Source organism: Acetobacterium wieringae (assembly GCF_001766835.1).
GTDB lineage: Bacteria > Bacillota > Clostridia > Eubacteriales > Eubacteriaceae > Acetobacterium > Acetobacterium wieringae.
In genome coordinates, this window is record NZ_LKEU01000040.1 from 1 (window position 1) to 57,671 (window position 57,671).

Here is a 57,671-nt window from a genome sequence, read left to right on the forward strand (position 1 = left end):
GATTTGCGTGCTTATCCGGTTTGCTTTTTGATCGCAGAAATTTATAGTAACCCGATTCGCTGACACCAAGCGTACGACAGAGCAGGGCAACCGGCCAACGGTCCCGGCGGTCGGTAATATATGACATCCGCTGCTGTTTCGCTATTTCTTTCGGCGCTTGACAAAAAAACCAAGCGCATCCTGAAGAATCTCAATCTCTTCTTTTGCTTCCCGTAGCTCTTTTTCGAGCTGCTTTAAACGATTGGGATCTGCTAGTGGGATATTCCCTGGATCATCACAAAAACCAACCTTTCCACTTTTAGCTTTGCTGATCCATGTGTATAATGTATCGATTTTTATACCTAATCGCTCTGCTGCCGCTTTGTTGCCAATCTCATTTGCCAGTTTCAACGCTTCATAGCGTTCTTCAGCACTATATATTTTTTTCATTATTAGTCAGTCCTTTTTATTTCTATTTTACCTCATTTCCTTGCAATTTGGGACTGCACTTTTATGATAACACTCCAAAGCGAAACGTTAGTCAATGCCTTTTAACCTCTAATTATGAATTAATTTTTAAATCAACTTTCCTTCTTCAAAGCAGAAATATACCAGAGGCTTCTGGAAACACAACCCTTACTGAAGCTTTTTGATTACTACAATCTGGACATAAAAAAAGGCTCTCGATGTTTTTCATCAAGAACCAATGATCAAAAATTATTATTTTTACGGATACACCTCAATCAGCACATCCATAATGCCACCGCAGGCCATCCCCTCGTCTTCAGCCACTTCCCCGGTCATATCAACATGCATGGTCAGAAAGCCGGCCTCTTCACGCAGAAGATCCCGGGCGGTGACGATCACTTCGCCTTCGCTGCAGCCGCCGCCAATGCTGCCAAGACTACGGCCATCGGGCCAGATAATCATTTTAGCTCCAGCCCCCCGGGGAACGGAACCTTTTTTTGAAATGACCGTCACAATCGCCCGTTTGTCAGAGTCATTTTCTGCTAGATTCTTAACCACTTCAAAATCAAAATCGGAATGATTGGTCTGATTGTTCCGATCCGCTTTTTCCGGTTGATGAGCCATTCGCTTCACCTGAATGATCTCAGCAATAATCGAAATGGCAATTTCTTCCGGGGTTACCGCCCCAATTCGTAGCCCGATCGGTGAATAAACCCGGGCGAGTTGTTCCTCCGTAAAACCGTCTTCCCGAAACTGAGCCATCAAGCCCTTAACCCGGCGTTTGGACCCGATCATCCCCAGATACTCGGGATTTTTGGCAATCGCCTGGCGTAGGCACACTGCATCATGGCGATGGCCGCGGGTGACCACAACGACGTAGTCGGTGTTTTTGACCTGCAGGCGGTCAAAACAGCTGTCAAAGCTTTCACACATTACCCGACTGGCTTCGGGAAAGCGTTGCGCATTGGCAAAAGACGGTCGATCATCGATAACGGTGACCTTAAAGCCGATATCCGCCCCATAACGGGCCAGCGGCTTGGCAATATGACCGCCTCCCAAAATAATCAGCCGCCCTTCCGAGTAAAAGGGTTCATATAAGACGAAAGCCCCCTCTTCGGTGGTATTAAATTTCGGCAGTCCCTGATCAATAACGGCTGTGATCGTTTTTCTGGTTTTTTCATCAAATTGTTCCGTTTGTAAATCGCCATTTCGCAAAACTGATTTTGTGATCGTTCGTTTCGTTGTTTCCGGATTTGTTACTCCCCGGGTGCACATAATCACCTGTTTTTCATTTTCCAATTCATTAAGTAGTTTTTGATACGGATTAACCACGTTCTTGTCCCTTTCTGAAACGATCGTCTACCCAGATCTCCCGGGGTCGATGACCGATTTCAAGTTGAATTTCATATTTGCTGATTTTGCTGTAAAGAGTATTTCTTTGGATGCCCAGGGCGGCAGCCGTCTGGCTGATATTGCCCTTATAAAGTTTTAAGACCCGTTTAATATGCTCTTTTTCCATATAGGATAAGTCGAGCTGTGCCGGATCAAGATCTTCGAGTCGCTCTTCCCGCAATTCAATTGGCAGATTTCCAGCAATTGCCGCAAATTGGGCCATCGGGCTGGGTTGCTCACTATTTTCCGAAAAATACTTATAGGGAAATGCTTCGGTGTTAATAATCAGTTCCACCACATTTTCCAGTTCCCGCACATTCCCCGGCCAACTGTAACTTTCCAGTAATCGCATGTTGTCCTCAGTAATTTCAAATTCCTGCTTTTCATATTTCGCTGACAGATTTTTCATGAAATATTGAAATAAAATGGCAATATCGTGGGTGCGCTCGCGCAGTGGTGGCAGATACAGGGGTAGGACATTGAGACGGTAAAACAGATCCTTCCGGAAACGACCCAGCTCAACTTCTTTTTTGAGATCCTTATTGGTTGCCGCGATAATCCGCACGTCAATGGGAATCGAGCGCTGGCTGCCAATCCGGGTAATGACGTTTTCCTGTAATACCCGCAACAATCGGGTCTGCATATCAAGCGGCATCTCGCCGATTTCGTCAAGCATGATCGTACCATTATTGGCCTGTTCAAACTTACCAATGTTGCCGCCTTTCTTGGCCCCGGTATAGGCGCCTTCCTCATAACCAAACAACTCCGATTCAATCAATTGATTGGGAATTGCCCCACAATTTATGGCCACAAAGGGCTCATCAACCCGTTTGCTGAAATTATGAATGGCCTGGGCAAAGACTTCTTTTCCACAGCCGCTCTCCCCCAAAATCAGAATGGTCGAACGATTGTTGGCGATTTTTTTTGCATACTCAATGGTGCTGACAAAATGGCTGTCAGCACCCATAATTTTGTCAAAAGTGTAATAGGGCTGTTCGGATTTGACGATTTTTTTCGTTTGATCTTCTTTTAAAACAAAGACAATCTCAATACTGTCATCCTGAGGGTTATAAATCGGGCTGGCTGTCATCTGGCAATGAAAATGATTCCGCAGGGCTTTGATATTGATAATCCGGTTGACGTGTTTTTCCAGATGAATCGCTTCCTTGATGTTCTCCCACTCTTCAATGATTTCTGCAACATTGGTCGCCGATAATTGTTTATATTTATTGCCGAATAAATCCATCGCCCGCTGATTATATATTTTAATTCGACCATTCAGATCGGAGGTCAGGATCGCTACCGGCATCGAATTGAAAATCGTTTTGATATGCTTATTGGTCATATTCTGGAGGCGGTTATATTCTTTGACCCGGAGCATTTCTTCGATGGCGTTAGATGCAGCAATGACCATTCCCAGGGTATGGGGGTGAACCGAATCGGAGTAACCGGTCAGATCGAGGGCACCAATCAGATTGCCGTTGGGATCACGAATCGGAGCGCCTGAACAGGTCCAGCGGTGATAGGCCTTGATAAAATGGTCTTTGCCGGACAATTGCACCGGTTCACCCGATTTTATCACCAGCGACATGGCGTTGGTGCCAATACACTCCTCATTCATATAGGCACCGGCAACCATTTTCAGTTCAAAAGCTTCGGTCAGAATTTTTTCATCACCGATGGCATTCAAAATACAACCTTCTTTATCAGTCAGCAAGACAAAAAAATTATTTCCCCGGACAATACTCATCAGATGCTCCATGTAGGGTGAAGCAGTCAGAATCAAATCTCTGTTTTCTGAAAATTTTGTTTGTAGCTCCGAATGATCAATCATTTTTTTACTGAAAACCTGATCTTCGGTGATTCCATAATCAGCACAGCGTTCCTTCGATTGCTTGATAAGGTTTTGATAAATATTCTTATTCATGGTTAATTGTCTCTTTTCATTGATTTTGGCAAATCCATTTTCCATTTTTCTGATTATAACATAGTTTTAAGCTACCAGCGTAGGGGATCTTCCATTTAAATACTTCTTTAATTGTTAATCCGAACAGGTTAGCCAGAATAACCCGGATAACTCCGGCGTGGGTGAGGATCACGATCGACTTCGCATCATTTTCTTTTACCATTTCAGCAAACACCGGTAGCACCCGTTGCTGTAAGGATACAAAACTTTCGCCAGCTGGCGGTGCAAAAACATCCAGCTCCCGACCCCTCTGTTCAAAGCGCTCCGGGTAAAGCTCTTTAATCTCTGCGAAGGACTTTCCGTCCCAATCGCCCATATTGATCTCTTGTAACGCATCGATTGTAAACCGGGGGATCGAGCGTCCGCCCAAGAGAATGTCCAAGGTTTCGACACAGCGGCAAAGCGGGCTGCTATAGGCGCAATCCAGGGGAATTGGCTTAAACTCTTCCTGAAGTGTTTGCGCCTGCTTTATACCTTCTGGCGATAGTGGCAGATCCAATTGGCCGATATAGGTTTTTTCATTTTTTAGTTCAATCTGACCATGCCGAACTAAATATATCCGGGTTTCCATTTATCAACCCTTTCTGAATGTCTTCATCTGATTTACGAGTTACTACGGTTAATTTTTTTCAGTAGTTTATTTTATCCGATCATCCTTTGTATTTTCTGCAAAATAATCTCGGCATTGCGATAGCGTCGGGATATTTTTTTAAGCGCCTGCGGATTATCGTGATAAGCTTGAAAGACCATTTCTTTTCGTGTCGCTAGATCGATTAGCCGATCATTTTTAACCAGTTTATCAGCCAGATAAAGGATTTCGCTTTCCGTAACGGCGGTGTCCGGATCGACTAAAATATCCATATGAACAGCAATGATTGCCCCCACTTTTGGATAACCCAAATCTCTTAAGATCTCGCCGCCTTTTACCGCGTGGTTTTTTTCGCTTTTGGCAAGATCATGAAGCAGGGCGGCAGCCTGAAGTACCGGTCGATTAAGGGTTTCCCCTTTATCAATTAATTGATCCACCAAATCAGTGGCTGTCTGTTTGACTTTTTGACAATGCCGACGAATATTCTCAGGCAATTGATACTTCTCCCACATGGCATAGCATTCGCATAAATTAGGGGCTTTCAGGGTGTCGTAGGTTAATAATGCCTCGTAATCCGCCCGGGTATCCATATCCATTAAAATCGCTTCATCGATCAGAGGGAGTTCCGCTGCATCGGCTTCATATAAGGCCAGCAGCCTTTTAAGCCCACCGCCTTGTTTATTATCCAGAATCGCTCTTTGGTACTTTTTATCAATCAGCGGCGGATGTCCCCGTTTGCCTAAAAAACTGGGATAGATAATACCTTTGCCAAGTTGCGCTGGTGCTGCCATCAGTTCTTTTACGGTTTCTCGCTTGACCAGCGGGATGTCTACTGGATGAATAAAAAAGGCCTCAATTTCGTCATTCAGTTGAGTAACGCCAGTAACAATGGAGGTATACATCCCCTCGGCAAAGTTCTCATTGACCACGACATCCAGTGGCTGATTGTTAAAATAGGGGCGGATTTGATCTGCCCGGTGGCCAAGAACCAGAATGATCTGATCAACACCGGCTTGCTGATAAAGGTCCACCACCCGTTCCACTGCCGTTTGCTGGCCGAATTTTAGCAGCGGCTTGAATCCGTCCATCCGTGAAGAATAGCCGGCCGCAATAATAATAACGCTAAACTTTTTCAATTTGGGTACCGCCTGACTTGAATCATTTCCGCCACTATACTAACGGCGATCTCCTCCGGGGTATCGGCATAAATGTTCAAACCAATGGGATTGTGCACCCGTTCCAGATCGCTGTATGAAAAGCCCATCTCCAGCAGCCCCTGATAGATATGATTGCGTTTGTTTTTGCTGCCGAGCATCCCGATGTATTTAGCCTCGGTTTGCAACATCTGGGCTAACACATCTTTGTCATCCGAATGGCCTCTGGTTACAATTACCACATAGGAATATTGGTTGATGCTGATCTGGTTTTCGATATTTTCAAAACCCGGGATCACCAGTACCTCATCAACCGTGTTAAATCGCTGGCGATTGGCAAACTCTTCCCGGTCATCAAGCACCGTGACATAAAAACCAACAACTTTACTTAATTCAGCCAGAACCTTACCAATGTGACCACCGCCGATAATGCAGACATTCTCATGGTTAAAATAAGGTTCGACATAAAAACCTGCGGCTTGTAAAAAAGCCTGCTGATATTTCAATTGATAAAAATTCAGGCGGATCTCTTTAACCAGGTTGTGGACTTCGTCACTTTCCGATCCCCAAAAACCAGTTTCAGTGCAGACCCATTTTTCCAGTCGTCCATTTTCATGGCTCATCTGCGGTATCTTGATAATTGTCACAAAGTCTGTCTTGGTATCAATCAATTTGATCAGTTCATCATAAAATACCTGCGTTTGCGCATCCCACCAATCAATGTACTCCAGGAGGATTTTTAAATCACCACCGCAAACCAGTCCCGGTGAAGCTTTATCCTTACTGTTAAGCCGAAACGTTTCAATCTGATAATAGTTATCCTTGAGAACCCTGGCGGCGGTGCGAATCACCATTGCTTCCACCAGACCACCGCCGATTGAGCCTTCGGTTGACAGATCCTCTCTGATCATCATTTTTGCACCTTCATTACGGGGAGCTGATCCCGATTTTTCGAGAATGGTCGCCAGCACAAAATTCTCTTTCTGGTCTTTTGCTTCTTTTATTTGCCTGATCAGATTATTCACTGCTGCTCTCCTTTCGCCAGTCCCTGATTTTTCGCTTGACCATGCTGTTCACCAGTTGATCCGGTTTCTGCAGCGGACTTCTTTTGACTTCAATTTGCATCACTTCACCATGGTTTTTTAAAAAATGCGTTTCAATGCACCTTTGCAGTTGCGCTTCTTTAGCTTTGGAGGTTTCGTATTGATAAAGCGAAACCTCAATCAGAAGGGTTTGATCGTCTTTAATGGTGACCTGATAATCAATCAGGTCTTCATCGGCCAAGAGTATTTCCTCCAGCTCTTTGAGATCAAAAGTGACATCGCCAGCCAATTGGATCCGATTCTTCAGCCGTCCGCTAACTTTTTTCATGGTTCTTAAAAAGCTGCCGCATTGACAGGCGTCGACTGAAAACGCCCCAATATCGCCAGTGCGATAGCGAATCAAGGGCATTGCTTGACGATTAAAGGTCGTAAAAACAATCTCCCCTGTAACACCGTCAGCCACCGCTTTTCCGGAAAGCGGATCGACAATTTCAAAATATAAATCGCCCTCCCGGAGATGATAGCCATTTAGCGCCTGACACTCGACCCCACCGCCGTAACCCATTTCAGTCATCCCATAATGGTTAAAAACATGGCAGCCAAACTTCCGGTTAAGCTCAATAACCAGCGCCTGCGGGACGTAGTCAGTACTGAGCAGAACTTTTTCGATGTGCTTAAAGCTCGCCGCTTTGCTGCGACTGAGATATAAAACCTGAATCGGAATACCGACGATGCAATTAATCTCATTTTCGATCATCGTCTTTTCGACCGCCTCCAGATCGTTGAGTAGTCCATAAACAACACAGACTGTCCCGGTGCGATCAAGGGCTTTTTTTAACAAATCACCAATGGTCCCGTAGGCTTGTCCCGGCAGTAAAACCATTACCCGATCGGTGTTGTCTATTAACGAACGCATCCCGTAATCGAAAAAATCCACCGTTTTTTGGAGATCGGCCTCTGTAAAAAAAATCCGCTTCTTCGGGCCACTGGTTCCCGAGGTATTTAAAGTAACTATCCGGGCAATTTGCGATTGGGGCACACATAAAAAATCAAAGGGATTATTTTTGATATCCTCGGCTCTTGTTAACGGAAGTTGCTCAAACTGCTCCCATGATTTGATTTGCCGGGGATCGATGCTTTCCAGCTGCTTTTGATAAAAACGGCTGTTATCCTTGGCATAGCAAAGCGCTTCAAGCACTTTTTCCAGCTGATAGCTCTTGAGCGCATCGGGATTTTCCGGGGTGATGCCGGTTCGTTTAATAATCCAGTTTTCCAATGGTGTCTTTTTCATAAAATCCTCACTGTTGGCGATAGATGGCATGCCCGTTTCTATCGGTCAGGTTATACATGCAAAAAGGGATCAGCTGGCCCCGCGGGTTAACAACATGAATGCAGCAGTCCTTAACCCGATTAAGATCGAGATTCCAGACATCCTGAAAAGCCATCGCTGACAGGCTGAACGAATGGCGGTTAATCTGCTCAAGGATCTCATCCCATCCATCTTTTGCTGGTACTGCGGTGCTTTTAATGCCATCGTCCTGTGGTTCTGGCCCGGCGCCAGACCACTTTCTGAGCACATGGGCTTTTGCCTTCCGGGCACCTTCTTCGGCTGTTTCTACTCCACAGCATTTTGCGCCACTGCCCTGGGCGATCAGCTCCCCGTTTTCCGAAACCGTATAATTTCCATGAAACGAACACCGGGCATTTTCACAACCGGGCGGACTGAAACTGTCTTTGCGGATGCGCATTTTCGTTTGGTCTTCAATTTTATCCATCAGGTCACCCAGTGTCAATCTTTTCTGTTCATCCGGCAGGTTTGGAATCCGACCAAAATAGCTGGCGGGCTGCATATGCACGCCTTTAACCGTTGGTGCCCATTCCAATCCAAAATTGATAATGTTCCCGAGATCGGAATCGTTGACTTCCCTAACCAGGGTCGGCACCAACACGACTCCAATATTATATCGCTGACAATTCTTTATTGCCTTGATCTTGGTTGCCAATAATGGCTTGCCTCTGAGTTTCTTATAAATCTCATCATTGGTGCCATCAAATTGCAGAAACACCGAGTTGAGTCCGGCATTTTTTAAGGCGCTGACATACGCTTCATCCTCGCCCATGCGGATGCCATTGGTATTGATTTGAATAAAGGAAAAGCCGATCTCATGCCCAATTCTGATAATTTCTGGTAGATCATCCCTTAAAGTGGGCTCGCCGCCGGAGAGCTGGATATTGCAATTGCCCGAGGTGTCCATCGCACTCTGATACATCCGTCTGATCGTTTCAAGATCAAGATCCACCTCGGTATTGCCATTGGCGTTGGCAAAACAAAAGGAACAATTGAGATTACAGCGCTGGGTGACCTCAATCAGTGCCGTGCAGGTATGCTGGCGATGGTCGGCACAAAGGCCGCAATCGAAGGGACAGCCTTTTTCGACCACTGTATTCGGTTTTTTGATGGTGGCCGGGATTTTATTGCGCACCCACTTTTCAATCGGAATACTGCCCCGCCACAGCAGCGCTTTGAAGCGACCATGTTCCGGACAGGATTTCTCCATCCAGGTTTCATTATTTTCAGACCAGATGAGCGCATTTATTTTCTTAAGGCAAACCGGGCAAAGGCTTTCAGTCATCGAAATGATTCGCTTCATTTTTTCTACATCTCTCGATTCCCAAATGTATAGCCATTCTCCTGAAGGATCTCGACCACCTTTTCAAAGCTTTCCAGCAGCGTATCGCCACATTTCACCGGATAAGCCTGGTTGTTTTCATCGGTAAAGCGATAAACACCGATCAGATCGAGACATTCGGTGCTTTCAAAGCGCTCTTCAAACCAGTCCATGTAGGCTTTAACCATTGTGCCAAAATTATCCTGGGTATATTCCCTGGCTTTGCCCTTACCGGCATACAAGCCAATCACACCAATGCCACCGGTTAAAACGCCACAGGTTTTCTGATTGCCGCCAATACCATTACACAAACCATTCATCACCCGGATCAGGTCGTCATTTTCGATCTCTTCCATATCCAGTGCCAGCTTCATCATAATCTGACTGCAACAATAACCTTCCGTCCCCAGTCGATACAGTTCAAATTTCAGTTCATCCATTTTTACTCCACCTTTCTTGCGATCATCATAAAGTAACCCGGTTTGCACATTTTTAGGGCGTCCTGGAAGCCAGCCGCACAGGCCCCTCCGGTTTTTAACCAGAATGCCTGCATCGAACCGAATTCAAAGATCGTTTTGACCAGCAACTGCCTGAGCAATTCACTGTGATCTTCCAGCAAGACAGTCTCAAAACCGGCGTCAGTGAGATCCATCTGCAATTGTTTTAAATCGTATAATCCCCGCATGCAGCTCGTAAACTGATGGGTCTTGATCCCTTCAAGCGCTTCCGGATTTCTGGCATAAACATCGGTAATAAAAAACATTCCTTGGGGTTTCATCACCCGATAGACCTCCTCCAGTGCTGCCGGAAGATCCGTCATCAACGACAATGTACACTCAGATAACACCCCCTGGAAGCTCTCGTCCGGGCAGGGAATCGCTTCCCCGCTGCCGAGGAGAAATTCTTTATCCGGATTATTTTTCCGGGCTGTTGCCAGCAGTTTTTGGGAGGGATCAAGCCCCACCACTGTCAGCCCATATTTCTGTTCCAGATAACTGACGGTCGCACCCGTTCCACAGCCGAGATCCAGCAATAAATCAGCGGCACTCCAGCGACAACCGGCCACGCCCCTGTCGGTTAAAGCAAAGCCCCCCGGCCGCAGCGTTCCACCCAAAAGTTCCGACATTTCCGGACTTTCATAGGCACAGTTCCCTGACACCTATTTATCCTCCAGTCCTTCTTCGACTTCCTTCATTTTGCCCAGCGCCAGCGCTTCATCAATGAATACCTGGTGACAGCTGGGACATTTGGGCAGATCCACTTCAAAGTTTCCTTCCATATACTTTACCTTGACCTTGGTTAATTCCAGTTCCTGCTGGCATTTATCACAACGCCATGCTGTTTGGTCGGTACTCTCATGTTTCATCTTATTCCTCCACTATTTCCATGCGATGACTGTAGACGCTTTTTAAGATATAGTCATTTTCTTCTTTTTCGTATTTCACCCAAAAGGTAACGTTGTCACGTCGCAGCCTGGCCAGATATTCTCCGGTTTCGGGATTGCAGAAACGTTCGTTATTTTCTTCGGCATTTTTAAGCACCGCCTGGATATCTTCTGATAAGATATAACGGTCTTCGATCTTCTGTTTAACATCATCGGGGATAATCAGTTTAAATTGGTCTTCCATCATGGTTTCCTCAGGTTCCTCTCGCCAGATTTCTTTTAATAAGATTTGCTTAACCCGACTGCGGTTGTCATGGCGTTCTGACAGGGTTGGCATCTTGCGGGTAGCCGCTTCGCCATCAGCTTTGGGATAGATCAGATCCAGCAAATGGTAGGTGCGTTTGCCGCCGGATACAAACAGATCCTTGCACATGGCACAGTAAACCAGCAGATCATTCTCGCTTTCGCCGATGCGTTCAGAAACAAAGGCGTTGGATTGTTCACGGTTGGCGTAATAAACCAGTCCGCCGTAGCCGCAGCATTTTGTTTTTTCTTTGGTGTATTCCAATTCCTCAATGCCATAACCGAGTTTGGCAACAATTTTTCGGACACTCTCATGGAGGTCACTGTTTTCCCGGGTTCCACAGGCATCATGAATACTGAGTGTCTGGGGTGTTTTTATGTGATCTTTATTGGGCAAACCTTCTCTGACATAAATATCCCAGAGTGATTCCAACTTAATTTCCGGCAAATATTTTTCAAAAATCCGCATACAGCTGGAACAGGCCAGAATAAAGGTGGGGCGTTCCATTTCTTCCCATACTCTTTTGATGGCTTCAATATTTTCCTGCATTAAGGCCTGTTGTCCGCCCCAATCAGCCGGTGCCCCGCAACAGCCCAGATAAATACCGACATCGCCCTGCACATGGCCGACCAGATACTCATAAATGCTTTTGATATCATCGGGATAGGATGCTGGCAACTGACAGCCGGGATAGAAGAGATATGCGGTTTTTCCGGTTCCCTTGTATAAGCCTTTGACATAATCTGAAAAAGAAATCAGCGGATAATAAAACAGATCTTTGGATTCCTCTTTGCTGGGTTGTTTGCGCACCAGCGAAAACCGGGAACTGTTGGAAAAAGCCATATCTTTTAAGGCAAAGTCGTGGGCCGAGGCTGGCATTTTACCACGTTCCACCATACTTTCACGGGTTTCATGGATAACATCACTCATGCTGATATTGAGAAAACATTCTTCCTTACAGAGGCCGCATTCAGCGCAGGAATTAATCATCTTATTGGCATAGTGCGTGCCTAAAATAATCCGTTCGCTGTGATTGATCTGACGGATATAGGCATCCGGGGACATTTCGAATTTCCGCAGGTGGACACAGCCCTCAATGCATTTGCGACACTGACATTTGACGCAGCGTTTGGCCTCGGCCATGGCTTCATCCTGGCTATAAATGGCGGCTGATTTTAAAATCGGAGCTAACGGTTCTTTGCCGCTGATATCAAAGTGCAACGGTGTTTCAAAAGCCCCTTCTCGTTCCCGGGAATCCGTCAGCGATACCTTTGACAAAAAGCGTTCGATGGAAATAGCCGCCCGCCGTCCGGAGCTGGCTGAAAAAATCACCGAATCGCTTTGATTAACGAGACTCCCGCCGACAAACAGAGCCGACTCATTCGCCTGGAAGGTGAGCGGATTCCATTTAATTTCTTCTTCCCAGGCCGCGGTTCCCAGATAAACCGCATCATAGGTAGCCAGCAATTCACTTAATTTATTTTTATCGACGGTTGTTTCAAAGTGAATGGGCATTTTTTTATCGGCAACAGCCTTTAATTCCTGCAGCAGTACTTCTTCGGTCAGGGAGTCGCCCACAAAATCCCACAGCCGTCCCCCTAATCGATTGGTTTTTTCATAGATTGTTACGACACAACCCTTTTTGTCCAGATCCACAGCGGCGGTTAAACCACTTAATCCCCCACCAATGACGGCCACCGTGCCTTTATTTTTTGGCAGCGGCCAAACTTTTTTTGGTTTATAAGCACCATACTCCAGTACCGCTTTTTCAAGATCAGAGATCCGGATCGAACCGCCAGCTTTACTCCGTTCACAGGGCGCTTCACAGGGATGATCGCAGATTCGCCCAAGAATTTTGTGAAAGGGCATTTTCTTTTCCATCAGTTTATAGGCATTCTGGAAATTTCCTTGTTCTATTTCTGCTAAAAAATCAATAATTTCCAGATGAACCGGACAATTTGCCGTACAGGTTGGGGGTTCCTTGTGAATACACCGATCTCCGGTTGCTAATAATTTATCCAAATTCATCGTTACTCTCCTAACTCTCATCGATAATACAAACCATAACCTAACAACTACACCACAACCAATATTTGTTCTGATGTTTGTTTCTATAAAATAGTTACTCTCTTTTTTTCGATCATTTGAAATATGACCCAAAACATCCTGTCCATTCGTTATTGCTCTGCCAATAGTCTTTTACAATTATATCATAGAAACAAACACCAGAGTTTGTTACCCCTTATTACTACCTGTCAATTTAAAATAGGAATTGAAAGCTTAGAAGCTTTCAATTCCTTGGGTAATCAGACTTACTTTACTTATTTTAAGGCTTCTAAACCTTCAAGTACTTTTTCTGGATAAGCTGGTAAATGTTTGATACGAACGCCACAGGCATTGAAAATCGCATTAGCGATGGAAGCATGTGGTGCTGACAATGGCATTTCACCAGAACCTGCAGCGCCATATGGTCCTAATGGTCGTGGTGTTTCCTGATGAATCAGAACGATTTCGTCGGGAACATCCTTGACTTGCGGAATACCACAACCGGTTAAGGTTGTGTGTTTTTTCAGATCTTCAAAGTCTTCGCTTAAAGCTAAACCGATCCCCTGGGTTAAACCGCCCCATAACTGTCCTTCAAGAACTGTTTTATTAGTAATGGTTCCACAGTCAGATACCAGCGTTAATTTATCCACATGGGTTTTACCGGTGGTGGTATCAACCGATACTTCTGACAATAATACCCCATACATATAAACTGGGAATGGATTTCCCTGGCTGGTTTCAACTGATGGTGCTGTACATGGTGCGGTCCAAACGCCTTCATAACGTAATGGCAAGCCTTCGGCGACCATTTCATCATAGGTTCTATAAGTACCATCGGCCTTTTTCATAGCGGCCAGTAAGTTTTCACAACCGACTTTGATGGCATTACCAGTCATAACATTGGAACGACTTCCGCCAGCTGGTCCACTGTTTGGTGTCAGCTTCATGTTATTCATAACCAGTTTGATTTGTTCTGGTTTGATTCCTAACGGTCTTAATGTTTCGTGAGCAAAGGTCAATGTACCCATATCAGCACCCTGGCCATGGTCTTCCCATGAATCGCCGACAATAACACCGTCTTTGGTTAATTCAATCCACATTTCTGAGGAGTCTGGGCCGTCAAGACCACAACCGTAAATATTTAATGAGATCCCAACACCATGTTTAATGTCTCCGCCTTCAGCATTTAATGCTTCTGCTTTGGCTTTGGCTGCCTGATAAATTGGTCGAATGGTGTCAATTGCCTGTGGTAAAGCAATAACATCTGGCTCACAACCATTTGGTGTTGTGTCGCCTTCTCGGTAGACATTCTTATAACGGAGTTCCAGTGGATCTTCGCCCATTTGATATGCCAGCATATCAATCAGAGTTTCAGAAGCAAATAAACTCTGTGGTGAGCCGTAGCCTCTAAAAGCGGAACCCCAGGCATGGTTGGTGGCAACAGTTCGGCCTTCACCACGGATATTAGGAATATTGTAACCAGCACCAATAAACTGCGAACCACGGGTGGTTACCAGATCGCCAAATTCACAGTAGGGACCATGATCAACTGACCAATCAGTTTCCATTGCTTTTAAGATACCATTTTCATCAGCTCCCATTTTTACATTCATAAAGAATGGTGAACGTTTTCCGGTGTAGGTGATTTGTTGGTACATATTAAATTCCAGGTATACCGGTCGTTTGGTAACCAGAGCGGCTACACCCAATAAACCTTCGATGGTGGGGCTGAATTTATAACCAAATGTTCCCCCTGTCGGGTTCTGAACGATGAAGTATTTAGTCGGATCAACGCCAATGGCTTCAGCAGTCATTAACTGGTGAAAGTGGAGAGCGATACTCTTAGAATGAACCATCAGGTTATCTTCTTCATCAAAGTAGGCAAATCCGACGTCTGGCTCGAGTGGTAAATGGGGTTGACGGCCAATATAGAAGTCATCTTCAATAACATTTGGTAGTTTTTCCATTAATGGAGCTGTTTCATCACCCTTGACAACATTAGTTGTAAAATAAATGTTTGGTGTACCCGGATGAATTTCAATGGCATCTTCAGCCATAGCAGCTGGTGCACTCATGTAAGGTAGCAATTCTTCAATTTCGACCACTACTTTGGCGGCTGCTGCTTCAGCCTGTTCGGGTGTATCGGCCAATACCATTGCAATGGCATCGCCAAACTGGAAGATTTTCTTGTCATTTAAGATTGGTCGTTCCAGCCCATCGCCTAAGTTCTGTGGGAAGGCCAAACCGTTAATGCGGTTGGTTCCGGGCACATCTTTAGCGGTGATAACTTTGAAGACACCTTCCATTTTTTCTGCTTCTGAGGTATCAACAGAAATAATGTTAGCATGGGAAACCTGAGCCTGAACCAATTTGATGTGTAAGGTGTTTTCAGGCAGTTTTAAGCCTAAATCGGCACCAAAGTCCCAGGTACCGGTAACTTTTGCCAGTGCTGAAGGACGAGCCATGGTTGAACCCATGATGGAAGCACCTTCTTTTAACTGGAACCACAGATCTTCTTTGGTGATTTCACCACGCATCAATTTAGCAGCATCCATAACCGCATCAACGATGGGGATATAGCCGGTACAACGACAAACATTTCGATGTTTCTGGAACCACGCTCTGACTTCTTCTCGGGTTGGGCTGGCGTTTTCTTCTAATAACGCTTTAGCTGACACGATAAAGCCAGGTGTACAGAAACCACACTGAGCCGCGCCATTAACCATCCATGCCAACTGCAATGGATGCAGGTTATCGTGGGCTCCAACGCCTTCGATGGTGATGATTTCAGACTCATCGTCAACTTTTTTCATCTTGGTTACGCAAGACCTTACCACCTTGCCATTTAAAATAACTGAACAGGCACCGCATTCCGCTTTGCCGCAGCCAACCTTTGTTCCGGTTAAGCCCTGTTGTTTTCTGATTAAATTTGCCAGGGTTGTTTCCGGATCAACAATGACCGTCCTTTGAATCCCGTTAATGAACAATGTCTTTTTTTCCACGTGAAATCCTCCTTAAATTATAAAAACTAAACCTATATATGGATGCTAAAATCAGCCCTTACCAAATCCACAATTGGGATAATGACAGTCCGGACAAGTGGAACATAATCCGCCGTGTCCCAATTTTGATATGTCTTTGGGAGTTAATTTTTCGCCGACCATCAACTTTGGTACCACCAAATCAAAAACCGTACGGTGGCTGTACATAATGCAACCGGGTAAACCTAAAACCGGAATCTCTCCCAGATATGAAAGTAAGAACATCGCACCCGGTAAGGTCGGGGCCCCATAGGAGACAAATTCGGCTCCGGTTTTTCTAATTCCATCCGGGGTGACGTCATCCGGGTCCACCGACATACCGCCCGTTACGGTAACAATATCAGCTCCTTCTTCGATTAATCCCAGAATACACTGGGCAATCATGTCCGAATCGTCCCTAGAAAAAACCTGTTTAAAAACTTCCGAATCAAGTTCTGCAAATTTTTCTCTGATCACATCACCAAACTTGTCTTCAATCCGGCCATAAAAAATCTCATTGCCGGTGGTAACCACCCCGACCTTGAATTTTTTTAGTGGCAGCACTTCGACAATCGGTTTACTTTTTGCACACAATTCTTCCATTTTGATCAATTTTTCATTTTCAATCGATAGCGGGATGATCCGGGTCGATCCGACCAGCGTCCCTTTGGTTACCATGGTATCGGTATGCAGGGTGGCCATCATCATTTCACCCAATTCGTTGATTTCCTGAAGAACAGGTACATTAATTTTAAGCAAACCGGATTGCGTCGCCGTCATTGTTACTTTTCCTTCAGAAGTCCCGACATATTCAACGCCGATTCCTGCTGCCGCTTTCCCAAGTCGCAATGCCGCATCATCTTCGTGGATGGTTCCATCATTGAATTCAATAATGGCAATGTGTTCTTTTCCCATGTTCAACAATCGGGGAATGTCTTCTTCCTGCACAATATGCCCCTTCTTGAATGCTGCTCCTTTAAACTCCCCAGGGATGATCTGGGTCATATCATGTGCCAGGAACATACCCACTGATTCACGAACAGGTACTACCTTCATATTGTTTCCTCCATTAGCTTGGTCTGTATCATTTTCACTGAGTTACTTATGATGGTTGTAATATATAGCAATAAACGTGCCAAAATAAAAAAAGCCTGTTTTAAGGGCTTTTTAGAATACGATCTCGATGAATAGTATTTTTTTTGAGCATTAATCATTTTATTAACGTTCATTTTTTATACGCATGTTCGCATTTTAATCATTTTATATCAATTTTTCATCGTTTTACCTAACACAGTCAGGCAATTCTCATTTATAAGTGTTCAATTTTCAACGAATGCTTACTCCTGCCAATCAGATTTTAACTTATTTCATCCATTTCTCACGGTATGTTCACTTAAAAAACACCTAAGGCAATTATCCTTAATGAAATAAGTATGATTTGGCAGGGTCTATCCGATTCTAGCTATTGATAATGGAGGAATATTATGAAAAATACAACAATCAGGGTACTATCGGCACTCACCGTGATGTCAATGGCCTTTTCAGGTAGCGTTTTTGCGGCATCCGACCAAACAACTGATACCAATACCTCAACGCTGACTACGGTCGCTTCAAATATGGGCGTGGCCTATCGTGGCCATATTCAAAATACCGGTGACTACCCCCTGGACAACGCCTGGATTCAGGGCCCTACCGAATTGGGAACCGAAGGTCAAGGGCTGCGTCTGGAGGGTTTCTGGATTGAATTAACCGGAACCATACCAGAAAATGCCCACATTCAGTATCAGGTTCATGTTCAAAATGAAGGCTGGATGGACTGGGTTTCTGACGGTGCGTTTGCCGGAACTAGAGATAAGAGCCAACGCATCGAAGCGATCCGAATTCGCCTGGTGGATGATGACGGCAATGCCTTATCCGGTTATTCGGTTCAGTATCGCGGTCATATCCAGGATCAGGGCGACACCGAATGGGTTGCTGACGGTGCCGAATTGGGAACGACCGGTTTGAGTCGACGGCTGGAAGCCCTGGAAGTACAGATTATCCAAACTAATGCAGACAACAGTGATTCGAACAACGCTGATTCTGATGACGAAAGCAGCAATGACAATGCGACTGTCGAACCGACCAGCCCCGGATCGGCCATTGTCTCCCCAACTTCAACCATTGTCATCGATAAAGAATTCTCAAATCGTGAGCAAAACGCCAGTTATGACGAAAGTTTGGCTACCCACGCAGTTTTTAACGGCACTGAGATCGAGCTAACTGGTGCCGGTGCCATGGCTGAAAATGGGATTCTCACAATCACCGCCGAAGGCACCTATGTCGTGAGCGGAAATCTTACCGAAGGCCAGATTCGGGTCGAAACGACCGATACCGAAAAGGTTCAACTGGTCTTAAACGGCGTCACCATCCACAACAGCAACAGTGCCCCGATTTATTTAAAGAGTGCCGACAAGGTCTTTATCACCCTGGCTGAGGGTACCACCAATACCCTGACAGATGGCAGCGACTATATCCAGACCGATGACAACACCGTTGATGCGGTTATATTCAGCAAAGCCGATTTAGCAATTAATGGAACCGGTACCTTGAACATTACTGCCAATTATAAACATGGGATTGTCTCCAAGGATGATCTGATCATAACCGGCGGTACCTTTAATATTTCCTCGGTAAAAGCTGCATTAAACGGTAAGGATGCCTTAAAAATAAAAGATGGCGTCTTTAACATCTCATCCTCAGATGGCAAAGGCCTCACCTCAAAACACGACAGTGACACCACCAAAGGTTATGTCTATATTGCCGGTGGTACCTTTAAGATCAGCAACTGCACCGAAGGGATCGAAGGCACTGCCATTGTCATTGAGGGCGGCGACATCGACGTTACCGCCACTGACGACGGTTTAAACGCTGCTAGCGAAACAACCACCGATAATGCAACGACCGAAACAACCGAAACCGCACAGATACCCGGTGGTGGTCAAACACCTGGCGGCGGTGGAATGATGGCCGCAGATACCAATGCCTATATCGCCATTGCTGGCGGCACCATCAAACTCAATACGACGGGTGATGGCATTGACTCCAACGGAAACCTTTACGTGTCCGGCGGCACCATCTTTGTCAGCGGCCCCACCAGCGACGGTGAAGGCGCTTTGGATTACGACGGCACAGCTGATGTCAGCGGCGGCACCATCGTGATTGCCGGTAGCTCAGGGATGGCCCAGAGCTTTTCGAACACCTCTACCCAAGCGTCAATTCTTTATAATCTCACCGCAAAAGCCGCAGCCGGTACAGAGGTCAGTTTAAAAGATTCCAGTGGCAAGGTGCTGGTTTCTTACACTCCCGAAAAAGCCTATCAGTCGGCAGTGATCAGCACCCCTGAGATGAGTGTCGGATCAACCTACACCTTGACTGCCGGAGGCCAAACCGTTTCGATCGAGCAAACCGCCATGGTTACCAGTAACGGCAATACCCAAGGTGGCCCCGGCGGTACACGACCAGACGGCGGAAACAGACCCGATCCGGGAACCACACCGATGACACCGCCAACAGAGACAGCCGTTTAAACTTTCTGCTTAATTTATCCCTAAAAAGATGCCAGTTTCCTGGTATCTTTTTTTATTCTAATCTAATAATAATACATGGTACTCACAACAAACGCCATAATCGCTCCCATTACAATGCTGATAAGAATTGCTGCACCAACTGCAATGGCCATCATCACCAGATACGCCCGGGCAAAATTCTTTTTGTTGGGGCCCGTTTCACTGCCAAACCCCCAAATAAAAAGCATCACAATCCCGGCAATGGGAATCGCCGTAATCAAAAACATGATTAAATACTGCCCCATTGTAATCAGATCTGTTGCCTCATTTTTCTGTACTGATGGTGTCGGTGCACTGGCTCTGGTCGGTTGCGGCGATTGCGTACTACTGACACTTTGGGATGAAGCCGATTTTCCTAACTGCTTTGCCCCGCAATGGGTACAAAACGCCGCATCATCAGGAATTTGTTTGCCACAGTTTTCGCAAAACATTGTCATACCTCCTTAGTTTTTGGTTTCCGTTTTATCGTCTTCAGCTTTAGCCTGAGCTGGCTGTGAAGCTTTTTTACCTTTAATTTTCTTTCTGATTCTCCAGAATATAAAGAACCCTAATCCGGCAATGGCAGCAAATGGTATCAGTCTAAATATTAATACGATTAGAAACGCCACAATGTAGAGAATCAAATTGATTGACGTCACAAACCCTTCGCCAATTTTTGTAAATATTTCTGAAAATGGCGAATTAACCGAAGTAGCGGACAACCTTTTTTCATACAACGAAATATATATCGTGGAATAGGCCATTTCGGTATCCCAGTTTTTAATGGTCGTCGTCAGACTGTCAATTTCTGTTCGAACCCGGTTTAATTCACTTTCGATAGCCAGCATATCAGTGACATTTGTTGCCTGTTTTAAATATTCCAACAACCGGCCCTCTTCAATTTTCAGGTTGTTCAGCTGCGCCTGGACATCTGCATACTGCTGCGAGATATTGGTGCTGCTGACATTGGCACTGATGGGACTGCCCCAGGTCTGGATCTGAGTCATGGCTTCGGAAAATTTCGACGATGGTACCCGGATGGTCAAAAAGCCTGAGTTATTCTGGACACCAGCCTGTTCTGAAGCGTAATTTGATCCGGAATCCTGGACGAATCCGCCAAGTTCCACAGCATAACTGCTGATTTTTTCAAAGGTATCTTGATAATTATCCGTATTCAGACTGATGTTTCCGGAATAAATAATTTTGGATGTATCAAAAGGGGTACTGGCATTAGCGGTTGCCTCCGGAAGTGGCACCGCATCAGCTGTTTCACCAGTCACCTGATCCGAAACCATGGATTCATCAGACCCGGCTTTACTATTGTCCTGATTTGCTCCACTAAAACATCCCCCGGCGACAACCATTACCAGACAGGATAAAATAACAACCATACCCCAAAACCAGTTTTTCTTTGCTTTTAATAACCTGGGGATTACTCCCCTAAAATCAGCTGATGATTCTTTTTTAGCCGCCAGCCGTTGAGTCGTTTTTTTCTGATCCATGAACCCACCTCCTAAATATTTTTAGACCAATATCCTTATTTTGTTTTTACCCTTGTTTTTATTAAAAATGCACCATAATAATTTTTTATCTTTTACAGTCAATTGTCCGATCTTTTCCGTTATGCCGCAAATCGAGTCCAGGATTTTCATAAGGACTTTTTTTCTGATCACCCTGCTTTTCCCTTCGCTCTTTTTCAATTTTGCGATTCATGATTTTTGCCATTATACAGTAAACCAATCCCGGCATTTTTAACTGGGCTTCGTGATAGAGTACCGCTGGCGAATTCTCCTGCTTTGCCACATTTTCCAGAAAGTGGCCAAACATTTTTTCAGCTTTTTTTCCATTCAAGAGTTTGCTTAAAGGCTGGCCATTAAGCATCGCCCCCATCCCAATTACAAATCCACCCTTATAACGGAGACCATTCTCCCCGGCAAACAGTTCCAGCATTTTAAGCCCCGATTCATGCGTATGAACATAAGGCATCCCACCCTGAATAACTGCATAGAGACATTGTCCATGAAGGTTATTCTGGTTTTTTTCAAGTTCTTCCAATAAGTACACCGTATCGGCTGGATAAGTATTGATGTAGCAGGGGCCGATCATAATGATTGACTCGGCCTCATTAATGGCCGCTAGTAACGGACTAAGATCCTTTAAGTTGGGATATAAATGAGTGATTTTAACCAGATAATCCCGGGATAACAAGAATTCCCTGCAATGATTGGCCAGCATCATGCTAGTCCCAACTTTTCGGGGGCTTAAATTTATTATTACTGCTTTTTTCATTTGCTTAAACCCTCCGCAACCGTTTCAAGGCAATCACTGAGATTACTGTCATCCGCCAAATACGCTCTGCCCCGGATATTCATAATCTTGATATTTTCCTCAACCAGATTTTTAAAGGCTCTTTTTTCCTCGTCGTCCCATTGCGCCTTCACACCAATGGCGACAAAGGTATGAACCCGCCCTATTTTTCCTTTGACCAGTTCGCCGTTTTTACAGTAGTAGTGACGATCACCAATGACAGCACATTTATCAAAAATTCGTTTCATTTTAAATGAATAGCTCCCCCATTTAACCGGAGTGACCATTACAAGCACATCAGTTCTCATCAATTTGGGTAAAATAATGTCGACATCATCCCGATGGATGCACTGCCCATAGGTTTTGTTGGTACAGCCACCACAACTATAACACGGATCAACGTATAAATCCGCTATGGCAATCAATTCCGTTTCAATTTTTCGCTCCCGCAACTTTTGCTCAAGCCTTTCCCCAGCTTCCTGTCTGGTGTAGTCTGATAGTATGGTAATCATATTTTCCTCTCTTCTCATTAATATCTAGCCTCTCTCTAGCTCGCTTAACATAAATAAAGCCTCTTATAAAAGGTAATATATTACATATTATTCATCTTGTCAACAGGTCCAATTGAAACCTCGCAACAAACATCAACTATTTCGACATCTTTTTCAAAAGAAAAAATCATAAAATTAATATCCATTATAATTTTTATGATTTAAATCTTAGTTGAAATATGATAGGATAGGAATAGTATCAATTATAAAAGTCAAGGAGTAAATAATGTACGAAAAAGGCATCCAGACAAGAAACCATCTTTATGAAATTTCAAAAAAATGCTTTTATGAATATGGTTATGAAAACACCAAAATTAAAGACATCGTAACGGCAGCTGATACGCCCATTGGTCTTTTTACTTATTACTTTAAAACAAAAGATAATATTGTTCACGAAATATATTCGGATTTTTATCAGCAAATTGATCAGTGTCTGGGTGCACTGTCCATTGATGGGCTGGAAAATTCAATTCTTCATCACGCTACATTGAGTTATATCTATTTTGATCTGATCCTCAACAATGAAAATAATCGTCGTTTTTACTTTGAAATTCTGAAAAAAGCATCCAACTATCGAATTGCCGGAGATTTTATCCGCAATACTTATCGCGGCTATATCCAGGAATACAATTTGGTCGTCAGCGAACGCGAATTTGATAACTTCCTATTCATCGATTTTGGCGGACGCCGGGAGTATTTTCTGAATTATTTTCAAAAACCACTTAATGATTCCATCGATGAGCTGGTCTTTTTACTAAATGGCATCCTTCCCCGATTACTGGGCATTGATCAACATGCTGTTACCACCCTTCTTTATAAAGGAATTCATATTGCCAAAACCATTGATTGCCGCCAAATTCAGTTTCTTTCCAAATAAATCGTTAGTATTTAAAAGAATGTCTCACTATCCTTAAAATCAGGGTGAAACATTCTTTTTTATTCGTTCTAAGCCGTATCTCGCAGAGGGTGAGAGCCTTTTGATGGCCGTGGCATTTGCTTGTTTTGATCCTGAAACTGCGGGTATAATAGCATCATAAGTACATCGGCCAATCGCCATGCGAGTCTCTTTTAATAACTATTATTGATTGCGTTGTTAAAAATTTAAAAAAGAACAGGAGATTAAAATGATGAATGAAAAACTGTGTCAAAGCTGCGGAAAGCCCATGGGCCAAACGAATGAACTCTATGGAACTGAAAAAAACGGCACTAAAAGCTGTGACTATTGCGATGATTGTTATAAAAACGGCGAATTTACAACGAATATTTCCAAGGAACGCATGATCGAAGTGAGTATACCCTATCTTCTCAAAGAAAAGCCCGGAATTGATGAGGCTCAGGCCCGAAAAGAAATGGAAGACTTTTTCCCGACCTTAAAAAGATGGAAGACTCACTAAGTCATTTTAAACAATTTGCCAAAGGATATGATTGAATTAATTTTTTGTTGGCAATTGCGCTTGTTTTATTAATAAATTATTGTATTCTCTATTAAAATTATGCATAATAGTGATATCAATCCGTTTTTATTTTTTGACTCGGACATCGTCTCAAATCGTCAAATTTCAAAATTCATATTTTTAAAAGGAGGTCAGGGATTATGACAAATGATTTTTATCATGGAATTATCAAAAATCTGCATGTTGGTTATGCATATCATCGAATTATTTGTGATACCCAAGGAACTCCTGTGGATTACGAGTTTATCGAAGTCAATCGAGCCTTTGAAGCAGCAACCGGACTGATCGGTGCAGAAATTATCGGCAAAACCGTGACTGCTGTTATCCCTGAAATCAGGGATTCCGGGTTTGACTGGATTCGTTTTTATGGTGAGATTGCACTTAATCATACAACGGCCGAAATCGAGCAATACTCTTCGCCACTTAACCGCTGGTACCGGGTGCAAGTCTATTCTCCCGAAACGAATTACTTTATAACGTTGTTTAATGACATCACCCGAGAAAAACGGGATTTAGCTGAACGAAACCTGCTACTGACGACGCTTCATGATATTGTTTTTGAAATCAGCACGGACTACCATTTTACCAATGTGATCGTACAAGATGAAACAACCCTTTTTGTTCCCAAAAAAAATATCATCGGTAGCCATATTACCAGCATTTTTTCCAAAGATTTAAGCGAAGAGATAATTGTGGTTTTTAAAGCCGCCCACGATACTGGCCAAAAACAGGAATTTGAATATAAATCTCCGGTACCTACTGATAAACGGTGGTTTTTAGCCGAAATTTTTTATATCAACGATAACGAGTCCCCCCGATTTGTGGTCAGCATTCATGATATCAGCCGACGCAAGCGAATGGAAAAATCGCTGTTTATCGAAAAAGAGCGTTTACAAACCACCCTGTTATCCATCGGTGATGGTGTTATTTCAACCGATTCCCGGGGCTGTGTCACGCTCCTCAATAAGGTCGCCGAAAATCTGACCGGATGGAATCAACAGGAGGCCTATGGCCTCCCTTTAGACCAAGTCCTCAAGCTGGTCAACGAATATACCCGGGAAAGCTGCGAAAATCCGGCCCGTAGAGTGCTGGAAGAAGGGCTAATCATCGAACTGAACAATCACACCTTATTGCTTTCAAAGGATGGCCGGGAAATCCCCATTGAAGACAGTGCTGCGCCAATTAAAGATCAGGACGGACAAATTACTGGTGTTGTCATTGTTTTTCGAGATTTTACCGACAAAAAAGAAAAACAGGAAAAAATTGAATACCTGAGTTTTCACGACCACCTCACTGGCTTATACAATCGTCGTTATTTTGATGAAGAACTGAAACGATTAAACACCCCCAGAAACCTGCCTTTATCCCTGCTTATTTTTGACGTTAATGGGTTAAAGCTCACAAATGATGCCTTCGGACACATGGCCGGTGACCGGTTATTAAAAAAGGTTGCTCAGACCATGCAGACAATCAGCCGAAGCGATGATATCATCGCCCGGATCGGCGGCGATGAGTTTGTAATCCTGCTCCCCCAGACCGAAATCCAGGAAGCCAAGGAGCTGGCCAAGCGGATCAATACCGCACTCAGCCATGAACACCTGGAAGCAGGACAGATCTCAATTTCCAGCGGCTGGGCTGTAAAAACCACGGCAGACGAAGAAATCACCGAAGTTTTTAAGGCGGCCGAAAATAAAATGTATCAGTACAAAATTTCCGAACGCAACAGCACTCGAAACGAAGCCATTCAGTTTATCATGAAAACCCTTTATGAAAAACTGCCCCGTGAACAGCAACACTCCGAACGCGTCAGTAATATCAGTGGTCTCATCGGCGCAGCCATGGGCATGAACAAAGAAGAAATCAATGAATTAAAAACCGCCGGAGCCTTGCACGATATCGGAAAAATTGCCATTGGCAATGAAATTCTCGATAAAACAGGTGAGCTCAGTGATTTTGAGTGGCTGGAAATCCGCCGCCACCCGGAAATCAGTTTCAGTATTTTAAGCTCTCTCAACGACTATGCTCCATTAGCTAATATCATTCTTGTTCACCACGAACGGTATGATGGTACCGGCTATCCCAAAGGCTTAAGCGCAGAACAGATACCTTTGCCAGCACGTATTATTGCCATTGCTGACGCCTTTGACGCCATGACCTATGGCCGACCTTACAAGGAACCCCTAACGACGGAAGCTGCAATTCGCGAAATAGTTGCCGGTAAATCCACCCAGTTCGATCCCGCGATAGCCGATATTTTTTTAAGCGTCTTGGCTGAAAATAATTATTGCCTATAAAAAACCGGCCATCCATAAAAGATGCCCGGTTTTTTTACTTATTCCAGTGCCGTAAATTTCAAATCATCAATGAGTTTTTCATGCCAGTTTAAAACCATCTCATAATAGCTTCGACCAAACTGAAGACTGGCATATTCAAAAGGATCCATCCCATCACTGATCGTCCGTTCAATTTCTGACAACTTTTCGATAGCATCCTGTACCGTCCCTCTAAAAAGTTCGATATTGAGGATTGCATCATTTTTTTTCAAATGCTTATAAAAAAATAATTTTGCCAGAAACTCAAGGTTAAAGGGAGAAAACGTACATGGGGTTTGCAACCATTCCAAAAACCGTTTCTGACCTCCTGGTGTAATCCGATATAATTTTTTAAACCGGTTACCTTCAACAATTTCAGTAAACGTAATCAATCCCAGCTTTTCCAGCCTTTTTAACATTGGATAGATACTGCCAAAACTGGCATCGATAAAATTTGAGGTACGTAGTACCATCATTTGTTTAATATCATACCCGGTCATATCCCGATCCAATAAAAACCCCAGAATTGCAAATTCTAACATGACGACCTTCTTTCAGCACTGTTTTTCTTTTCCAACTTTATTCACCCAATCATGATCCCGATTCAAACAACAATTTACAATTTGTTATGTCATTTGTTTCCATCATAAACTATCGCAATTAGCCTGTCAAGTTTAGGTTCTTATTGCTGATTAAGGTTATTATTCCTTATTGTGACATTTTGAAGTCGTAAACGGGGATATTGTTGAGGAAATAATACAATACCTGATTATCAAGTTGACTTCGCCCCAGATGACTGAGATAATCAATGGCTTCCCGGGCGCTTTTCGCTTTTTTATAAATCCGATTCGTAGTCATCGCATCATAAACATCAGCTACAGCAACTATTTTGGGCAATAGACCCACGTAATCATCCGTTGCACAAAGCGGATAACCTTTCGCATCAATCCGTTCATGATGAAAAAGAACTGCCCGTTTAACCTCGAGATTAAACGCACTAAACTCATTGAGAAGTGAATATCCGTAAAGGGGGTGAAGCTGAATAATTTCATATTCCTCTCGGGTTAAAACTCCAGATTTATTTAAAATTTCCTCCGGAATATAGATCTTCCCAATATCGTGTAGGAAACCCGCCTGGGTTGCATTGATGATATCCTGCTCATCCAGATCCATCCACATGGCGATAAACATGGAGTAAAAAGCTGTATTAACACTATGGGTAAAGGTATATTCATCCATTTTTTTGATCTGATCCAGGGCTTTCAGAATAATCGGGTTACCTTCGATACTTTCGTACATATGCGCCAGAAATTGAGTGACGTGAGTGTAGGTGTATTCTTCTTGAAACAAGACATTACTCAGGTTATTTTTTAATTCCACCAGCATATCCCGGTTGAGTTGCTCCGTCATGTTTTCGTCAAGATCACACAGATAATGAGACAATGAATTACCAATTTTTTCCCGCTTATGATTGCGATGTGTGCTTTGAACAGCGGGCTGTTCAAACCGTGTATAATTATTAATGTGATCTTCTAAAATTCCCATTTTTCACCCCATCTTGGCTTATTGATCGACTTTGATCACACCCAGCTTATTCATCACTTCAACCAACTTATCCGTATCAACCGGTTTAGCTGCATATGCTTCACAGCCCAGATCAAAGGCGGTGTTGACAAACTCCGTATCAGCCAGAGCCGTAATAATAATGATCTTCACCCTGTTTTCTGCCGGGATTCCCCGCTGCACCTCAAAATCCCGAATGGCTTTTAGCACTTTCACCCCGTCGACCTTCGGCATCATTATATCCAGACAAATCAGATCATAAGGATCTTCTTCTTTTATGGCAATGAGGTAGGCATCAAGGGCTTCCATTCCATCCACCACAATATCACATTCTCCATATTGGGCTAAAAATTTACCTAAAAAGCGTCGGCTTACCATGTCATCTTCCACAATTAATATCTTCATCTTCATTCCTACCTTTCACTTGCTGTGCTTTTTTTCTGGCCAATATCGTTTTAATAATTATACTGTTTTTTTATATACTGAGTAAATATGATTAATCTGATTAACCCGTTTAGCGGCAGCTTCAAAATTTCCCCGCCGGATATCCAATTCAATTTTAAAAGCAACCACTTTTAAATCTTCAATATCCAAAGAAATTGAAAGTTTCTTGATCTGGTTTGCCAATTTTTCTAAATCTTCCAGTTTTCCAGCTGCCACCAGATTGTTTATTTCGCTGATTAATTCAGTCAACCGCCCTTCTTTTTCCGCATCATGCACCCTTTCATTTGCACCATCCGTTGGATTTTTTTCCTCGATAATAATTTCCCCGTTCGCATCGATATGCATTTTAAAATCTCCAGAATGGCGAATGACCTCTTTGCGATTGATACAGGTCTCTATCTCTTCGATCAGTTTTTCCACTTTTATCGGTTTAGAAATATAACCATCCATCCCCTGAGACAAGAATTTTTCCCGATCACCATGGAGTGCATAGGCTGTAATTGCCAAAACCGGTATCTCCTGATTGAATTCCCGAATCCTTCTGGTCGCTTCGATCCCATCCATTTCCGGCATTTGAATATCCATCAAAATAATATCGTAACTATTTTTATGAACCATTTCTACCGCTTCATAGCCATTTTCTGCAACATCCACCCCATAACCACACTCATTGAGCATTCGGGAAATAACCAGTTGATTGACCTTGTCATCTTCAGTTAAGAGAATTTTATATTGCTCACTGATTTTAAAATAATCCGGTTGTTTCTCCTGCATACTATTTTCTGCCAAACCCGGTTCAAAATTGAGTTGAAAATAGAAACGGCTACCCTGGCCCTCGGTACTTTCCACCCATATTTTTCCGCCCATCAATTCCACTAATTGTCTGGTAATGGCAAGACCTAACCCGGTGCCGCCAAAGCGGCGAGTGAATGAGCCGTCCACCTGACTAAAGCTTTCAAAAATTTGCTGCCGATTTTCTTCAGCAATCCCGATGCCCGTATCTTCGACCACAAAAAGCAGTTGAATTGGCTGTTTCCCGACCGACAGGTTTTTTACCTTAACCCACACCTCACCGATATCGGTAAATTTGATGGCGTTACTGATCAGGTTGTTAAGAACCTGCTGAATCCGATGGAAATCCGCCATAACATACTGGGGCACAACAGCAGAAAAAGCGTAGTTCAGCTCAAGTCCCTTGGCTGCTGCTACCGGAGCCTGGGCTTTAATGGTATGTTCCACCAGCGCTTTGATATCACAATTTTGCTTCTTGATTTCCAGTTTTCCCGCTTCCATTTTTGAAAAATCGAGAATATCATTAATTACATTAAGCAGGGCGTTGACACAGGTTTTGATAATTTTGATGTTTTCCTGCTGTTCCTGATTGAGGTTTGACAAACGCATCAGATTAACCATGCCGACAATCCCGTTTAGCGGAGTTCTGATTTCATGACTCATATTAGCCAAGAATTCACTTTTGGCCTGATTCGCTGTTTCTGCTTCTTCTTTGGCCAATTTTAAGGCTTCCTCCACCGCTAATCGTTCGGTAATATCCCGGACAATATTAATTGCCATTTTTTTTTCATTTAAATAACAGTGACTGCAGATCACCTCAACCGGCAGGATCGACCCATCTTTGCGTCTGGCCTTTGTCTGCAGGGTAATATAATCTTTTTCATTCAACTCATTCAAGTTCCGCTCAGTATCACCTGGTGCTTGAATGATTTTGAAAATCGGATCATCCAACTCGAAAAATTCCTCATATGTGTACTGAAACATATCACCAGCAGTCTGGTTAACCTCTATCAACCGACCGTTAGCACCATCCTCGTTTATTTCCTGAACAAAGATAGCATCTGAGGAATTGTGAAAAACCTGACGGAACTTTTCTTCGCTATCAATCAGGGCATTTTCTGAATTTTTTCGCTCCGAAATATCCCGGATAATGCAAATAATCACCCGTTTTTCATTAATTTTGGTGGTTTTAGCGCTGACCTCCACCGGAAAATGCCTACCGTCCTGACGCTTATGGATGGTTTCGAAGAAAACGCCGTCTTTTTCGCCATTTTTCATCTCTTCAATGGCTACCGACCGACCCCCTTCAATTAAATCAAAAACCGAAAGTTCAAGCAATTCCCGCCGTTTATATCCGTAAAGCTCCACTGCTGCGTTATTGGCATCAATTATTTTACCGTTGGTTTCCACAAAAAGAATAGTGTCCCGAACCTTTTCCGCCAGCATTTTATAGCGGATCAGTCCTTCCTCCAGGTTTTTACGATCGGTAATATCAATACCAATGCCGATATAGCCGCCATAGCTGCCATCGACCTCAAAGGAGGGGCTATAAATCCCTTCAATCCAGCGGTAATTGCCCGTAGCATGACGAATCCGATACTGAATGCTAAAGGATTTTTGGCTACGAAAGGCTTTCTTTTTCAATTCCATATAGAATTTACGATCCTCGGGATGAATCAGATCCAACCACTTGATTCCCAAGTAGGCTTCATTGTCCTTACCAGTAAACAATGACCAACTGCGGTTAAAGTAAACTACATTGCCCTCCAGATCAGTCTTCCAGATTAGCGTCGGGAAGTTTTCAAACATCCGGTAATAATAATCCCGGGACTGTTCCAGGAACAGCTCCCGATTTTTACGCTCGGTAATATCGACAAAAGTTACCACTGCATGTCGCTTTTGACCACGGATCAGCGGAGCGATACTGACCCGAAACCAATAATCATTTTCTTCGTCATCCACAAAAATGCTTTTTTTAAATTCTATTTTAATTGGAATATCTTCAGATTCCAGCACCTTTGAAAAAGCATTTCTCAATTCGCAGAACTCACAGGACGGATCAAAACTACAGCCCAGTTTATTTAAACGACTGCTCCGGCATTGAACTGCATCACCAAACTGTTTGCCAATAAAATCTTCGCTGTTCCGATTGAAGTAGTTTAGCAATGGCTCATTGACTCGACTGACCCGACCATTTTCATCGATGACCACCACCCCCACCGATATGGCATTAAACTCCTGAATAAAATCACTTTCAGTATTTAAGCGCTTCTCCTTTGACATGTAGCTCTCCCTTTGTATGTATTCCGTTCATGGTCACCACCGTATCGATCTGATTCTTAAATAATCATATTCTGGTGCCAGATATTGATGTCGCCGCTGGCCACCTCCAGCTCGATGGTACGGCTGACCCGAGCTCCGGTTTCAGCATATTGAATCCCCAGATTCATTTCTTTTAGAATCGCTTTGGTTATTTCCAGATTATGCTGCCCCACGTTGAAGGTATCATTCTGGCGCAGGGATTCTGCTCCACCAAAAATGCGGATCACCAATTCTTTTTTCAGACACCCATATTGACTGGAAAACTGCGAAATAAAATATGGCAATCCGGTGCTGGCATAATAACAATGGCGTTCAATAGCATCCTCCATCCGGGCTGGTTGGGGCAGCGCAATGTGGATAATTCCCCCGACTTTGCGAATCGGTGAATACGCAGTAATCCCCAGACATGAACCCAAAGCAAAGGTTTTAATTGTGTCACTACAGTTATTTGAAATGGCCATTTCGCCGATTCCGATTATTTTTGTCATCACTTCACCTTATTCCTTTAACGCTGTGAGAATGCAGTGGTGGATATTTTCCAGGGCTGACTGAACCGCTACAGCACCGATATTATAGGCTACCTTATTCATCCCATAAACCACCGAAGATGCTTCATCCTGACCGATGGTGAAGCCACCACGGCAGCGGATATCCAGCAATCCCTTTGCCCCGTCATTCCCCATTCCAGTCAACAGCACCCCAATTGCCCGATTGCCTGCTTCCTGCGCCACTGAATCAAAAAGCACATCCACCGAGGGACAATGTCCATTGACTTTCTCCCCGACAAAAACTTCAACCCGGTATTTTTTACCAATCCGTTTAATCCGCATGTGCTGATCACCGGGGGCAACATAGACCCTTCCGGGCTGCAGATAATCGCCGGTTTGGGCTTCTTTGCAACACAGTGGCGTCTGACTATCCAGTCGTTCGGCAAACATTTTTGAAAACACCGGAGGAATGTGCTGAACAATCAAAATTCCCGGGCAATCCGCCGGTAACTTTTTAAGAATTTCAAAAATCGCTTCAGTACCACCGGTAGACGCACCAATAGCAATGAGCCGCTCATATGACTGGCTCTGGTCTAATGCTGCCAGAGTCTCAGTGGTCAGATCAGAGACAGAATTTCTTTTCGAATCAATGTTTCTGGTTCCAGCAGCCAACCGGATCTTTAAAATCAGTTCGATTATAAAGTTCTCAACAGTTTTCATTGATCTGGGAGTGGGTTTTTCCACACAATCCCAGGCACCGACTTTTCTGGCTTCAATACCAACCTGAACATCGCTGATCATCACTACCGGCAAGGGATATTGGGGCAATAGGCGCTTAATAAATTCAATGCCACTCATTCTTGGCATTTCCACATCACAAACCAAAACGTCCAGATCATATTTAAGAATTTTATCCCGAGCCTCAAAGGCATCACCAGCAGTGGCAATGACTTGAATCTGAGGATCAGCAGACAGATTTCTGACCACCATTTCCCGGAAGGACTTGCTGTCATCAACGACGAGAACTCTGATCTTTTTTTTCTGCTGCATTATTCTCATCCTTTCTGTTTCGTGAAATAAAAGACACACCCACCAACATTCTCGCTGATGGGCACACATTTCTCGTCAAATTGATCATTTTTATTTGGGGACTATCCTTTAAAGACAACTCACCCGAAGATATTGTTTATGTATACCCATTTTCAGGCTGTTAATTTAATACTTGCCAAATTCATTATCTGATAAGGCGATCCGGGTCGGTTTTGACACCGGGTTATTGACCGTTTTTCTGCGGGTACTGTGATTTTCTGACAGTGATTCCTCAGCACCCCGGTAATCAAAACGACGGGATTTTTTTAAAGTAAACCGGGCGGCCTGTTCTCTTAGCAGTTCGGCCTGGCTGGATAATTCTTCGCTGGCCGCTGCACTTTCTTCAGAGGTGGCCGAATTCATTTGAACGACTTCCGATACCTGCATAATACCCTGATTGATTTGCGAAATACCGATGGCCTGTTCGTTGGAGGCTACGGCAATGTTCTCGACAATTCCGGAAACTTTGGCCACATCATCAACAATCTGATTCAGAGCAGCAGCAGTGGTTGTCGCAATTTTAGTACCATCGTCCACTTTTTTTATCGAGCCTTCAATCATTCGCGTCGTTTCTTTGGCTGCATCAGCTGATCGGGCCGCCAGATTTCTGACTTCTTCGGCAACTACTGCAAAACCTTTACCATGCTGGCGAGCCCGGGCAGCTTCCACCGCAGCGTTTAGGGCCAGAATATTTGTCTGAAAGGCAATCTCATCAATAACCTTAATAATTTTAGAAATATTGGTTGAGGATTCATTAATTTCTTCCATGGATTTAAGCATCCGTTTCATTTCATTATTACCCTCCACCGCATTGGTTCGCGTCAATTCCGCCAGTGCATTGGCTTCGCCAGCACTGTCAGCATTTAGCCGGGTCTGCGCTGAGATTTCTTCAATAGAGGCGGTGAGCTCTTCGATGGAGCTGGCCTGTTCGGTGGCTCCCTGGGACAGACCCATGCTGGAATCGGCAATCTGTTTGGAGCCAGCTGCTACCTGTTCGGCAGCAGAATCAATATTCGTCATGATTTCATTAATGTGATCGGTCATTTTCACAAAGGCCAATCCTAACTCTCCAACCTCATCCCGGCTATCGATTTTAACATCCACATCCAAATTGCCGTTTGCTATTTCTTCAGCAGCATCAACCATTCGGCGTAAGGGGGTGCTGATCATATTGGCCACCAGCAACCCGAGTCCCACCGCCAAGCCAATACCAACGACGATAAAAATGATCATCATTATACTTTGGGTTCTGAATTGGGCGGTGTTCTGGGCCAGCACTGCTTCAGCCTGGGTGGTATTATAATTAATCAGGGCTTCCAGATCCTCGTCCACCGTTTGTCTGGCCTTGCTGACTGCATCAAGGCCAGACAGCGCTTCATCATATTTCTGCGCTTTGACCAGCTCCAGATTGGCATTGCGCAATTCCCGATAGTCGGCCAGGCTATTCGTCAGGGTCGTGAAGAGGGATCTGTTTTCTTCATCCGAAATAGTGGCTTCATACTCTTTCAGTAACGCATTATCGCTTTCCACCGCTGCGTCAATGGTATCCAAGCGAGTCTGAAGAGTGGCTGGATTACGTTCATATACTGCCAGCAGCTGATTGGCCCGGATATCTTCCATGGCCGCATGAATGCTGGCCAGCTTCTGGGATGGCACCAGGTTATTATAATACATGTTTTCGGACTGAGCATTAATTTTGTTCATGGTATAGATGCCAAATACGCCGACAATCCCAGTAACTGCTGCCAACAGGTTAAACAGGTAACCAGCTTTTGTTTTATTTTCAAATTTCTAAATAATTCCATTACGTATATCCTCCATCAACGTTTTTTTGTATTCATTTAAATTAATATCCGATTTCCCGATCGGGGTTTTCCCCTTCATCATCAGTCAGCAGTTTGTGGCAGTCAAGAATCAGCTTAACTGAGGTTCCTACCTTACCAATCCCTTTTACAAATTGGCGGCTGTCGCTTTCATCCAGATCGGGATGGGGAACAATTTCCTCGGCTGGAATCGCCACCACTTCAGTCACTCCATCGACAATCAATCCGACCGTAATATCTGCAATCTCAACCACAATCACGCAGGTACGCTCATCGTAGCTACGAGCCGGTTTGCCAAACCGGAGTCGGACATCCACTACCGGAATGATCTGCCCCCGGAGACTCATAATTCCTTTTACGTATTCAGGCAGTTCCGGCACCTCGGTTATTTTTTGAATTCCGATTATTTCTGTAACATAAGTAATTTCAAGTCCATAGGCCTCAGTATCCAAGTTAAAGGTTAAATACTTCCCTTCTTCGGTTTCATCATCCTCTGCCATTTCAAGATCATCAAATTCATCATACACTTCCGCCATCGTTTCGCCTCCTTTGTGCTGCAGCTGTTAATTGTTAAGCCGTTTTTGATCGACCAGGCCATTGACATCCAAAATCAGACTGATGTTGCCGTCCCCCAGTAGCGTGCAACCGGCCAGCCCCTCAATTTTTTTCATCCGCTGAATATACTTTGGCAGCGTTTTTACTACCACTTGTTGCTCACCCAATAATTCATCCGCAAAAAGACAGGTGGTCTTGTTTTCCCCCTCTAACATGATTAAAATGCCCTCATCAATTTGAGTTGCCCCTTTTTTTACCTTATAACGGTCTTTGAGCCGTAAAATCGGATAACACTGACCCCGGATCATAATCATCTCATTATCATCGGTATCCCGAAAAACCGCCTGGGCCTTGGGGATAAAGGATTCTTTTATCGCCATAATCGGCAACGTGTAACAGGTTTCCCCCACCCGGATATTCATTCCTTCAATGATAGCCAGGGTCAGCGGAATTTTTAACGTGATGGTGGTTCCCCGACCTTCCACACTTTCCACCAGAATAGTGCCACCAACTGATTCAATGTTTTTAGCCACCACATCCATACCGACTCCCCGACCGGAAAACTCGGTTACCGCTTCTTTGGTGGAAAATCCCGGCAAAAAAATCAGGTTGAAAACTTCGGTGTCAGTCATCGTAGCAGCTTCCTCGCCAACTAAACCATTTTCAAACGCTTTTTTAAGAATCCCTTCCCGACTTAAGCCCTTCCCGTCATCCCGGATAATGATCAGCACCTCACCGCCAGCGTTTTTTGCTTCCAAAGTGATGGTGCCAGCCCGGGGTTTACCCTGGCTGATGCGGGTCTCTGCCACTTCAATCCCATGATCGGCAGAATTTCTAACTATGTGCATCAGCGGATCGCCGATCTGTTCAATGATATTCTTATCCACCTCGGTTTCTTCACCCATAATATTTAGAGTAATATCTTTGCCCAGCTTTTTGCTGATATCCCGAACAATCCGATTCATCTTAAAAAAAGTGGGTCCCAGTGGTACCATTCGGATGGACATAACCATATCCTGGAGTTCGTTCGTGATCTTCCTTAACTGTCGGGCGGATTTATTAAAATTGTCGAGAACCAATCCCTTGAGATCCGGATTTTGGGTGACCATGGCTTCAGAAATAACCATCTCACCCACCAGATTCATCAGTTTATCCAGTTTTTCCACACTTACCGAAATCATACTTTGACCATAGCCACCATTGGAAATTGGGGTTTCTTTAGTCGGGGGCTGTTCCGCCGCCATTTTTTTTAGCTGGGGAACGATAATTGCTTCATCCGAGACCAGATTACTTATCTCTTCCCGGATTTCCTGAAATTCATTGAGTTCGGTGATCTCAATTTCCTCAATGAAGGCCATGGTATGAAAAAAAGCCTCCAGTTTATCTCGGGATTCCGGAGTTTTAATCTCCAAGACAAAACCATCCCGCTTAATGATCTCGACACAATCCGGATCATTGATGACGTCCTCCGGGATGCACTTAAAGTTTTCTGTGATTTCTTTTAAATTATGAACCACTGTGAAAGCCCTGATATTTTCCATCCCACAATTTTCGACAAACCGAAGCATCACCTGATAGGTTTTCGGGACACTGATTTTTGCCGTTTTATTGGAGCTGATATAATATTTTTCCTTCACCGGTTCGTTATTGACGACTTTAGAATCCGTCAGGTTGTTATTTTCTTTAAGCAAGACCAGATGTGCTTTAATCTTCTCTATCAAAATTTCCGGATTTCCATCAGCTTCAGCCCCATTTTTTATTTTTTCCAACTCCTGTTTCATAAAGTCAATACCTTCAAAGACCAAGTCTGACAGGGTTGAAACATCGATATACTGAGGCTTTTCTTCCCGAATAAAGTAAAACATATCTTCGGTGGTATGCGCCAGCACAGACATATTGTTAATCAGCATCATCGCCGCCGAGCTTTTTATCGTATGCATAATCCGGAATATTTCATTAATGGTATCACTGGGGTACCTGCCCAGGGCCTCGGTTTTTATCACCGACTGTTCCATTTGTTCCAATTGCTGGGAGGTTTCAAAAATAAAAACTTCCTGCATTGGGTCATTGATATATTGCTCTGCCAATCGGTTCCCTCCTTAGATTTTGTTTTCGATAAAGCCGCTTATAATTGTGTCGACCATTTCGGCAGTTTTTTCTTTAATTGAAAAACAATACCTTTCCATTCGCCATTTCAGACAAATTTCCTTGCTGCCGCCGGTGAGAATATTTTCCAGTAGAACTGGATCCATATGTGCGCCAATGAGATTCTGATCTTTGGCCGCTTGAATTGTTTTGATGATAAAATCTGCCCGTTTATAAATGATTGCACTAACCTTTTCCGCCAACTCCTCATCGCACATCAGGCTATCATAAGCTTGAATCACCACCGTAATTTCCGGATAGTTCTGATAATATTCGGCATAGGCATTATAGAAATAGCGAATCGCTTCCAGTGGTGAGAAGTTTTTTTTAACACAGGTTTCAATGATGGCATCATCATACTGAGAAAAATGATCCACTACCGCCAGCATAATATCGGTTTTGGTCTTAAAATGCCGAAACAGCGTTCCTTCCGAGACACCTTCCTGATTAGCTATCATTTTTGTCGACAAATTCTGAAGCCCCACCTCATTTAGCGTTTGAATCGTTGAAACGATAATACTTTCACGCCTTTTAATCAGTGATTTTTGCATGGCGTTCCTCCTAACGGAGTGATTACTTACTCCTATTTGAATTATACCCTTTTCCTCTTAATTGTCAACTTCTTCTGTGAAGTTCTTAGGGTTCTTTTGTGAATTTTAATCGAATTCTTTCACCCATCCCTATCTCCCTTCACCGTTGACAATCTCGTTTTCGATTGATCACCACTTAGCCACTTTTTATGTTTTTGACTTTGACAAAAGCCATGTTATAATATTTTTTATCTATTACACAACAGGAGGATCGGATGATTCGAATTCCCAATCTCAAACTCGAGATTCAGCAAGCTAAAAACAATGGGGCCGAAAAAGAGGCCTTAAGAGGCGCTATTCTGTCTAAACTAAAAATTAATCCCAAAGATTTAATCACTTTTAAAATATTTAAAAAATCCATTGATGCCCGCAAGAAAAGTGCTATCGTGTATATCTATACAGTTGATGCCCGCCTAAAAAATGAGGTGGCTGTTCTAAAAAAGGGTAGTAAATCCGGTATTATTCCCAGTCCCGATTTATCCTATCAACCAGTCTCACCGGGAAATATTTTACTAAACCACCGACCGGTCATTATCGGCATGGGTCCTGCCGGTCTTTTTGCCGGTCTGATTCTGTCCCGCTCCGGTTACGCCCCCATTATTCTTGAACGGGGTGACGATGTCGATCACCGAAGCATCAAAATTGACACCTTCTGGCAAACAGGTGCGCTTGATCCAGAGAGTAATGTTCAGTTCGGTGAAGGCGGGGCCGGAACCTTTTCTGATGGCAAACTGACTACCCTGATTAACGATCCCCGTTGTCGCAGCATCCTTGAAGCGTTTATTGCCGCTGGTGCTCCTGAAGAAATCCTTTATCTCAGTAAACCCCATATCGGCACCGATCTGCTGCGAGAAACGGTGAAAACCCTGCGTCAGACAATTATCGATAATGGCGGCGAAGTCCGGTTCCGCTCCCAGGTCACCGACTTCCTGATCGAAAACGGTCGTCTGACCGGATTGATTATCAATGATCACAATCAACTCGACTGCCAGGTAGCGTTGATGGGAATCGGACATAGCGCCCGGGATACCTTTGAAACGCTTTATAAGCGGGGTATCACGATGACTCCCAAAGCCTTTTCCATCGGAGTGCGGATTGAACACCCCCAAAGGCTAATCGACACTGCTCAATACGGATCTGCTGCCGGATCTGCTGGCCTGGGAGCAGCCGACTACAAGCTTTCCTATCATTCCCCTAACGGACGATCGGCCTACACCTTTTGCATGTGTCCCGGGGGGTATGTGGTGGCCGCTGCATCAGAACCCAACAGCGTCGTCACCAATGGCATGAGCGAACATCGACGTGATGGTCAAAATGCCAATGCTGCCCTACTGGTCGGGGTACAGCCTGAAGATTTCGGTGATGACCACTCCCTGGCTGGGGTTGCCTTTCAACGCCACTGGGAGGGTCGGGCTTTTGCGCTGGGCGGCCAGAACTATCACGCCCCAGCTCAACTGGTGGGCGATTTTCTGGCCGATCGACCCAGTAGCCAATGGGGTCAAGTTAAACCAACTTATACCCCGGGTCTCAAATTGACTCAGTTAAAAGACTGTCTGCCGGATTATGTGGTAGCCACCTTAAAAGAGGCACTAATTCACTTTGACAAAAAGATCACTGGCTTTGCCATGGCCGACAGCATTATGACTGGAGTTGAAACCCGAAGCTCTTCACCGGTTCGAATCAACCGCAACGAAAACCATCTGTCTAACATCTCCGGACTCTACCCGATGGGTGAAGGTGCCGGTTACGCTGGTGGAATCATGTCTTCAGCGGTGGATGGCGTTAAAACTGCTGAACAAATTATTCAGGTCTATGCCCAACTTACCCCTAAAAAATAGTTTAACCACCTTTCGCTTTTCTAATAACACCGCAAAAGAGCTCCTGAAGATTTTCTTCAGGAGCTCTTTTGCGACAAGTTACTTTCGTATTTTTAGATCGAATCCGGGTTGTGCTTAAACTGCTTTGCAAATTTCAGCGATTAAGTTGGCAATCTCTTCATCGCGTTTTTTATTCTTCCAGCTGACAATAAATGATTTTTCCACTCTGCCACCTTTTAATTCCACCACTGACTTAATCTGCCGATTTGCCTTGGTTCCGCCAGTAAATTTGGATGCCAGCTGTTTCGTCACAAAACTGAATACTCTTTTCCCCTCCAGGGATGAAACCTGTTCCAAGTATTCTTTCATCACCCCTGCCAATGAAAAGGCCCAAACCGGACTGGCAAAGATTACCACGTCGTAAGGGGTTACATCCGGTTTGCTGGTAAATACAATCGGCGGTTTAACGCCGGGATCATCATTTTCCGGAACGATTCGCTGAATTTCAGCATCCAGACCTTTTTTTACCAGAGCCGATCTCAACTTGTCGGCGACTGAAAAGGTATTGTTGGTTTTAGAAAAGACAATAATACCAATCTTCATTTCATGCTCTCCATTTTCTTTAGAATGTGGTTATGTTTAGAATACTAACAAAGCTCATGCATTTTTGGTCATTTATAGTTCTCTTGTTGACACTAAGGTACCTCATTTTATCATTTTTTTCAAGTCTTTTCGTAAATCTGACCACAAATTTTTCAAAATTATGGCAACTTTTTCGTTAACTGCTCTAAAAAGCAGCCTGAGACCAGATGCTTTTCTCAGACTGCTTTGATTAATTACACAACTTCGTCATCGATTATTTTCATTGATTAAAATAGATCTCGCCATTGGCATCCACCGTAAAAATTTCAAAATCAGTATAGAGCGAGCTGCCAAAAATGTCATCAATCTGGAAAGAATAATAGTAGTCGCCCACGGCCAATGGTTCTTCATAGATCACCGGATCATTGTTAAACGTATATGCCTCGCCTTCGTAAACACCCTCTTCATCGGTTTTCATACTATAAGAATAATACACCGGCGTGATCAGATCACCTTTTTTTAGCTTGGTAATTTCTTTCGCCGACTGACCCGTGACCGCATCGATGCCATCCCAGGCTCCGATAATTGTGATGGTATAATTGCCATCGCTGGCAAAGTCAATTTTTATTCGTAAGTTGGTTTCCACCCCATTTAACATCACCGGCGAAGTATAGATATTGTAGGTATCACCCTGCTCAACAATATAGGTGGCCAAGGGTTGTCCATCCGGCAGTGAAACCCAGTAACCGTTGAAATTATCTTCAAACTTACCGGTATTCCAATCGGCGGTGATGTTGTCATCCAGACCCAGTTCGATCAAGGTCTCCCCATCTCCGGCATCCATAAACACATCACAATATACAGCATCTACATAATCCAGGGTATCAGCTGAAATGGTAAAGCCGTACATGCCATTGGCATTAATGGCGGGCTGTGATGAAAAGGAAACCGCACTTTCGTCTTCACTAAAATTATAAGCCTCGGTGTCCGTCTGATCCAGGTCAGACCAATACTCAGATCCGGCTGCTTCATTATAGCCACTGCTCCAGTAGAGCGAGTTTTCCCCAAACCAGTCGGTATCGCTATACCCTCCGAAATCACCATTGGTGTCACTACCATAGGCCATTTTATCAACAAAGGACATATAATAGGGACTGACACAGATATCTTTAAAAATTGACAATTCCTCAGAACCCTGAATCGCCAGCGGATAATAAATCGCCAAGCCGTGAGAATCAGCCTTATCACTGCCGTTTTTCATGTAAACCACGCAGTCCTGAAGGGCCGCCAACGCCTGATCAGCACCTGCGACATTTCCGGTAAGGTTTTTTAATACCGAACCCAGGTCAACCATATTGGTATAGCCTTCAGACTTGTTGTTACCACCATAGTTTTGGGCTGTCGTGATCCCTTTGATCATTTTGGAAAGAACATCGGTATTCGTGGTGGCGTTATACATTTCTTTTGCCACATCATTAAAGGCATACACCAGTTCATCGATTTTGGACAGGTCAATACAGGACAGGGTCGCCTCATTCTGACTGTCAATGGCAACACATGCTGCATAAAACGAATCCACGATCACCTTGCCCAGCTCAGCACCACTGGCAGCCGGATTGCTGCTGATAAAACTGCCCATGGCAGTATAATCCCAACCATAGCCGGGTTCCAGTTCTTCTGATGCCACCATATAGCGGGCATGAGGTGCCAGCATATTGCCCGTTTCCACCGTTCCCATTAAACAGGCATCAAAGCCGATGAATTCAAAGCTATCCGTCATATTCGAATAAACCGAAGTCAGTGCGTTTTCCACTTCCAGCAGGGAAAGACTGTCGCTTTCATTCTGCTCATCAAAGCACACCCCAGTGATGCTGCCGCCCCCGTGATTCCAAAAAATCAGCCCCATTTTTTCAGCCGGATAAGCCGATACCCCCCAGTTCAGAAATTCTGCCAGAGTTTGGGCGCTACCCATATTGGCACCATCCTCCTCTTGTATCTGCTCCATATTCTGGTTTTCAATTACAAATCGCTGGGTCAATGAATCATCCACCAGATCATTATCCCAGGCATTGGCCCCGCCGGTCTGAACCACAAATTTTATCTGATCCGACTGGGTAGCATCTATCATTTCCTGGAGATCCATCGTAGCCAGACCACTTTCGCTTTCCAAATCTGAACCACACATATAAACAAAAATAGTCCAGGTTCCGCTCGCACCCATTTTTTTTGTCTCACTTCGGGTCAACCGTTGAATTGTCAGATCCCCACTGGAACTGACCTGCATATCCGTACTTCGGTTCAGTGATGTATCCAGGCCACTGTTTTTGTGGGTACCAACGCTTCCGCCATCATCTGAGCAAGCTGTTAATGACAGCACCATGGCAAAAACGATCAGAAATGCCATCAATCTTTTTTTCATGTTCAACCTCCAGGTTAAATGATTTTACTGGTAATTTCATGTCTTAACCATCAACGGTTAAACCCACAGCCGACAATCATTGCTGCAAAGGCTTTAACCACAATGGATTTTTACATAATACTGACTCATATTATACGCTTCCCGGATTGAATCGCAAAGAAATTTCGCACCTAAAATCACTTTTTCACGATAACTTTATAAAAAAACACAGACGCACATTGAAGTGGTCTGTGTTTTAAATGGTTTAGGGAACAAACGGTCACCCGCTCCAATCAGAAAGACATTTAATGAACGGAATCCGGAATTTCAAAATGATCAGGATAAACCGATGATTTCCCCATCTTCGGTAATATCCATGCCATTGGCAGCGGGTACCTTGGGCAAACCCGGCATCGTCATAATGGCACCGGTGATCACCACCACAAATCCAGCTCCTGCTGACAGACGCACTTCTTTTACATGGATATTGAAATCCTGGGGAGCGCCCAACAGGGTTTGATCATCAGAGAAAGAATATTGGGTTTTAGCCATACAAACTGGCAGGTGGTCAAATCCCAAAGCAACAATTTCATCCAATTGTTTTTTTGCTTCCGGCTCGAATTCTACCCCATCAGCCCGGTAGATTTCTTTGGCAATGGTTTCAATTTTCTGCTCAATTGGCAGTTCCAGTGAGTAAAGTGGTTGATATTGAGACTCACCCTGATCACAAAGCTTAACCACTTCATGGGCCAGTTCTTCGCCGCCTTTGCCACCCTGAGAAAATACATCCGAGAGGATTACCTTGACATTTTTATTTTCACATGCTTTTTTAACTGCCTCAAATTCAGCTTCGGTATCCGTCGGGAATTTATTCAAGGCAACCACAACCGGCACTTTAAACTTTTGCAAATTTTCCAGATGTTGAATCAGGTTAGCGCTGCCAGATTCCACCGCTGCCACGTTTTCGGTTGAAAGCTCTGTCTTGACCACGCCACCATTCATTTTAAGTGCCCGGACAGTAGCAACGATCACTACGGCATTGGGTTTTAAATCAGCATAACGGCATTTTATGTCAAAGAATTTTTCGGCCCCCAGGTCAGCACCAAATCCGGCTTCGGTTACTACATAATCGGCCAATTTCAAGGCTGTTCGGGTAGCCAGCACCGAGTTGCAGCCATGGGCAATATTGGCAAAGGGACCACCATGAATGAAAGCCGGGGTGTTTTCCAGAGTCTGAACCAGATTCGGTTTGATGGCGTCTTTGAGTAACAAAGCCATCGCCCCGGTAGCTTCCAGGTCATCAGCAGTCACAGCTTTGCCTTCGATGTTGTAAGCCACAATCATCCGACCCAGCCGCTCTTTAAGATCGGTAAGACTGGAGGCCAGACAGAGAATTGCCATTATTTCTGACGCAACGGTAATGTCATAACCGGTTTCCCGTTCCACCCCATTGGCACGGCTACCTTGACCAACAGTGATCATTCGCAACGCCCGATCATTCATATCTACAACTCGACGCCAGACAATCCGGTCGAGATCGATATTTAACAGATTTCCCTGATGAAGATGATTGTCCAGTAGCGCCGCCAATAAACTATGGGCTGCGGTAATCGCATGGAAGTCGCCGGTGAAATGGAGGTTGATATCATCCATCGGTACAACCTGGGCATAGCCGCCACCAGCAGCGCCACCTTTGACCCCAAAGCATGGTCCCAGCGAAGGTTCTCTCAAAGTGGTGATGGTTTTTTTACCAATATAATTCAGGGCCATGGAAAGACCGACGTTGGTGGTGGTTTTTCCTTCACCAGCCGGGGTGGGGTTAATGGCGGTGACCAGAATCAGCTTACCATCTGGTTTGTCCTGATTGTCTTTCAACACTGACAAGGATACCTTGGCTTTGTGATTACCATAAAGTTCCAAGTCATCTCCGGTGATCCCCAATTTTTCAGCCACCTGTGCAATCGGTTGCAATTTAGCTTCCTGTGCGATCTGTACATCTGTTTTCATCTTGTCTTTCTCCTTTTAAAATAATTTTGTTATTCTCAGAGTCTCTTTTTTAAATCTGACCCACACGCCAGAATTATTTTTTGCAAACATCCTGTGCACATGTATATACAGATTTTTCATAGATTACCATCTTTTATCCTTGATGTCAATATTTTTCTATTTTGGAACAATTTATTATCTTTACTTGTTTGTTATTTCTCAAACAAAGTTATGTCGTGAAAATTTTTGTTATTATTTTAACGTTTTTATGTGATTTCATCCGTAATAACAGCTATTTTTTATACTTTATATATTTTTACAAATCTTTCCCCTTGTTTTCTGCAAACGTATAAAAAAAAGCCCTGAACAGCTTCACTATTCAAGGCTCCTTAAAATTCATTCGTAAAATCGCTTTTTTTATCGTTCTGCTTTTGTCACTTTTATAACAAAAACATTCGCGATTGATAATATTGTTTGGGTTAACACCGAAACTTTTTTGGTAATTGATAAAAAAACGCCGTATCTTACTTCCTAAAACTTAAAATATTTTTTTAATATTTCTGTTTTTTTAACTCTCTGCCAGTACTTTTTTGTCAGCCTGATCTTTTTCCATATCTTTGAGTTTTCTCGACAAGATCACAAAAACCACCAAACCAAAGATCATTACCAGCGCCGGATATAAACAAAATCCGTTTTTAATTGCCTGAATCAGTTCCGGTGTCGGCGCCATATCAGCCACATAACTGGCCGAAGCCAGGGCTGTGGTAATGATGACACTTTTAATAAAGTTTCCGACTTTAATGGGGGTAGTCAGTAGCGCCATGATAAAGCCACGAACATTTTTACCTGTGCGCCACTCGCCGTAGTCGACACAGGTAGCATACATCGCAACTACCAGAGCATCCGGTAAACCGTAACCAATAAAGGATAGTAACATAACAATTTTAAATGCCGTGGCACTCATCGGTACCAGCCAGGTAATCAACAATCCGGCAATGAAGATGCACAAAGCCCCAACATATGCCTTTCGGGGTCCGAATATTTTAGAAACGGTGGTCGCCAGAGTGGCCGAAAGCAGCATAACAACGGTCAGTCCAGTCATGAAAATCGCCATACCCGGGAGATCATTGAGTACATATTTAAAATAATAAAAGGCCAGACCAAGCACCACAAACTTGCCGACGTAGCGCCCCAGATCAATCAACAATAAACCGATCAGCGGAGGGTTATGCAGCAATTGCTTGAGTATTTCAGGAATTGGCATGCTTTCTTTTTTCTCAGTAACCGGTGCAGTTCCCCGGAAAGCATATTCTTTTGTCAGAAAGAAAAATATCCAGTAACACAGAACCATAAATAAAGCAACCATAATAACCACCGTCGTGTAACCCATCGCCGGATCATTAAGCGCTTTGCTGATTTCCTGAATCGCCCGAACCCCAACATAAGAAAAAGTCAGAGAACCCAGAGCGTTGAAGATCCCCCGGTTGGCCGACATTTTAACCCGCTCGTCAACACGATCCGTTAGGGCACTGTTCATGGCAATGTGAGCAGAATAATACACGTCAAAGACCAAATGGCCAATAATAAAGCCAGCACAAGCGGTGATGGCATTGGTCATCGAGTCGCCGATTTTTAGAAATTGAACCACATAGAGTAACGCTGCCACTGGCGGACCAATCAGCAGCCATGATCGGAATTTACCCCACTTGAGATTACTTTTCTGGAGGATGATCCCGGCCACCGGCACCCAGATTAGATCAAAGATACTGGTAATCATAAGCACCGATCCGGCCAGCGCCACCGGCATCTTAACTGCATCGGTCAGGAAGGCCGAAAAAAACATTAATTCGACATAAATAAAAATCTGAAAACCAAACGAAGGCAGACCATAGAGATAAATAACACTTTTCTTTAACTTATCAGCCATTTCTGATTCCTTTCCAAATTGAAGAAATCGTCCCCAAAAGCGGCAATTATTTTTGGAACCTTATACCAAAATCCATTAATAATTCCTGCTATTTTCGGGGACGAATCTGTGACCCCTTCCATCAGGAAGTTACGGTCACTTAGTGATCATTTAGTTCAGAACATTTTTTCTGACATTTTGTCAATTTCTTGATTGATGGTTTCATAAACCCCTGGGAACGAATCAATCGGTAATCCTGAGGTCTGAGAGGGAATAAAATACAGTTTGCCATTTTCTTCACAGGTTTTTTTCACATATTCTGCTACAATTTCTGGGGTCCAATCAGGGAAATCAACCAAACCACTGTGAATGCCACCCATAAAGGTAATTTTGTCGCCGTATTCTTTAATCAGTTCAGGAATGTTATTGGTGTTCATTACACCCTGCCAGATATCGATACCCATTTCGATCATCGATGGCACCAGGTTTGCGGCATAGCTGTCACTGTGGTGAACAATCAGTTCAACGCCATTCTCTTTATAATAGCCATAGATTTTTTTGTAGGCCGGTTCAAAGAATTCTTTAAACATCGCTGGTGAAATAAAAGAATTGATCTGGCTGCCCCAGTCATCATGATGGAATACCGCATCAGGATGAAGATGATCGATAAATTCTTTAGCCAGTCGCAGTTCAAAATCAACCAGGAAATCAATCAACGCATGCATTTCTTCTGGTTCTTCGTAGTAAGCCATTAAGGCCTCTTCCATACTCATCAGGTAATGGATATGTTCAAACAGACCGGGCGCCACAAAAACAGTGACATACTGATCATTCCGATCAACCGCATTAGCCTCAGCAATCGCCGTCGCCCAAGCTTCTTCGGGATAATCAAGCTTCGGCGCTTTAACATAATCCCGCCATTTGGTGATATCCTTAACAACGATGTGCTCCTCATCATGAACCGGAAATGAGCCCAATTGGCCTTCCGGCCAGCTCAAGGTAACGCCCCATTCATTAACTATCGTACCACCGACCGGTGGTTTTAAACGACTGATCGGGGTTTTCATCATCAGGGCAAAGGGTTCATATTGTTTGACAAAGCGATCCGGATTTCCACCCTTCATTACTTCAACTAAATTTTGTCTTTTTGTTAACATTTTTCTCTCCTCTCCTATGCTGTTGCCAGTTCTTTGGCTTTTACCGCAGCACTACCGGCATCAGGAGCATATCCGTCAGCACCAACTTCAACGGCATATTCCGGCGTGACCGGAGCACCGCCAACAATCACTTTCATCTCCGGATAAGCAGCTTTAATGGTCTGTACTGCTTCTTTTAAGGCTGGCATGGTGGTGGTTAACAAACCGGAACAGGCCACCAGTTTGACATTGGCATTGTCTTTAACTGCTTGAACAAAGGTATCAGCAGGGACATCAACGCCCAGATCAACCATATCAAAACCAGCACTTTCGATCATCATCGAAACCAGATTTTTACCGATATCGTGAAGGTCACCGGCAACCGTACCGATGATGCAGGTACCCAGCGAGGCGGAACCATCACCAGCCATCAGTGGTTTTAATACTTCCACGCCTTTTGACATGGCTTTAGCAGCAATTAGCATTTCCGGGACAAAGATTTCGCCGGATGAGAATTTATCCCCAACGACGCCCATGGAATCAACCATGGCCTGGAGAATCTCACTTGGGGTGCTGCCTTCATCCAGTGCTTCCTGTACCAGTCCGGGAACCAGTTTCGATTTTCCAGCTTCGACTTTTGCTTTGACTTCTGCTATTTTTGACATGATTTATCTCCTTAAATTAAATTGTATATTCTAAACCGGAGCAATGTGTGAATCGCTCCGGTTTCATTGAACTTTGTTTTTTATACTTAAGCCAATTTACGTTCTGCTAATTCTTTATTGATTTCTTCCATTCGTTTTGGTGTTAATGTATAAAGCCCAAACATCATCACCATTCCAATAATCATAATGATTGCCGGATAAAGGGCGAAACCATTTTTAATTCCCTGAATCAGTTCTGGAGTCACGGCCATATCAGCAACATAACCAACTGAAGCCAGCACCGCTGAAATGATAACCGAACGGACAAAAATAGATACTTTGATTGGCATACTGATCAGTGACATGATAAAACCACGGGCATTTTTGCCGGTTTTCCAGTCGCCATAATCAACGGTTGCAGAGTACATTGCCACACCCAGAGAATCTGGCAAACCATAACCAATATAGGCAGCAAACATGATGATTTTAAAAGCAGTTGCTTCAAGCGGCATAAACCAGACAATTAGCAAACCGATAATCAAAAGCGACAGGGCGATCATATAGGTGTTTTTTTCGCCAAGTCGTTTAGCAATCGGTGATGCAATCATGGCTGCAAAGAAGTTGACAATGGTTAATCCGGTCATGAACAATGCCAGTCCAGGCAAATCGTTAATGACATATTTAAAGTAGTAGAAGGCCATTCCAAAAATAACGAAACGTCCCAGGTATCGTCCCAGTTCCACCAGCATCAGCCCCATCAATGGTGGGTTGACAACAATTTGTTTGAGCATTTCGCCCACTGACATCTTTTCAGCCGGTTTGCCCGCTTGGGCTTCGGTACCGTTTTGAGCATAGTCTTTGGTGATTACAAAATAAATGATGTTACAGGCAATCATAATCACACCGGTGATCGCTGCCATATAGGTGTAACCTAAAACCGGGTTGCCGACACCAGCACCAATAGCGGCGATGGCTTTTACCCCAAAATAGGAGAACACCAGAGCACCCGCTGCATTGAACATTCCCCGGTTACTGGCCATTGAGATTCGTTCTTCCCGAACCGTGGTCAGCGCATTATTCATGGAAATATGGGCAGCATAAAAGGTATTCCAAACCAAATGGCTGATGGCGAATCCTAAAAAGATGATAATAGCATTAATTTCCGAGGTTCCGCCAATCTGCGAAAACTGCAAAATATAAAAGAGCGCCGCAATGGGTGGTCCGACCAATAGCCATGAACGGTATTTCCCCCACTTCATGTTGCTTTTTTCAAGAATAACCCCTGATGTTGGTACGGCCACAATATCAACAATACTGGTGGCCAATAAGATGGTACTTACTAATGCCAAAGGAATTTTTGCAAAGTCGGTGAGGAAAGCTGCAAAAAACATGACTTCAATATTGACTAAGGTCTGAAACCCAAATGACGGTAATCCATAAAGATTAATAGCCGACTTTTTTAATGGTTTGTTCATAATTCTTTCTCCTTTTTAGTTTCAACTTTAATAACAATTTCTACTAAAATAACTGTCGACACTATTTGTCTGATCAGCCAATCTCCCTATAACAACAAGCAAACAGCAACACTTCTATCCAGTCGTTCCGCAACCAGAAATTATTTTGCACCATAACGATCATCCTGAAATAGTGCAATCCTTTTCATAATGCCTTTCTTCATTAAAATAGAGTTTCGAAGAAGCGGTACTAAAGATATCATGACATTTTTACAAACCGTAAATAAAATTGTAATTACTAATTCATTTACAACATCATTGTACTCGTATTCAATGAAGCTGTCAATGTTTTTTTAGTAAAACATTTCAGTTAATCTATTTTTTAAACTTTGTACTCGTTTTCTTCATTGATTTTTTATATGATTATTCGTTTTTTTTGGCAACTTGTCTGTTTTTACTGTTATTTTTGACATTATGTCCATCATCACATTATTATTTTTTAATTTGAATTTACAAAATACCGTTTAATACCTTTCAAATTTCAGAAGAAATTCCAAAGCACGTTCCTGCATTAACATTCGTTTGCTTATATAATGTATTCCCCGCCACAAAAAACTTAACCTGATATATTTTCCTTTTTTGACTGAGCAGCTTCACCATCAAAAAAAGAACTTCGTACGAAGTTCTTTTTTCAAGCTCTATAATTTTTTGAAGATATCATTTATTTTAAATATGTTTAATCAATAATTCTATGAAATTACTATAGCCCGCACCGTTTTATCTTGTCAAAGCATACATACAGGAGTCCTGAAGTTTACCATTTTTATATATACTTTTCTGAAAAACACCTTCCAAATGAAAACCAGCTTTTTCAATGGTTCTTCGCGCCTTCTGGTTATCAGCAAAGGGTCGAGCGTAAATTCTGACCAAATCCGACTCATCAAAAGCTTTTTCACAGATCTGTTTAATGGAACCAGTCATGATTCCCTGTCCCCAATAGGGTTCGCCAAGCCAAAAACCCAACTCGCCACTTTTGCAACTGACATCTTCCTGCATCAGCAGACTGATCGCTCCAATCGGCGCATCATCGATTGTGATCGCCTTGTTTAGATGCCTTCTTTTATTCTGATGAATGCTTTTAGTAATAAACAGATGGGCATCATCCAGAGTGTACGGATAGGGAAAGGTGTTTCGTAAATTTCCTGCTATCTTTTCATTATTGGCCAGAGGCACAATATTTTCAGCATCACTTAGCTTCCATTCTCTTAGTCCAAATTCCATTTTTTGACCTCCTTTGATCATCGCCATTGATTTCTAGTTTTTTCTAAAAAACTAATTTGTACTCGTTTACTTTTTAATTTTCATCAGCTTAACATCTTTGGAATTTTATGTCAATTTTTTTTCTTTTTGCAACAATTTATTACCTTTACTTGTTTGATATTTCTCAAACAAGAGGTAGTTCTGAAATTATATTGTTCGTTAATTAACAAATCATTTTTAATCAAGATGTTGTTTTTCGATAGATTTTATTCGGGTAACTTTAATACAGATACATCAAATTCAATTTATGGATAACATACTTTTTATCCATTGTCTGATAGCTATTGGACAACTTTTTATTTTTTTATCAATTCCACATAAACAAATCAGCTATTTAAATGATCTTGATAGTTAATCTACTGCTATATCTATCAAATTGACACCATATCACTGCTAATACTATGAAAAATATTTCTCCCTAAAAAACCGATAATAACGTTGCGATCAAATGCATTTAAATGAAAAAAATCACTGTCTTGAGGCTTTGTTCCACCATAATAATTTTACTTTTCAATTTTTTTGCCCTAATTTTTTTATTGTTTTGAACTCTAGTAAAGAGAAAATTAAGTATTTTTTAAGATTCATCGTTTTGATTGTTACTCTGACAATCGTTGTCGTTCCCTGCTTTGATTCCTAGATCAGCAAGCAAATCTGCTATACTTTCTTCACCATTTAGCATAAAATTAGAGCATCAAAGCGTCATCATAATAATCATAGGTGAAAAAATGAACAATCAACCCGAAATAAAACTATCCGTCCGCAATCTGGTGGAGTTTATCCTCCGCTCCGGAAATATCGATTCTCAGTTTATCAGCAACGCCAGTGCACTGGAAGGAACCCGGGCCCACCAGAGGGTTCAGAAAGATAATCGAGACAAAGGCTATGCCCCTGAAGTATCGCTAAAACATCGTTTCGAATATGAAGGCTTCTGTTTCCGAATCGATGGCCGGGCCGATGGCATCATCACCAGCGAGTCCGGGATTATTGTAGACGAAATCAAGTCAACCAGCCGGCCGTTGGAACAGATTGACGAAGACTACAGCCAAACCCATTGGGCCCAGGCTAAATGCTATGCCTATATTTACGCCATCCAGAATGAACTACCAGTAATCAGCGTACAGCTGACCTATTTTCAGCTGGATACCGATGAAATCAAAAAGTATCTAAAAATCTTTACCCAAACTGAACTGACTGTTTTCTTTTACGATTTAATCAATCAGTACCTGGTCTGGGCTGCTCTGACCAGCAACTGGGTGACTCGCCGCAATACCGCTATTCGGGCTCTTGCTTTTCCCTTTGAGCGTTATCGCCCGGGCCAGCGGGAACTGGCAGTAGCGGTTTATAAAACCATTGTCGAACAGAAAAAACTTTTTGTCCAGGCTCCCACCGGAATTGGCAAAACAATGTCAACTCTGTTTCCCGCCATCAAATCGATGGCTGAAGGGCATACTGCCAAAATTTTTTATCTAACCGCCAAAACCATTGTCCGGGAGGTTGCCGAGGAAGCCTTTGCTAAAATGGCAAATCAGGGATTGGCTTTCAAAAGTGTCACTCTGACTGCCAAGGACAAAATCTGTTTTCAGGAAGAAACCATCTGTGATCCCGATCACTGCTCTTATGCCCGGGGTCATTTTGACCGTGTTAATGCCGCACTGCTGGATATCCTTAAGCAGGAAGACCGCCTGACCCGACCCGTCATTGAAAACTATGCACACAAACATCAGGTCTGCCCTTTTGAGTTTTCTCTCGATTTAACCCTCTTTAGTGACTGCGTGATCTGTGATTACAACTATGTTTTTGATCCCCGGGTTTATCTCAAACGTTTTTTTTCCGATAACGGCAGCGACTACAGCTTTTTGATTGACGAAGCCCATAATCTGGTCGATCGGGCCCGCTCAATGTTTTCGGCCGAACTTTATAAAAAACCATTGCTGGAGCTAAAGCGATTGTTTAAAGATAACGACCCCAGTCTTGCCAAAGCTCTGGGAAAACTCAACACTCACATGATCGGGCTGCGAAAATTGGCTACAACCAACTCACCTCACCGCCAAAAAGAGGCCCCCAAAGATTTCTTGCTGCTGGTGATGAAGTTGATTGCTCTGGCCGAAGTATGGCTAGTCAGCAATGAAGGCCGCCCGGGTCACGAGAAACTACTGGAACTGTATTTTAACGCCCTGACCTTTATGCGCACCGCCGAGTTTTACGATGACCACTTTCTAACCTACGTCGAAAACGCCAACGGCGATACCCGTATCAAACTTTTTTGTCTGGATCCTTCCCACTTGCTGGGAGAAGCCCTCAAACGAGGCCGGGCGGCGATCTTCTTTTCGGCCACCCTGTCACCACTCGACTATTTTTCAGAAATTCTCGGTGGTGACCCCGACAGCTATAAAATTAGTCTGCCATCGCCCTTCGATGTTAAAAACCGAGAACTACTGATTGCCGATACCATCTCAACCACCTTCCGCAATCGCGAAAAAACCTACTCCACCATTGTCCGTTGCATCAAAACGGTACGGGATCAGCAGCCAGGCAACTACATCGTCTATTTTCCATCTTATAAATATATGAATGCGGTGTTTGAAATTTTTAGCGCCAGCTACCCGGAGGTCGTCACCATCCGGCAGGCTCCGGAAATGAACGAGGAAGACCGGGAGCTGTTCCTGGGTCAGTTCCGACCGGCACCCGGGGCTGCCCCGACCGGGATGTTGGGCTTTGCGGTGCTGGGCGGGATCTTTTCCGAAGGCGTGGACTTAAAGCACGAGGGCCTGATCGGCGCCATTATTGTCGGAGTCGGTCTGCCCCAGATCTGTTTTGAACGTGATATCATCCGGGATTATTTCAATAAAAAAAACCACACCGGCTATCAATATTCCTACCTCTATCCTGGCATGAACAAGGTGCTCCAGGCTGCCGGACGGGTGATTCGAACCGAAACCGACCGAGGCGTGATCGTTCTGATTGATCAGCGCTTCAGTAGCCCTAGCTATCGTCAGTTATTTCCACAGGAGTGGTTTCCCCATCGCCAGATCCGGAATGAGCCCGAGCTTAAAAAAGCCCTCCAGGATTTCTGGGCCATGACTATACCGCAAAACTGACGTAAAAAAATCTGCTGTCGCACTACGACAGCAGATGTCTGATAACCATAATGGGGTGATGAAAAATCAGCCGCGGGCCACTAAAAGCCATGATCTTGCGAATTTTTAGCTGATTCTCTTTATTATAGCAGGGGCTTGGACAGTGATTGCAAAAACCCTTGTTTTCGCCATAGCGGCAATGATCCAATCGGTTCAAGGCATAACTTAACAGGGTCTGGCACTCCGCACAGAGATCGTGTGATCGATGTTTTTTGCGGCAATAGATTTTGAGCATCACGGCAAGGATCCGTTTTTCCTGGTCTATTTTTGGCACTCGGCTTTTTTCCTTATCTTTCTTTACTTTCGACAAACCATTTGGGTTCTTCATAATAGAGACAGACTTCCTTATTCTGGATCCGGCAGGTGTAGCGAATACCCTGCCCGCCCACCTTCAGGGAGACCCCCGGGCGCATATCCAGAACCCGGTCAATAGAAAAAACCCGACCGTCCTCCCACAAAACCTGGAGGGGGATGATTCTGCCATCTTCTTCAAACTTTGCAATCACCTGGACAAATTTTTTTATTGCCATTTTCTTAATTCTCCTTTAAAAGTATCCAATTGGATGGATAACATGATCTTTTTTGGGATCCAGGCCGCTCATCGAATCACCAATGGTAACCGCCCGACGCAGAACCAGATTGCCAAAGCGCTTGCGTAAATCATCAACGGTATCATCGAGCTGGGCCTGACGCATCCGCAACGCTTCATTGCCAAAAACATCCAACTGAATCGGGGTTGAATCCGGTACCAGATCAGTGACCCGCACCCCCAGGGAGCGAATATCCGAACTGAAATCATAATTCTTTTCAAACAAGGCAATGGCGGCTTCAGCTATTTCCCGGGTCAGATCCGAGGGTTTTGCTAGCTTTGTTTGCCGGGTGAAGCTGTGAAGTTCTTTGTTACGGACATGAATCGCTACTGTTAAACAATAGCAGCCGGTTTCCCGCAACCGCATCGCCACACTTTCAGTCAGCATATAGAGGATCAGCTTGACATCCTTCAGGTCTTTTAAATCCCGGGGGGTAGTGATGCTGTTGCCAATGCTTTTGAGAATCCGTTCGTTACCGTTATAATGCTCGTCAAAGGCTTTTACCGGGCTGTCATCAAGGCCATTGGCAAAGCGCCACAACACCATCCCCATCTTACCAAACTGGAGCACCAGAAAATCTGGGGATGTTTGCGCCAATTGTCCAATGGTATAGATACCATATTTCATCAGTTTCTTTTTCGTGGCTGACCCCACATAGAGCAGATCCCCAATTTCCTGGGACCAGACAATTTTTTTGAAATTATCCCGGGTGATCACCGTGATGGCATCGGGTTTCCGATAATCCGAACCAAATTTGGCAAAGATTTTGTTCCAGGAAACGCCAATCGAAACGGTGATACCCAGTTCCTCCTGAATGGCCTGGCTGATTTTTTCGGCAATGGTTCGGCCACTGCCGTGAATCCGGGAACTGGCCGTGACATCAAGCCAAGCTTCATCGAGACCAAAAGGCTCCACCTGATCGGAATAACGGTTATAGATTTTTCGGGCCAGCCGGGAAAAACGCAAATACAATTGATAATTTGGGGGCATCACCAAAAGCCCAGGACATTTCTCCCGGGCCTGCCACAGGGCCTCGCCGGTTTTAACCCCAGCAACCTTTGCTTTCTGGTTCTTCGCCAGAATAATCCCATGACGTTTTTCCGGATTGCCACCGACCGCCACCGGAAAGTCCCTAATCTCCGGATGATAGAGACATTCCACATTGGCATAAAAGCTGTTGATATCAGAGTGTAAAATAATCCGTTCCATGACCCACCCATTTAATCCGTTTTAATTAAATTAGCACATATGTTCTGTTGTTATTTTATACCCATCCACACTCTTTGTCAATGGCCAAATTATACCTTACTGCGATTCGGGCTTGTTTGCAGGGCTGATCCGGTCTATTTGACAAATCAGTAAAAACCCCCGAAACGACTGTTATAACTGCGTTTCCGGGGTTTTAAGCTTAACCAGGCAATCGACTCTACCGTCCTTTTTCATACGAAACAATTGTTCTTATAAGCATTGTCGGCCTGACTCATTCGTCGCAAAAACTGTCATCAACTCAAATAGTGTTCACAATTATGAATTTCACAATAAACCGGATTCCATCTATTCTTGTGCGACCTGCTTTTTTAATTGTAGGTTGCAACATATTCGGCTTCGGCCTGTTGGGCTTTCTGGTTGCCGACACCACAGCGGGGATTCAGCAGTGAGCAGTTTTTTCCGCAGCCACCACAGCGCAGTTGGGATAAAAATTCGCTCAGACTGGGGACATCAGGTTGTGGTTCAGCGACTACCGGTTCCTCCGCAGCCGGGGTAGCGGCGACAATCGCCGGAGTTTCTACCGGTGCTGCAGCGGATGCAGTAACGGTTTCAGTCACCGTGGTGGCCGGTTCAGAAATAGCGGTGCTGGGTGTTTCGGTGGTAGTCGCAGTGGCTGTGTCGGTCGTCACCGCCGCAGCAATACTCTCACTTTCACCAGTGGCAGCATCATTCTTGGCGGCAATCGCCGGAGGAATTTCGGCCTGAGCAGCCTTCACTTGCTCATAGCTGTGAAAAGTATTGACCCCCACCCCATAGACAATCAGCAAAGCAGCGACGGCCGCCGTGCATTGGCGGATAATTTTATTTTTCATACTTAATACACCTCATTTTAATTCTTTAATTTTACAACCTTCTTCACACTAAATTGAATAAGGCCCCGGCCGAAAACAGGGTCAGCAGCACGTAGCTGGCTAAACGAAACCACTGCAGCTGCCGGGGAATTTCGGTGGCAATTTTCCCCGACAGCACGCCTGATAGCAGTACCATCAGCAATACCGGGGTCAGGGTACTTGCGGCGGCAAAGACCCCGCCAACTAGAGCAGCCGTCGCCAGCGGCAGGGTGGTGGCCACTCCCATCATCATCAGTAGCGGCCCACAGGGTGAGGCTCCATAGGCCAGACCGGCGGAGAATAGCGGCAACAGCCCTTTTACACCATAGCGGTTGATAGTATCAGCCTTTTTTTCACCGCCGCAACCGGAACAGAGACTGGCCCGGTTGGCTTTGTTTTTGTAATCGAGCAGCCATTTTCCGATCAGCACCAGGCCCAGGGCTATCATCGCCAGCTCCATCATCTGACCCAGGTTGATCCCACCGACATAACCGGCGGCATCAATAAACTGACTGCCAATCAACGCCGCCAATCCGCATAACACCACCACGGCGATGACCTTGCCG

The 57,671-nt window shown here is 44.0% G+C and carries 47 protein-coding genes (1 of these 47 running past the window's edge); 6 read left to right on the plus strand and 41 right to left on the minus strand.

From position 1 onward, the window contains the following. Window positions 1–141: 141 nt before the first annotated feature. The 14 genes from ACWI_RS15300 to ACWI_RS15365 form a co-directional block, all read right to left on the minus strand. Entirely contained in the window at window positions 142–429 is a 288-nt protein-coding gene (locus ACWI_RS15300) for a transposase (protein WP_070370131.1), read from the minus strand. 276 nt (window positions 430–705) lie between these two features. Continuing rightward, the gene (locus ACWI_RS15305; RefSeq protein WP_242871630.1) at window positions 706–1,779 is read right to left on the minus strand and encodes an XdhC family protein; all 1,074 of its coding nucleotides are present in this window, start codon (window positions 1,777–1,779) and stop codon (window positions 706–708) included. Beyond that, window positions 1,772–3,766 (minus strand): sigma-54-dependent Fis family transcriptional regulator, encoded by a 1,995-nt coding sequence (locus ACWI_RS15310; RefSeq protein ID WP_084633751.1) that lies wholly within the window; start codon window positions 3,764–3,766, stop codon window positions 1,772–1,774. The genes ACWI_RS15305 and ACWI_RS15310 overlap by 8 nt, the downstream gene beginning before the upstream one ends. Before the next feature lie 16 nt (window positions 3,767–3,782). Then, a complete protein-coding gene (gene cobC / locus ACWI_RS15315) occupies window positions 3,783–4,376 on the minus strand; it encodes an alpha-ribazole phosphatase (RefSeq protein WP_070372322.1) in 594 nt (197 codons plus the stop codon). A gap of 71 nt (window positions 4,377–4,447) precedes the next feature. Beyond that, window positions 4,448–5,530 (minus strand): DVU_1551 family NTP transferase, encoded by a 1,083-nt coding sequence (locus ACWI_RS15320; protein WP_084633743.1) that lies wholly within the window; start codon window positions 5,528–5,530, stop codon window positions 4,448–4,450. After that, window positions 5,527–6,573: an XdhC family aldehyde oxidoreductase maturation factor gene (locus ACWI_RS15325; RefSeq protein WP_070372323.1), complete on the minus strand. Its 1,047-nt coding sequence runs from the start codon at window positions 6,571–6,573 to the stop codon at window positions 5,527–5,529. The genes ACWI_RS15320 and ACWI_RS15325 overlap by 4 nt, the downstream gene beginning before the upstream one ends. Further along, window positions 6,566–7,882 carry a DVU_1553 family AMP-dependent CoA ligase gene (locus tag ACWI_RS15330; protein ID WP_070372324.1) on the minus strand — a complete coding sequence of 439 codons (1,317 nt, stop codon included), beginning with the start codon at window positions 7,880–7,882 and terminating at the stop codon, window positions 6,566–6,568. Before ACWI_RS15330 ends, ACWI_RS15325 begins: the two co-directional genes overlap by 8 nt. Before the next feature lie 7 nt (window positions 7,883–7,889). Continuing rightward, complete coding sequence (trsS, locus tag ACWI_RS15335) at window positions 7,890–9,242, minus strand: radical SAM (seleno)protein TrsS (protein WP_070372325.1); 1,353 nt, start codon at window positions 9,240–9,242, stop codon at window positions 7,890–7,892. A 5-nt stretch (window positions 9,243–9,247) separates the two neighbouring features. Beyond that, window positions 9,248–9,700 (minus strand): DVU_1555 family C-GCAxxG-C-C protein, encoded by a 453-nt coding sequence (locus ACWI_RS15340; RefSeq protein ID WP_070372326.1) that lies wholly within the window; start codon window positions 9,698–9,700, stop codon window positions 9,248–9,250. A gap of 2 nt (window positions 9,701–9,702) precedes the next feature. Continuing rightward, window positions 9,703–10,419: a DVU_1556 family methyltransferase gene (gene trsM / locus ACWI_RS15345; RefSeq protein ID WP_084633744.1), complete on the minus strand. Its 717-nt coding sequence runs from the start codon at window positions 10,417–10,419 to the stop codon at window positions 9,703–9,705. Next, window positions 10,420–10,626 carry a DVU_1557 family redox protein gene (locus ACWI_RS15350; RefSeq protein WP_070372327.1) on the minus strand — a complete coding sequence of 69 codons (207 nt, stop codon included), beginning with the start codon at window positions 10,624–10,626 and terminating at the stop codon, window positions 10,420–10,422. It abuts the gene before it with no gap. Between the two features lies 1 nt (window position 10,627). Further along, window positions 10,628–12,976 (minus strand): pyridine nucleotide-disulfide oxidoreductase/dicluster-binding protein, encoded by a 2,349-nt coding sequence (locus tag ACWI_RS15355; protein WP_070372328.1) that lies wholly within the window; start codon window positions 12,974–12,976, stop codon window positions 10,628–10,630. Window positions 12,977–13,269: 293 nt separating this feature from the next. Beyond that, window positions 13,270–15,996 carry a molybdopterin-dependent aldehyde oxidoreductase gene (locus ACWI_RS15360; RefSeq protein ID WP_070372329.1) on the minus strand — a complete coding sequence of 909 codons (2,727 nt, stop codon included), beginning with the start codon at window positions 15,994–15,996 and terminating at the stop codon, window positions 13,270–13,272. A 51-nt stretch (window positions 15,997–16,047) separates the two neighbouring features. After that, complete coding sequence (locus tag ACWI_RS15365; RefSeq protein WP_070372330.1) at window positions 16,048–17,070, minus strand: molybdopterin-binding protein; 1,023 nt, start codon at window positions 17,068–17,070, stop codon at window positions 16,048–16,050. Between the two features lie 428 nt (window positions 17,071–17,498). Between ACWI_RS15365 and ACWI_RS15370 the strand changes: the two genes are divergently transcribed. Continuing rightward, complete coding sequence (locus ACWI_RS15370) at window positions 17,499–19,583, plus strand: carbohydrate-binding domain-containing protein (protein WP_070372331.1); 2,085 nt, start codon at window positions 17,499–17,501, stop codon at window positions 19,581–19,583. 62 nt (window positions 19,584–19,645) lie between these two features. Here the strand turns inward: ACWI_RS15370 and ACWI_RS18620 are convergent, their stop codons facing one another. The 4 genes from ACWI_RS18620 to ACWI_RS15390 all read right to left on the minus strand — a co-directional run bounded on the left by ACWI_RS18620 (window position 19,646) and on the right by ACWI_RS15390 (window position 22,420). Then, window positions 19,646–20,053, minus strand: coding sequence for a zinc ribbon domain-containing protein (locus ACWI_RS18620; RefSeq protein WP_175440960.1), 408 nt, complete (start codon window positions 20,051–20,053; stop codon window positions 19,646–19,648). 12 nt (window positions 20,054–20,065) lie between these two features. Then, window positions 20,066–21,103: a DUF4349 domain-containing protein gene (locus ACWI_RS15380; protein WP_070372332.1), complete on the minus strand. Its 1,038-nt coding sequence runs from the start codon at window positions 21,101–21,103 to the stop codon at window positions 20,066–20,068. Window positions 21,104–21,188: 85 nt separating this feature from the next. After that, entirely contained in the window at window positions 21,189–21,890 is a 702-nt protein-coding gene (locus tag ACWI_RS15385) for a hypothetical protein (RefSeq protein WP_070372333.1), read from the minus strand. Next, window positions 21,887–22,420, minus strand: coding sequence for a flavodoxin family protein (locus tag ACWI_RS15390; protein ID WP_070372334.1), 534 nt, complete (start codon window positions 22,418–22,420; stop codon window positions 21,887–21,889). Before ACWI_RS15390 ends, ACWI_RS15385 begins: the two co-directional genes overlap by 4 nt. Before the next feature lie 265 nt (window positions 22,421–22,685). Here ACWI_RS15390 and ACWI_RS15395 point away from each other — a divergent pair, with 265 nt between their 5' ends. The 3 genes from ACWI_RS15395 (at window position 22,686) to ACWI_RS15405 (ending at window position 26,207) form a co-directional block, all read left to right on the plus strand. Further along, the gene (locus ACWI_RS15395; protein WP_070372335.1) at window positions 22,686–23,336 is read left to right on the plus strand and encodes a TetR/AcrR family transcriptional regulator; all 651 of its coding nucleotides are present in this window, start codon (window positions 22,686–22,688) and stop codon (window positions 23,334–23,336) included. 247 nt (window positions 23,337–23,583) lie between these two features. Beyond that, window positions 23,584–23,853 (plus strand): zinc ribbon domain-containing protein, encoded by a 270-nt coding sequence (locus ACWI_RS15400; RefSeq protein ID WP_242871631.1) that lies wholly within the window; start codon window positions 23,584–23,586, stop codon window positions 23,851–23,853. 200 nt (window positions 23,854–24,053) lie between these two features. Further along, window positions 24,054–26,207, plus strand: a complete 2,154-nt coding sequence (locus ACWI_RS15405) for an HD domain-containing phosphohydrolase (protein ID WP_084633747.1) — start codon at window positions 24,054–24,056, stop codon at window positions 26,205–26,207. Window positions 26,208–26,245: 38 nt separating this feature from the next. Here the strand turns inward: ACWI_RS15405 and ACWI_RS15410 are convergent, their stop codons facing one another. The 10 genes from ACWI_RS15410 to ACWI_RS15455 all read right to left on the minus strand — a co-directional run bounded on the left by ACWI_RS15410 (window position 26,246) and on the right by ACWI_RS15455 (window position 37,997). Next, window positions 26,246–26,767, minus strand: coding sequence for a PadR family transcriptional regulator (locus ACWI_RS15410; RefSeq protein ID WP_070372336.1), 522 nt, complete (start codon window positions 26,765–26,767; stop codon window positions 26,246–26,248). Window positions 26,768–26,933: 166 nt separating this feature from the next. Further along, window positions 26,934–27,770 carry an HD-GYP domain-containing protein gene (locus ACWI_RS15415; RefSeq protein ID WP_070372337.1) on the minus strand — a complete coding sequence of 279 codons (837 nt, stop codon included), beginning with the start codon at window positions 27,768–27,770 and terminating at the stop codon, window positions 26,934–26,936. An 18-nt stretch (window positions 27,771–27,788) separates the two neighbouring features. Continuing rightward, window positions 27,789–28,193 carry a response regulator gene (locus tag ACWI_RS15420; protein WP_070372338.1) on the minus strand — a complete coding sequence of 135 codons (405 nt, stop codon included), beginning with the start codon at window positions 28,191–28,193 and terminating at the stop codon, window positions 27,789–27,791. A 57-nt stretch (window positions 28,194–28,250) separates the two neighbouring features. Further along, a complete protein-coding gene (locus ACWI_RS15425) occupies window positions 28,251–31,307 on the minus strand; it encodes a PAS domain-containing hybrid sensor histidine kinase/response regulator (RefSeq protein WP_070372339.1) in 3,057 nt (1,018 codons plus the stop codon). Window positions 31,308–31,363: 56 nt separating this feature from the next. Further along, window positions 31,364–31,834, minus strand: a complete 471-nt coding sequence (locus ACWI_RS15430; RefSeq protein ID WP_070372340.1) for a chemotaxis protein CheD — start codon at window positions 31,832–31,834, stop codon at window positions 31,364–31,366. 9 nt (window positions 31,835–31,843) lie between these two features. Next, the gene (locus ACWI_RS15435) at window positions 31,844–32,884 is read right to left on the minus strand and encodes a protein-glutamate methylesterase/protein-glutamine glutaminase (RefSeq protein ID WP_070372341.1); all 1,041 of its coding nucleotides are present in this window, start codon (window positions 32,882–32,884) and stop codon (window positions 31,844–31,846) included. Window positions 32,885–33,049: 165 nt separating this feature from the next. Continuing rightward, the gene (locus tag ACWI_RS15440; protein ID WP_242871632.1) at window positions 33,050–34,672 is read right to left on the minus strand and encodes a methyl-accepting chemotaxis protein; all 1,623 of its coding nucleotides are present in this window, start codon (window positions 34,670–34,672) and stop codon (window positions 33,050–33,052) included. Window positions 34,673–34,769: 97 nt separating this feature from the next. Beyond that, window positions 34,770–35,282, minus strand: coding sequence for a chemotaxis protein CheW (locus ACWI_RS15445; protein WP_070372342.1), 513 nt, complete (start codon window positions 35,280–35,282; stop codon window positions 34,770–34,772). Between the two features lie 27 nt (window positions 35,283–35,309). Next, window positions 35,310–37,388, minus strand: coding sequence for a chemotaxis protein CheA (locus tag ACWI_RS15450; protein ID WP_070372343.1), 2,079 nt, complete (start codon window positions 37,386–37,388; stop codon window positions 35,310–35,312). Between the two features lie 12 nt (window positions 37,389–37,400). Then, a complete protein-coding gene (locus ACWI_RS15455; protein WP_070372344.1) occupies window positions 37,401–37,997 on the minus strand; it encodes a TetR/AcrR family transcriptional regulator in 597 nt (198 codons plus the stop codon). Between the two features lie 254 nt (window positions 37,998–38,251). Between ACWI_RS15455 and ACWI_RS15460 the strand changes: the two genes are divergently transcribed. Then, window positions 38,252–39,874, plus strand: coding sequence for an NAD(P)/FAD-dependent oxidoreductase (locus tag ACWI_RS15460; RefSeq protein WP_070372345.1), 1,623 nt, complete (start codon window positions 38,252–38,254; stop codon window positions 39,872–39,874). A gap of 114 nt (window positions 39,875–39,988) precedes the next feature. Here the strand turns inward: ACWI_RS15460 and ACWI_RS15465 are convergent, their stop codons facing one another. The 8 genes from ACWI_RS15465 to ACWI_RS15500 form a co-directional block, all read right to left on the minus strand. Then, window positions 39,989–40,456, minus strand: a complete 468-nt coding sequence (locus tag ACWI_RS15465) for a flavodoxin family protein (protein WP_070372346.1) — start codon at window positions 40,454–40,456, stop codon at window positions 39,989–39,991. Between the two features lie 259 nt (window positions 40,457–40,715). Further along, window positions 40,716–42,854, minus strand: a complete 2,139-nt coding sequence (locus ACWI_RS15470; RefSeq protein ID WP_070372347.1) for a clostripain-related cysteine peptidase — start codon at window positions 42,852–42,854, stop codon at window positions 40,716–40,718. 315 nt (window positions 42,855–43,169) lie between these two features. Then, window positions 43,170–44,840: a formate--tetrahydrofolate ligase gene (locus tag ACWI_RS15475; protein WP_070372348.1), complete on the minus strand. Its 1,671-nt coding sequence runs from the start codon at window positions 44,838–44,840 to the stop codon at window positions 43,170–43,172. A 547-nt stretch (window positions 44,841–45,387) separates the two neighbouring features. Then, window positions 45,388–46,746: an MFS transporter gene (locus ACWI_RS15480; RefSeq protein ID WP_070372349.1), complete on the minus strand. Its 1,359-nt coding sequence runs from the start codon at window positions 46,744–46,746 to the stop codon at window positions 45,388–45,390. A 155-nt stretch (window positions 46,747–46,901) separates the two neighbouring features. Next, the gene (locus ACWI_RS15485) at window positions 46,902–47,882 is read right to left on the minus strand and encodes a uroporphyrinogen decarboxylase family protein (protein WP_070372350.1); all 981 of its coding nucleotides are present in this window, start codon (window positions 47,880–47,882) and stop codon (window positions 46,902–46,904) included. Between the two features lie 14 nt (window positions 47,883–47,896). Then, on the minus strand, window positions 47,897–48,526 hold the full coding sequence (locus ACWI_RS15490; protein WP_070372351.1) for a corrinoid protein: 630 nt from the start codon (window positions 48,524–48,526) through the stop codon (window positions 47,897–47,899). An 86-nt stretch (window positions 48,527–48,612) separates the two neighbouring features. Next, entirely contained in the window at window positions 48,613–49,980 is a 1,368-nt protein-coding gene (locus tag ACWI_RS15495) for an MFS transporter (protein WP_070372352.1), read from the minus strand. Between the two features lie 756 nt (window positions 49,981–50,736). After that, on the minus strand, window positions 50,737–51,240 hold the full coding sequence (locus tag ACWI_RS15500; RefSeq protein WP_070372353.1) for a GNAT family N-acetyltransferase: 504 nt from the start codon (window positions 51,238–51,240) through the stop codon (window positions 50,737–50,739). A gap of 764 nt (window positions 51,241–52,004) precedes the next feature. On the opposite strand from ACWI_RS15500, the gene ACWI_RS15505 reads away from it, so the two are divergent. Continuing rightward, window positions 52,005–54,377, plus strand: a complete 2,373-nt coding sequence (locus ACWI_RS15505) for an ATP-dependent DNA helicase (protein WP_070372354.1) — start codon at window positions 52,005–52,007, stop codon at window positions 54,375–54,377. A 22-nt stretch (window positions 54,378–54,399) separates the two neighbouring features. Here ACWI_RS15505 and ACWI_RS15510 read toward each other — a convergent pair whose 3' ends face one another. From ACWI_RS15510 to ACWI_RS15530, 5 genes are all read right to left on the minus strand, one after another. Then, window positions 54,400–54,690, minus strand: a complete 291-nt coding sequence (locus ACWI_RS15510; RefSeq protein ID WP_084633748.1) for a nitrous oxide-stimulated promoter family protein — start codon at window positions 54,688–54,690, stop codon at window positions 54,400–54,402. Window positions 54,691–54,703: 13 nt separating this feature from the next. Beyond that, the gene (locus tag ACWI_RS15515) at window positions 54,704–54,946 is read right to left on the minus strand and encodes a hypothetical protein (protein ID WP_175440961.1); all 243 of its coding nucleotides are present in this window, start codon (window positions 54,944–54,946) and stop codon (window positions 54,704–54,706) included. Between the two features lie 15 nt (window positions 54,947–54,961). Continuing rightward, complete coding sequence (dinB, locus tag ACWI_RS15520) at window positions 54,962–56,215, minus strand: DNA polymerase IV (RefSeq protein WP_070372356.1); 1,254 nt, start codon at window positions 56,213–56,215, stop codon at window positions 54,962–54,964. A 368-nt stretch (window positions 56,216–56,583) separates the two neighbouring features. Continuing rightward, the gene (locus tag ACWI_RS15525) at window positions 56,584–57,087 is read right to left on the minus strand and encodes a hypothetical protein (RefSeq protein WP_070372357.1); all 504 of its coding nucleotides are present in this window, start codon (window positions 57,085–57,087) and stop codon (window positions 56,584–56,586) included. Window positions 57,088–57,130: 43 nt separating this feature from the next. Continuing rightward, window positions 57,131–57,671, minus strand: partial view of an urease accessory protein UreH domain-containing protein gene (locus ACWI_RS15530; protein ID WP_070372358.1) — the 3' portion only. It continues 164 nt past the right edge of the window; the window shows 541 of its 705 coding nt (coding positions 165–705); its start codon lies beyond the right edge, outside the window; the stop codon is at window positions 57,131–57,133.

Excerpts from the sequence above, each read along its gene's own strand:
- ACWI_RS15485 (WP_070372350.1), bottom strand. The coding sequence starts at position 47,882 with ATGTTAACAAAAAGACAAAATTTAGTTGAAGTAATGAAGGGTGGAAAT.
- ACWI_RS15505 (WP_070372354.1), top strand. The coding sequence starts at position 52,005 with ATGAACAATCAACCCGAAATAAAACTATCCGTCCGCAATCTGGTGGAG.
- ACWI_RS15470 (WP_070372347.1), bottom strand. The coding sequence starts at position 42,854 with ATGAAAAAAAGATTGATGGCATTTCTGATCGTTTTTGCCATGGTGCTG.
- ACWI_RS15495 (WP_070372352.1), bottom strand. The coding sequence starts at position 49,980 with ATGAACAAACCATTAAAAAAGTCGGCTATTAATCTTTATGGATTACCG.
- ACWI_RS15425 (WP_070372339.1), bottom strand. The coding sequence starts at position 31,307 with ATGTCAAAGGAGAAGCGCTTAAATACTGAAAGTGATTTTATTCAGGAG.
- ACWI_RS15435 (WP_070372341.1), bottom strand. The coding sequence starts at position 32,884 with ATGCAGCAGAAAAAAAAGATCAGAGTTCTCGTCGTTGATGACAGCAAG.
- ACWI_RS15380 (WP_070372332.1), bottom strand. The coding sequence starts at position 21,103 with ATGGATCAGAAAAAAACGACTCAACGGCTGGCGGCTAAAAAAGAATCA.
- ACWI_RS15350 (WP_070372327.1), bottom strand. The coding sequence starts at position 10,626 with ATGAAACATGAGAGTACCGACCAAACAGCATGGCGTTGTGATAAATGC.
- ACWI_RS15500 (WP_070372353.1), bottom strand. The coding sequence starts at position 51,240 with ATGGAATTTGGACTAAGAGAATGGAAGCTAAGTGATGCTGAAAATATT.
- ACWI_RS15355 (WP_070372328.1), bottom strand. The coding sequence starts at position 12,976 with ATGAATTTGGATAAATTATTAGCAACCGGAGATCGGTGTATTCACAAG.
- ACWI_RS15525 (WP_070372357.1), bottom strand. The coding sequence starts at position 57,087 with ATGAAAAATAAAATTATCCGCCAATGCACGGCGGCCGTCGCTGCTTTG.
- ACWI_RS15465 (WP_070372346.1), bottom strand. The coding sequence starts at position 40,456 with ATGAAGATTGGTATTATTGTCTTTTCTAAAACCAACAATACCTTTTCA.
- ACWI_RS15340 (WP_070372326.1), bottom strand. The coding sequence starts at position 9,700 with ATGGATGAACTGAAATTTGAACTGTATCGACTGGGGACGGAAGGTTAT.
- ACWI_RS15475 (WP_070372348.1), bottom strand. The coding sequence starts at position 44,840 with ATGAAAACAGATGTACAGATCGCACAGGAAGCTAAATTGCAACCGATT.
- ACWI_RS15365 (WP_070372330.1), bottom strand. The coding sequence starts at position 17,070 with ATGAAGGTAGTACCTGTTCGTGAATCAGTGGGTATGTTCCTGGCACAT.
- ACWI_RS15410 (WP_070372336.1), bottom strand. The coding sequence starts at position 26,767 with ATGTTAGAATTTGCAATTCTGGGGTTTTTATTGGATCGGGATATGACC.
- cobC (WP_070372322.1), bottom strand. The coding sequence starts at position 4,376 with ATGGAAACCCGGATATATTTAGTTCGGCATGGTCAGATTGAACTAAAA.
- ACWI_RS15430 (WP_070372340.1), bottom strand. The coding sequence starts at position 31,834 with ATGACAAAAATAATCGGAATCGGCGAAATGGCCATTTCAAATAACTGT.
- dinB (WP_070372356.1), bottom strand. The coding sequence starts at position 56,215 with ATGGAACGGATTATTTTACACTCTGATATCAACAGCTTTTATGCCAAT.
- ACWI_RS18620 (WP_175440960.1), bottom strand. The coding sequence starts at position 20,053 with ATGTTTTGCGAAAACTGTGGCAAACAAATTCCTGATGATGCGGCGTTT.
- ACWI_RS15390 (WP_070372334.1), bottom strand. The coding sequence starts at position 22,420 with ATGATTACCATACTATCAGACTACACCAGACAGGAAGCTGGGGAAAGG.
- ACWI_RS15445 (WP_070372342.1), bottom strand. The coding sequence starts at position 35,282 with ATGGCGGAAGTGTATGATGAATTTGATGATCTTGAAATGGCAGAGGAT.
- ACWI_RS15420 (WP_070372338.1), bottom strand. The coding sequence starts at position 28,193 with ATGAAGATATTAATTGTGGAAGATGACATGGTAAGCCGACGCTTTTTA.
- trsS (WP_070372325.1), bottom strand. The coding sequence starts at position 9,242 with ATGAAGCGAATCATTTCGATGACTGAAAGCCTTTGCCCGGTTTGCCTT.
- ACWI_RS15455 (WP_070372344.1), bottom strand. The coding sequence starts at position 37,997 with ATGCAAAAATCACTGATTAAAAGGCGTGAAAGTATTATCGTTTCAACG.
- ACWI_RS15415 (WP_070372337.1), bottom strand. The coding sequence starts at position 27,770 with ATGGGAATTTTAGAAGATCACATTAATAATTATACACGGTTTGAACAG.
- ACWI_RS15460 (WP_070372345.1), top strand. The coding sequence starts at position 38,252 with ATGATTCGAATTCCCAATCTCAAACTCGAGATTCAGCAAGCTAAAAAC.
- ACWI_RS15395 (WP_070372335.1), top strand. The coding sequence starts at position 22,686 with ATGTACGAAAAAGGCATCCAGACAAGAAACCATCTTTATGAAATTTCA.
- ACWI_RS15400 (WP_242871631.1), top strand. The coding sequence starts at position 23,584 with ATGATGAATGAAAAACTGTGTCAAAGCTGCGGAAAGCCCATGGGCCAA.
- ACWI_RS15300 (WP_070370131.1), bottom strand. The coding sequence starts at position 429 with ATGAAAAAAATATATAGTGCTGAAGAACGCTATGAAGCGTTGAAACTG.
- ACWI_RS15310 (WP_084633751.1), bottom strand. The coding sequence starts at position 3,766 with ATGAATAAGAATATTTATCAAAACCTTATCAAGCAATCGAAGGAACGC.
- ACWI_RS15370 (WP_070372331.1), top strand. The coding sequence starts at position 17,499 with ATGAAAAATACAACAATCAGGGTACTATCGGCACTCACCGTGATGTCA.
- ACWI_RS15385 (WP_070372333.1), bottom strand. The coding sequence starts at position 21,890 with ATGAAAAAAGCAGTAATAATAAATTTAAGCCCCCGAAAAGTTGGGACT.
- ACWI_RS15330 (WP_070372324.1), bottom strand. The coding sequence starts at position 7,882 with ATGAAAAAGACACCATTGGAAAACTGGATTATTAAACGAACCGGCATC.
- ACWI_RS15490 (WP_070372351.1), bottom strand. The coding sequence starts at position 48,526 with ATGTCAAAAATAGCAGAAGTCAAAGCAAAAGTCGAAGCTGGAAAATCG.
- ACWI_RS15515 (WP_175440961.1), bottom strand. The coding sequence starts at position 54,946 with ATGGCAATAAAAAAATTTGTCCAGGTGATTGCAAAGTTTGAAGAAGAT.
- ACWI_RS15480 (WP_070372349.1), bottom strand. The coding sequence starts at position 46,746 with ATGGCTGATAAGTTAAAGAAAAGTGTTATTTATCTCTATGGTCTGCCT.
- ACWI_RS15405 (WP_084633747.1), top strand. The coding sequence starts at position 24,054 with ATGACAAATGATTTTTATCATGGAATTATCAAAAATCTGCATGTTGGT.